The sequence below is a fragment of the Actinomadura sp. 1N219 genome (assembly GCF_044326405.1).
Lineage (GTDB): Bacteria > Actinomycetota > Actinomycetes > Streptosporangiales > Streptosporangiaceae > Spirillospora.
The window spans coordinates 55,701-112,378 of record NZ_JBIRAY010000004.1 but is presented as its reverse complement, the minus strand read 5'-3'; the positions used below and the strand labels follow the sequence as shown (position 1 = coordinate 112,378).

Here is a 56,678-nt window from a genome sequence, read left to right as displayed (position 1 = left end):
CCGCCGGATGATGCGCCACCAGCGAACGCGCCTGCTCCCGCCGGACCCGCTGCTCGATCAGCGGGACGGCCGAGGCCGTGGTCACGCGCTCGCCGTCCGGTCCGGATGACCACGGCTCCGCCGTGAGGACGGCCAGGTGGACGGCGCCGCCGAACGCCGTGGCGATCAGCGAGATCATCATCGGGACGTCCCACCAGGACGTCCGGTCGACGTCGGTGGCCGTGGCGGTCGCGATGAAGACGATCGTCAGCACCAGATGGCCGGACGCGATCAGCGCGAGCCGCGGGCTCCTGCGCCGGGCCGCGAAGTAGGCGAGCAGCGCCCACGACGCCGCCCCGAAGCTGAGCAGCGGAACCAACACCAGTGCGGCCCGTACCGCCCACGGAAGCCGCCGCTCAGCAGGCGCTGCCCATTGGCCCCACGCCACGAGCGCCGCGGAGTATCCCGCCGGATCGTTGTATGCGGGCCAGGCGGCGGAGGCCGGAGCCGCGGGTGCCGCCGGTGCCGGCGGGTACGCGAGGACCACCCCTCCCGGCGCGTCGGCCGTGGATTGTCCGTCCGACGGCTCCTCGGGCGCGGGACGTTTCGCTTCGCTCAGATCGGGCGCCGCCAGCGACGGATCGGAGCGGAGGATGCCCACGTGCAGGCCCTGGAGCCGTTCGCCCGGCTCGAAGCCGAACTCCTCCGCGAAGAAGGCACGCGCTTCGCGGTAGGCGGCCAGGGCCTCCGCCTGCCGCCCGCTCCGGTAGAGCGCGAGCATCAGCAGGTAGCGGAAACCCTCCCGGAGCGGGTATTCGGCCACCAGCCGGATCAGCTCGGGCACCAGCCGCGCGTGCTCCCCCAGGTCCAGCCCGATCTCGGCGGACGCCTCCAGCGCGGCGGCCCGCTCCTCCTCCAGACGGTCCCGCGCCGCGGAGAAGAAGCCGCCGTTCAGACCGGCGAGCGCAGGGCCGCGCCACATGTCCAGCGCGTCCCGCAGCAGGGTCGCGGCCCGCGCGGCGTCGCCCGTGGCGCGCACGGCGAGGGCCTCCTTCACGCGGTCCTGGAAGACGTCGGCGTCGAGCCCACCACGCGGAACATGCAATGCGTATCCCGCACCGGACAACGTCAGCAGCCGCCCTGGGGAACGCGGCGAGCGGCCGGGCTCCAGCACGCGGCGCAATCCGGCCACGTACTTCTGGACGACGTTCGCGCCATTGTCGGGAGGCTCGTCGCCCCACACCGCGTCCACGATCGCGGTCGTCGGCACCGGCCGGTTCGGGGTCAGGAGGAGGACCGCGAGCACGGCCTGCTGCTTGCCGGGGCCCAGGTCGAGCGGCTGTCCGTCCCGCCACGCGGCCGGACGGCCCAGGATCTCGAAGCGCGGTGACGCGTCCTCGCCCGGCAGCGTGATCACCCCCAGCCGCTCCCCGTCCAGCGCCTCCGCCGTCATTCCGCAGCCGGGGCGCAGTGACCGCAGCATAGCGACAGTCATTCCGCACCGGTATCCACCAGCCTTTTAACAGACATCGGGTGATGCCACCGATAAAGAAGTGAAAGGGGACTCGGGTGCTTCAACACCAACGGCGCGGAACCGCGCCGGCGGCGGGGGCCGGGCTCGTACTCGTGCTCGCGTTCACCACGGCGTGTGGACCGGCCGCCGACGACGAGACCGGTGCGGCGCAGGCGAAGGCGTCCTCCTCCGCACCCGCGAAGCCCTCCGCGACCGCCGCACCGAACGGGGTCGAGAAACTGAAGACCGCCGAGATCCTCGCCCGCGCCCGCGAGGCGACGGGCTCGGCGCGCTCCCTCCGGATGCGCGCGGAGATCGACGACGGCGGCCAGAAGTTCAAGCTCGACTTCCGCTACGCGGGGAAGACGAAGGCGACCGGATGGTTCGCGCAGGGCGCCCAGCGCGTCGAGATAACCAGAATCGGGAAGACCGTCTACCTCGCTGGAAATGACGCCTTCTGGACGTCGGCCGGTGGCAAGGGCGCGGCGCAGATGTTCTCCGGCAAGCACGTCAAGTCGACCCTCAAGAACCCCGACTTCAAGGAATTGGCGGCCTTCGCCGATCGGTCGAGCCTGCTCACCGAGGCGGTGAAGTCCCTCGGCGGATGGAAGAAAGGGCAGGCGAGCAGGGTCGGCGCCGTCCCCACGACGGTGCTGACCGCCGCGACCGGGGACAAGCTGCACGTGGCGACGCAGGGCCGGCCGTATGTGCTGCTCCTGGAGGGCGGGCCGGGGAACCGCCTCGAATACCTCGGATACGAGCAGCCGGTGAGCGTCCAGCCGCCGCCCGCCGGAAGCGTGGTGGACGCCGACCTGCTGAATTGATCCGCGGCCGTCCCGGGCGCCGGCCCGGGCGCCGTCCCGGGCCGGGACGGGGGTTGCGGTGAGGGCGGGCCTGGTAAGACCCAGGAATGGCCGTGCTCGTGTCGCTCCTCGCGTTCCTGATGACGCTCGCCGGGGGAATCGCGGCGATGCGGGTGCGCGACCACCGGCATCTCGTCCTCGGGCTCGCGGGCGGGCTGATGCTCGGCGTCGTCGCCTTCGATCTCGTCCCCGAGTCGCTGGAGATGGCGCGGCACAGCCCGCTCGGCGTCCCCACGCCCATGATCGGGTTCGCGGTCGGGTTCCTGCTGCTGCACGTCGTGGAGCAGGCGGTGGCGATCCACCGGGCGCACGAGGAGGAGTACGCACCTCACGTCCACGCCCACGCCCATGCCCACGCGCACGCGCACGCCGGGAAGGCCGGCTCCGGAGGGTCGGCGGGGCTGCTCGCCGCGTCCGCGCTGGTCGGGCACAGCCTGGTGGACGGCCTCAGCATCGGCCTCGGCTTCCAGTCCGGGACGGACGTGGGGATCTTCGTCGCGCTGGCCGTGATCACGCACGACTTCGCGGACGGGTTCAACACCTTCACCGCCGCGTCGCTGAACCGCGGCGACCGCCGTCCCGCCCTCGCGCTGCTGCTGGCCGACGCGGTCGCGCCGATCGTTGGGGCCGCCGTGGGGACGCTCGTGTCCCTGCCGGACGCCGTCCTCGCCCCGTACCTGGGGTTCTTCGCCGGTGTCCTGCTCTACCTGTCCGCCGCCGAGATCCTGCCGGAGGCGCACAGCGTCCACCCGCGCGTGCTGACGCTGTGCGCCACCGGGCTCGGACTGGCGGCCGTCCTCTTCACCGTCGGCCTCGCCCACTGACCCGCGCCGGCGCTCCTGCAAAGGCAGAGGGCCGACCGGGAATCCGGACGGCCCTCTGCCTGAACGGCATTCGTCAGCCCGTCATGGACTTCGCGAACGCGGGGTTGCTCTGCAGCCACTCGTTCACGGCCTCGTCGGGCTTGCCCTTGTACTTGTTCTCCATCAGGTCTTCGAGGGAGCCGAGCTGCTTGTCGTCCATCCGGAACTTCTTCAGCCAGGAGGTGACGTCGGGCTGGTCCTTGCTGAAGTCCTTGCGGGCGACCGTGTAGATCCCGTCCGGCTTGCCCATGGCGCCCTTCGGGTCCTTCAGGTCGCGGATGGGGAACTTCGTGTACGCCCAGTGCGGCCGCCACAGCGTGACGACGATGTCCTTCTTCGCGTCGATGGCCTTCTTCAGCTCGGTGAGCATGGCCGCCGTCGAGGACGTCGTGACCTTGTACTCGTCCTTCAGCCCGTACGCGGGGAGCATCTCCTCCTGCGACACCCGGTACAGGCCGGAGCTCTTCTCGATGCCGACGATCTTGCCGCCGTACTGGCCGCCCTTGCCCTTGAGGTCGTCCAGCGTCTGCAGCGGCGAGTAGTTCGGCACCGCGATCGTCAGCGGCGCCGAGTCGTACCAGGCGCTGATCTTCTCCAGCTTGTCGCCGTACTGCTTCCAGTAGTCCTCGTGTGTGCCGGGCAGCCAGCTGTCGACGAACAGGTCGACGTCCCCCTTGGACATGCCCGCGTAGAGCGGCCCCGTGTCGAGGTTCTTGACCTCGACGGTGTAGCCCTTGTCGGTCAGGAGCTTCTTCCAGAGCGCGGTGGCCGCCTCGCCTTCGGCCCAGCCGGAGACCATGCCGATGGTGATGTTCTTGTCCTTCTCGCCGCCGGAGCCGGAGCCGGAGTCGTCGCCGCACGCGGCGGCGCTCAACCCCAGCGTCAGCGTCATCGCCGCGACCGTCAGGCCCTTGAGTTTGAAGCGCATTCCCGTCCTTTCGTTGCTTGCCGAGTGGGAGGTCAGGGGGAGCGGGCTCCTCGGCCGGCCGTTCCCGCGCCGTCCTGCACCGTCCTGCCGGACGGACGCCGCCCGCGTCAGGAGGCGCGCGGCCGGGGAGCGGAGGCCGCAAGGGAGCTAAGAATTGGCTGAGGAACCGGCCGAGGAATCGGCCGCCGATCCCGCCGTGTCGATCTGACCGGCGGTTCCGGCCATCACCGGCGCGCCCCGTCCTGCGGCGCCGCGGCCGGTGGCGGCCCTGCCGCGGGCGAACAGCGCCCGCAGCACGCTCGGGCCCTCGCTCAAGGCGCCGGTGAGACGGTCCAGGTAGATGGCCAGCACGACCACCGCGATACCGCCCTCGAAGCCCTTCGCGACGTCCACCCGGTTGATGCCCTCCAGCACCTCGCCGCCGAGCCCGCCCGCGCCGACCATGCCCGCGATGACGACCATCGACAGCGACAGCATGATCAGCTGGTTGATCCCGGCCATGATGGACGGCATCGCCAGCGGGATCTGAATCCGGGTCAGGATCCGGTTCGGCGGCGTGCCGAACGCCTCGCCCGCCTCGACCATCTCCGGGTCGACGCCGCGGATGCCGAGCTCCGTCAGCCGCACCCCCGGCGGCATCGCGAAGATCACCGTGGCGACCACGCCGGGCACCGCGCCGATGCTGAAGAAGAAGATCGCCGGGATCAGGTAGACGAACGCCGGCATCGTCTGCATGAAGTCCAGGACCGGCCGGACGATCCGGCTCACCACGTCGCTGCGCGCCGCCGCGATCCCGATCGGAACCGACAGCACCGTCGACACCACCGCCGACACGATCACCAGGGCCAGCGAGTCCATCGCCGGCTCCCACAGCTCCATGCTGTCGATCAGCAGGAAGCCCAGGATCGTGAACACGCCGAGCTTCCAGCCGCTGATCGCCAGCGCCAGCAGGGCCAGGACCAGCGTCAGCCCCAGCGGCGGCAGCACGTTCAGCACGTCCGTCAGCCCGTCGACGGACGCCTCGATCGCCGACCCGATCCCGTCGAACAGCCACGAGAGGTTGTCGGTGCACCAGGTCACCAGGCTGTCGAACCATTCGCCGACCGGCACCCGGGGCAGCTTCACCGCGTTACTCACCGTCAACGCCACTGCCCTCCTTCGTCAGCGCCAGTTGCGGCTCCTCGTCGACCACCGTCGAGTTGATCGCGCCGAGCGCCGCCAGCAGCGTCACCCGCGGGATGACCCCCAGCAGCCTCCCTTCCTCGTCCGCGACGGGCACCGGCAGGTCGCTCTCGGCGCACCGGACGAACAGGTCGGCGACCGACGTGTCCGGCGCGACGGGCGCCGGGTCCTCCGGGTCGATCAGACCGTCCAGGCTCTGCACGTTGTCCTGGACCGCGTCCGCGATCACCGTGGCGCGCACCCGCCCGACCAGCTTCCGGTCGCGCCCGATCACGAACGCCGCCGACGTCTGGTGCTCGCGCATCGTCCGCAGCGCCGTCCGCGGCCCCGTCGTCGCCAGCACCGTGACCAGCGGCTTCTCCATCACCGAGGCCGCCGTCAGCACTCTGGTACGGTCCACGTCCGCGACGAACTGCGCGACGTAGTCGTTGGCCGGATCGGTCAGGATCTCCTCCGCCGTCCCGATCTGGACGATCCGGCCCTCCCGCATCACCGCGATGCGGTCGCCGATGCGCATGGCCTCGTTCAGATCATGGGTGATGAAGACGATCGTCTTACCGAAGCGCCCCTGCAGATCCAGCAGCAGATCCTGGACTTCCCGCCGGATCAGCGGATCCAGGGCGCTGAACGCCTCGTCCATCAAAATGATGTCGGTGCCGCTCGCGAGCGCTCTCGCGAGCCCGACCCGCTGCTTCATACCGCCCGACAACTGGCCGGGAAGCATGTTCTCCCAGCCTTCCAGGCCGACCAGTCCGAGGAACTCGCGCGCCGTCTTCTCCCGCATTTCCTTCGGGACACCGCGCACCTCGAGCCCGTACGCCGCGTTCGCGAGAACCGTCCGATGCGGGAACAGCGCGAAGTGCTGGAAGACCATGCTGACCTTGTTCTGCCGAAGCGCCCGCAGCGCCTTCGGCGACAGCTTCGCGATGTCCTCACCGTCGATCTCGACGCTTCCGGACGTGACTGCCAGCAGCCCGTTCAACGTCCGGATCAGGGTCGACTTCCCGGACCCCGACAGGCCCATGACCACGAAGATCTCGCCCTGCCGGACCTCGAACGTGGCGTCCACCACCGCCGGTGTGACCCCGAGCTCCCGGACCGCCCCCAGATCGGCGCCCGCCTTGAGTTTCCGCTGTGCCTCGGCCGCCTTACGGCCGAAGAGCTTGGTGACGCTTTCCGCGCGGAGTACAGACACGATCTCCTTCCGGGTTCCCACGTCGCTGCGCGGAAACGGCTCGCCTCGTCCGGACGCCGACCGGCCTCACGCAATGAGGCCGCCAATGCCATGCGTCGCCCGAAACTACCCGTTCAGAGAACATGTTTCATCTTTTGGTGCTTTCAGTCACGTTCAGGTCACGATCGAACTACACCTTCGTCCGATGGAAGTTCAGATACGACCGCGACGGCGTCGGCCCCCGCTGATCCTGGTACCGCGACCCATACCGCGCCGACCCGTACGGGTACTCCGCCGGCGAACTCGTCCTGAACAGGCACATCTGCCCGATCTTCATCCCCGGCCACAGCATGATCGGCAGCGTCGCCACGTTCGACAGCTCCAGCGTCACATGCCCCGAGAACCCCGGATCGATCCACCCCGCCGTCGAGTGCGTCAGCAGCCCCAGCCTGCCCAGACTCGACTTCCCCTCCAGCCTCGCGGCGAGATCGTCCGGCAGCCCGAACACCTCGTACGTCGAGGCCAGCACGAACTCCCCGGGATGCAGCACGAACGCCTCGTCGGCGTCCACCACCACCAGCCGCGTCAGATCCGGCTGCTCGGTGGCCGGATCGATGTGCGGATACTTGTGGTTCTCGAACACCCGGAAGTACCGATCCAACCTGACGTCCACACTGGACGGCTGAACCATCCCCGGCTCATACGGGTCGATCTTCACCCGCCCGGACTCGAGCTCGGCCCTGATGTCACGATCGCTGAGCAGCACCCCGAAACGCTATCCCAAGACCACGCCCCACCCGACTTCCGGTACAGTATCCACAGCATGGCGCCCACCAGCGCCGCTCACGCGGGTGTAGTTCAATGGTAGAACTTCAGCTTCCCAAGCTGACAGCGCGGGTTCGATTCCCGTCACCCGCTCCCACGCCAAAGGCCCAGGTCAGGGATGTTGATCCCGACCCGGGCCTTGATCTTGTTAGCGACTCCCACGGACCACCGTGCCATTAGGCCACGGGCGCCCGCGTCCCTGCCGCGCCGCCGTCCTCGTCATCATCCTCACCGCGTTCCGCCTGAACGAGGGCATCAAGGGGCGGCGGCGCTTGGGCCGCTGGCGCGGCCCCGCGGCTGGCCGCCCGGAGCGTGCGGCGTGGGCGCCGGTCCCCGGACGGCTGCGCCGGGCCACGCATCGCGAGTGCTCCGACCTCCCGCCAGCCGCCGGTGGTCACGGGGTCGCGCCGCGGCCCTACCAGTCCACTGAGCGTCCAGCACGATGACGGCTCCTGACGAAACGCACTACGTCACTCACGGCTCCCACCAGAATTCCCGCGACAGCGCCCATGAGACCGGTGCCGATCGCGCTGTCACCAGGTTCGTAGCTGTTGCCCACCCATCCCCACGTCGCACCCAGGCCTACGCCTAGGAGCAACCCGACCAGCCATCCGAACCCCACTCGCATAGAGCACTCCCCACCTGACGACAACTCCCGTAAGCCTTCAGAAGAACGCACCACGTTGTCGAGCCCAAGCCGCCACGGCACGCGTCCCAAACCGGCCGTGGCTCAGGGAACTTGCAAGCGGGCCTGGAAAGGTGCGGGGCTCCCTCTGACCTGATGTGTTGAGGATGGCGGCGGACGGAACCCGTCCGCCGCTAAGTACAGGGTGGAAATGTCGATGAGATTCAGCACCACTTCGGGCCGGGCGAAGCACGGGCCGAAGACCGCGTGTGGTGGGGGTTAGTTCGTGTTCTGTTCCGGTGTCGGGGAGCATTGGAAGAGTGGTTGGCTTTGAGCATTGACCGACGTCATGGATGCCGTTGACGGCGGGTGTTCCCGCCGGCTACCGGTGCTTGTCCGGTTCGGCGTCGGTGAAGGCGCGGTATCCGCCGAGGGCTCGGGCTGGGCTAGGGCGTCGCCGCGGTGTACGACTCGGAGCGGACCCGGGGCCATCATTGGATGCTGATCCGGGGGCGTTGCGAGGTCGTGGCGGACATTCAGCAAGACCGCCGTCGTCGTCACCGCCGGGCGCGAGGTCTTCGGCCTCGCCGCGGCAGGCGTCGGTCTCGTTTGACCTCTTGCGCGTCAGTTCGGTAGCCAGTGCAGCTCGTGCGCCAGGGTTTTGGCGACGGCGCGGATGCGGCGGTGTAGTGGCGACTGCTCGCGTGGGAGGACCAGGTGGATCGTCAGGCTGGGCGCGCCCCGCAGCGGTCGCCAGGTGAGACCGGCCGGTTGTGCCGTGGCCGCGGCTTCTCCGGCCGGGGCGAGGGTGACGCCGTCGTGCAGGTCGCGCTGGGACATGTCGTATGAGACTGCGGGCGTGTGGAATCGGGGGTGTGGTCGGGTGTCTTGGAACAGTGCGGACAGCTGATCGTGGATCACGGGGTTGGCCGCACGGTCGGGGAGTCGCAGCGGAAACGCGGCCGCGTCGGCGATCTCGATCTCCGGGTGTTCGGCCAGCGGATGGTGCTGCGCCAGTTGGACCCCGGCGCGTTCACGCCGCAGCAGGGACCGGCGCACGCCACGGCCCGGCTGTTCACCGCGGGTGATCCCGGCATCGATGCGGCCGTCGGCGACCGCGGGGGAGATCTCCGGTGTCGCCATCGGGACCGCGCTGACCTGGAGTCCGCTGTTGCCGCGAATCAGCCTGTCCACCAGGGTCGGTGCCGTCTCGGCCCCGGTGCTGAGGCTGTATCCGATGCGCAGCGTGCCCAGTTCACCGGCCGCCGCGCTCCGGGCGGTGTCCCATGCCCGGTCCAGCGCCGCCAGCGCGGGTGGCGCGGACTCCGCCAATGCCGCACCGGCTGTGGTCAATTCGACGCTACGCGTGTTGCGGACCAGCAGGGCCGTACCGAGTTCCGCCTCCAATCGGCGCATCCGGGCGCTGAGTGCGGGCTGGGCGATACCGATCCGTGCGGCCGCGCGGGTGAAGTTCAACTCCTGCGCCAGCACCAGGAAGTACCGCAGGCTCACCGTATCCGGCGCCACGTGCCCTCCCTGCCGATTGATAACGATCCGTTCTGAGTCTATCCCGTATTGGTCTTTCCCTCGACCGCATATCAAGCTCTAACCTGCGCATATGACGATTCAACCGGCTGCAGTACCGGTCGCCGGGATCGATCGATGGGAGTGTCAATTCGAAGTCGGACGTGTCCGGCCGAACACAGGAGGTTTCCATGGCTAAGGGCTACTGGGTCAGTGTCTACCCCGCCATTTCCGACCCGGAGGGGCTGACTGCCTACGACAAGCTGGCCGGTCCGGCTGTCCAGGCTGGGGGCGGGCGCGTCCTGTCCCGGATCCCGTCCCGTGGCGGTCGAGTCGTCGCCCACGAGGCCGGAATCACGCAACGCGTCGTTCTGATCGAGTTCGACAGCTTTGAACAGGCCGTCGCGGCATACGAGAGCGAGGCATACCAGAAGGCGCTGGTGGCCATCCCCGACGGCTTCGAGCGCGACTTCCGCATCATCGAAGGCATCGACTGACCCGCGGGCCCAGCCATCGCTGAGCACCACTTGGGGCTCCGGCGAAGCCCGGGTCGAAGATCGCGTGTGATGCGCGGCTCTGGGCGAGGCGGTAGGAGTCGGTGCCGGTTTCGATGATGGTGCCGATGTAGGTGAGGCGGTCGACGATGGCGGAGCAGAGGCGGGGGTCGGCGAAGGTCTTGGCCCAGCCACCGAAGCTCCATGTGTTGGGTCGGGGACGGGGCGCCGTGCAGCCTTTCAACTGCCGGTCTCCCCGTCCCGCCCGACGAACCGGACGTGCACGTTGGCCGCGCATTCGGCTCCGGCGGCGTGGCCATCAAGACCGCCCTAAGGCTGGACTACCGGCTCTCCCACCGTGGGCGGTTGGCTGCGGAAATGGGGGCAAACTTGTGTGGGTGCGTCCGGTCTGAAGGGGCGCATGTGGAGGAGGATCGGGGGATGAACCAGAACCCCGACGTCGATCGGCTCATGCGGACGCTCGAACACCCGCAGAAGGAAGCGATCGAGTACCTGCGGACGGCGATCCTGAACGTGGATCCGCAGATCACCGAGCAGGTGAAGTGGAACGCGCCGAGCTTCTGTTACGGCGGTGTCGACCGCGTGACCTTCCAGTTGAAATCCAAGGACGTCCAGCTCATCTTCCACCGCGGCGCCAAGGTGAAAGACGACGAGACGCCATTCGCCTTCAACGACGACAGCGGCCTCATGGAATGGCGGACCAACGATCGCGCGATGGTCACCTTCAAGGACGTCGCCGACGTCACGGCGCACGAAGAGGCCTTCGGTTCTCTCGTCAGTCGCTGGATGAAGACCTGACGCCAAATGACTGCGCTGAGCCTTGCGCAAAGGGAGATGGAGGAGCGGGTTCGCTTCTCCATCTCCCTTTGTGTGGTGCTCGTTAGAAGAAGTAGACGATCCGGTTGTCCTTGGTGCTGCAGAGCGGTCCCCAAGCGGCTTCGTACTTGCACGCTTTGACGACGACCTTGATCTCCTTCGTGGAGGTGCTGGCCTTGTAGGAGTAGGTGGCGGTGTCGCCCTTGCCGTCCCAGGTGCCCCAGGAGTGGCTGTAGCCGATGGTGACCACGGCGTTGCGGCCGTCCGCCTTGTTGTCGTAGATCGTTCCCTTGACGTAGTGGCCGGTGCTGCAGTCCTTGGCGTAGATGTTGGCGGCGGCGCCCGTGCCTGCGCCAATGGTCTTCACGTACTTCCACTCGCAGGTGTAGGCCTGGGCGGCAGTGGCGGGAACGGCCACCGCGGCGCCGGCGAGCGCGCTGACGACAAGTGATGCCCGAACCAGGTTCTTGATGCGCATGGTGCCCCCTCTTTGATGTTTCCGGTCGATGATCACCAGAGTTGCCGATGGTGGTTGGAACAAGGTTGTGCGGTGGTTGGGGTGCTGGTTCGCCGCCCGTTGGAGGTGCGGGGGCTATGGGCGGCCGACCGCGTATGGCGAAGAGAGGGCGGTGGTGTCGTGGGTGAGGACGGCGTGTTCCAGGGAGCGGAGGGCGGGGCTGGGGTCCAGGCCCAGTTCGTCGGCGAGGGCGCGCTGGCCCGTCCGGCAGACGTTGAGGGCCTCGGCTGTGCGGCCCAGCGCGTAGAGCGCCCGCATGAGCTGGATCAGGGGACGTTCGTGAAACGGGTGGTCGGCGACGATTCCGTAAAGCTCGCCGACGACCTCCTCGGGGCGGCCGAGGTCGAGTTCGGCGTCGGCCCAGTCCCCGGCGGCGGCGAGCCTGAGCTCGGTGAGCCGGAACGCCTCCACCTGCGTCGCGGCCAGGTGGTGCTGTCCCTCGAACGGGGTCCCGCGCCACAGGGCGAGCGCGTCCTTGATCGCCACCGCTCCCTGCTCGACCATGCCGGCGGCGACGGCCGTGCGTCCCGCCCTGGCATGGACGGTGAACGCGTCGGCGTCGAGCTCTCCGGATCGCAGGACGACGGCGTATCCAGGACGGCGCGACTCAAGCCTGCCGGGGCCGAGGACGCGGCGCAGGTGGTGGACGTAGCCGTGCAGCGTCTTGGTCGCCGTGCGGGGTGCGGTGCAGGGCCACAGCGCGTCGATCAGGTAGTCGGTCGGGACGGCCCTGTTGGGGTGGCACAGCAGGACCGCGAGCAGGTCTCGCCACTTCGGCCGCAATGAGACCGTCCCGTTCTCCGTGTGGATTTCCGTCGGACCCAGTACGTGAAACTTCATGCTGCAGTTCTAGGACGCCCGGATGTTGTCCGAAATGAGTCCGCCGAGCTTCCGGACGACGCCGTACCAGGTCCGGACAAGCAGGTCAGGGCCCTGCGCAACCTTGCTCCAACCGCGCTCCCGGATCCTTTGGTGTCGATGGGCACCAGAAGGAGGAAGCGACAGCTGGAGATGAAGGCTCGACGTCGATCCAGGCGATCCAGGCGATCCGGTCGGCCGCCGGGCCGGGCTGGTCGTCCGGAACGCCATAGCGCGCGTCGAACGGGGGCACGCGCGATTCCTGTCGGAGTTGTACGTCGAGGACGTCGTCACCCGCTGATCTGGTGTGACATGAGGCGAGGAACCGCCCGGAATGTATGCGTCCGGGCGGTTCTCGTGTTGTGTCGGAGATCTTCGGCTGTCTAGGGTCAGCGGCGGACGATCTGGAAGACGACGGGAGCGGGCGTTGGGGCGACCTGAGCAACCGGTGGACCCGATGGCCGGCCCCGTCGAGCGCCTCGCCTGGGAACTGCGCCGCCTCCGTGACCGGGCCGGGCGGCCCAGCTACCGCGTACTGGCCGAGCGCGCGCATTTCTCGCGCAGCACTCTCGCCGAGGCGGCGACCGGCATGCGCCTGCCGACGCTGGAGGCGACCCTCGCGTACGCCGTCGCGTGCGGCGGCGACCGCGCCGAGTGGGAGCGCCGGTGGCATCTGGCGGCGGACGAGGTCGAGCGGACGCTGCGCCGCAGCCCGTACCCGGGACTGGTCCCGCTCGGCGCCGGCGACGCGGATCTGTTCTTCGGCCGCGACCAGCTGCTGGAAGACCTGCTGAAGGCCGTGCAGCGGGCGCCGCTCACGGTGGTGGCCGGGGCGTCCGGCAGCGGCAAGTCGTCGTTGCTCGGGGCCGGGCTGCTGGCGAGGCTGACCGCCGACGGCACCTCCGCCAGCCGGGTCACGCCGGGCGCGCACCCCGCCTACGAGGAGAGCGACGACGCCGTCCTGATCATCGACCAGTTCGAGGAGGTCTTCACGCTGGTCGCCGACGAGCGGGAGCGGGACGCCTACCTCGACCGGCTGAGCGCCGTGGCCGCCGCCGGAGACGGTCCGGCGCTGGTGATCGGCGTCCGGGCCGACTTCTACGAACGCTGCGTGCGGCACGCCGGGCTGGTCACGGCCTTCCGCGACAGCGCGCACGTGCCGGTCGGTCCCATGGACGAGCGGGAACTGCGCGCCGTCGTCGTCGAACCCGCGGCCCGGGTCGGACTTCAGGTGGAACCGGACCTGGTGGCCGCCGTGCTGACGGAGGCCGCCGGGCAGGCGGGGCCGCTCCCGATGGTCGCCCACGCGCTGCGGGAGACGTGGAGCCGTCAGCGGGGCAACGTCCTGCGGCTCGCCGACTACCGGGCCGCGGGCGGCGTCGGCGGCGCCATCGCCCAGACGGCCGAGCGGCTCTGGGCCGACCTGGAAGAAGCCCAGCACGACCTGCTCCGCGCCGTACTGCTTCGCCTCACCTCACCGGGCGAGGGCACCGCCGACACTCGCCGCAGGATCGGCCGGGACGAGCTGACCGGCATCGGGCCCGCGGGCGAACTGGACACCGTGCTCGACCGGCTGGCCACCGCGCGGCTCATCGTCCTGGACCACGACGACACGATCGAGATCGCGCATGAGGCGCTCGTCCACGGCTGGCCCAGGCTGCGGGGATGGCTCGACGACGACCGTGACGCCCTGCTGCGCCACCAGCGGCTCACCGGCGACGCGGCTCACTGGGAACGCGAACACCGCGGCGAGGACTACCTGTACCGGGGCGACCGGCTCGCCGCCTGGGACACCGAGGGACGCACGCCGCTGAACGAGCTGGAACGCTCCTTCCTCGCGGCTTCCCGAGTCCAGGCCGCCGCGGCCCGCCGCCTGAGGCGCCGCACTGTCGGCGGGCTCTCGTTCGCGGCGGCGGCGACGGGCATCCTGCTCGTCCTGGCCCTGGTCCAGACGGGCAGCGCCGGCGACGCCCGTGACCGCGCCACGTCCGTGCGCCTCGCGGGCGAGGCCCGCCGCCAGCTCCCGCAGGACCCGGAACTGGCGCTGCTGCTGGCGATCGAGGCGTACGAGGCAGGCCCCACACCGGAGGCCGACATCGTCCTCCGCCAGGCCACCGCGGACGCGCGCCTGCGCGGTTCGCAGGCCGCCGGGCTGCGCCAGGTGAAGGGGGCGGCGGCCACGCCGGACGGGCGGAAGATGGCGATCTGGGGTTCCGGCCCGGCGCCCGCGGGCCTGGAGATCTGGGATCTCACCGGCTCCGCCCCTCGTCGCGACGAACTCCGCCTCCCGCCGGGCGACACGCAGAACGTCCAGAGCGCCGCCTTCAGCCCGGACGGTCGCCGCCTGGCCACGGGCAGCGCCACCGGAAGGGTCGCCGTCTGGGACCTGACCGCCACGACCCCACCGACGATCTTGGGCACCGCTCCCCGGGGAGTCCTGGGCATCAGCGTCAGCCGGACCGGCCAGGTGGCGAGCGCGCATTCCGACGGCGTCCGCCTCTGGGGGCCGGCCGGCCGCGCCCCGGCCGAACTTCCCGGACGGAGCGTGGCCTTCAGTCCCAGCGGCCGACGTCTGGCCACCGGGGGAGGCGGTTCACCCCTCCGCATCTGGTCCCTGACCAAAGGCCGCCCCCAGCCGGAACGCACAGCCGCCCGCGGCGAACCGGAACAGGTGGCGTTCAGCCCGCGCGGCCCCTGGGCCGCCACCGTCGAGGGCGACACGCCACAGGTCTGGGACGTCCTCAGCCCTCCAGGCGGCGAGTGGAAACCACAGGTCGAACTGCCCCGCCACGCCCCGAAACTGAACGGCCTGGCCTTCAGCCGCGACGGGCAACGCATGGCCACCTACGGAGCCGACGGCCTCATCCGCATCTGGACGACAGGCGCCGACGCCGACCCCCTGACCCTGCGTCCCCCCGGAGACCCGCGCGGAGTGGCGTTCACCGACAAGTCCCTGGTCAGCGTCGAAGCCGACGGCACACTGCGCCAATGGGACATCGCGACCGGCACCCCAACGCCCGCCCAGGGCAGGCCCTTGGCCCTCAGCGCCGACACCGAAACCCTGGCGACATCAGCCGCCCCCATGTCCCTGACCACTCCCCAGGACGTCCGCATCCGCATATGGCGAGGCTCCGGCACCACCGAGATCAAAGGCCCGAGGGACTCCGGCTACAAGGTCGCCCTCAGCCCGGACGGCCGCCTCATGGCCGGCCTGGGCCGAGCCGGCACACTGACCCTCTGGGATCTCGCGACCGGCACCTCGACCACCGCCCCGGCCGACCTGCGCGGTCTCCCCTCGACACTGACGTTCAGCCCGGACGGCGAACGCCTGGCCGCAGGCGCCGCCAACACCGACCCAATGGTCTGGCAGGTCTCCCCGGCCCTGAAACGCGTCACCGGCTGGGAGACGCAACCCACGGCCAAGGCCGAGGGCGCCATCGCGTTCGGCCCGGACGGCACCCTCCTGGCCGATGCCCGCGACGACGGCACCGTCCTCATCTGGGACCTGAGGGGAGCGCACGAACCCAAGATCATGCGTGGCCACCAGGACGACCTCACCGGCCTGACCCTCAGCGGGCGCCACCTGGCCGCCGCCGCGGCCGACGGCGCGATCCGCGTCTGGAACATCGAAGGCAAGGCCGACCCGACCCTTCTGCGGGGCCCCGCCAACCCCGTCCGCAAGGTCGGCTTCAGCCCCGACGGATCCTGGCTCCTCACCAATGAACCCACCGGCCACCTGCGCCTTTGGCGTCCCAACGGCGGAGAACCGGTGGACCTCACCGGCTGGGGAGCGACCGGCGGCCTCGCCGCGTTCACCCCGGACGGCGAGCGGATCGTCCGCGGCCTCAGCCCCCAACTGGTCGGACCCACCGGCCTGGGCCAAGCCCTAACCCGTACACGCCCATGCGAGGTCTGCGCTCCCGCCGCCCAGGTCCTCGACCTGGCCAAGTCCCGCCGAACCCGCCACCTAACCCCAGAAGAACGCCGCACCCACCAACTCCCCTGATGCACTCCCGCTGGAGGAGATCCGCCACGCCGCCCCCATAAGAAGCCGGGAACAGGGAGTCCGCTGAGACGGCCGCAGCCAGGATCATCGCCACCCAGACTCGGCTCCGCCGCACCCACCGCCAATGCCGAGCCCGGCACGGCGCACTACAAAACCGGGGCATCCCGCCGCAACCAACCCGGAAGCGACTCCCGCATCCCGGGCGCCGCCGCACCTCACCCTCGGCCACGCCGCAAGTGTGAGCGGCCCAGCTACCCCTTCTCACACCCCCACAGGCGCAAAATCCGTTCCCGTGCGGGCGGAGCGGTGGTGGATGACCGAGGCGGCCCCCAGGTGTAGGCGCGGCTACTCGCAGCCGGCGTAGCCGCGGACGCGTTCGGGGTACTCGTCGAGGTTCGCCCGGTTGCAGGTGAAGCTGACCTCCTCGTTGCTGATGATCCGCACCGGTCCCTGGACTTCGCCGCTGGTGGGAGCGCCGTGGGACGCGGCGCAATTGCGGCCGACGACAAACGGCAGGGGAAAGGCGCGCGGGACGGCCAGGCTCTCGCACGTATAGGTGGGCGGGGCCGCGGCGTCGACGGCCGCGGCGGTCGCCGGGATGGCGACGACCAGGCCGGCCGCGGCAGCGGCGGCGAGCGACAGAGACGGGACCAGCGTGGCCGATGGCCAACGCATACCAAACCTCCCAAAATCGATTACGCTAAGCATTTGGGTCGATACCCATAGTGACTGCGGGTAAGCACGTCCGCCTGAGCACCGAGACCGATGACGATCTTCAGGGATTTGGGAACGGGCACTTGGGGATCGCGCGGGTAGGGAACGCGCGGCCGATGAGTTTGTGGCTCCCGGCCGGTCAACCTCGTGACACCCTAGGAAAGGAGACCGCCATGTCGGAGCTTCTCGTCGACTTCATCACCTCCCTCGACGGCTACGCATCGGGAGAGGGATGGCCCGGGTTCTGGGGCCTGGAGGGCCCGGAGTACCTCGCGTGGCTCGGTGAGCAGCCCGAGGCCACCTACCTGATGGGAGCGAACACCTACCGCCTGATGTCGGGCTTCGCCGCCGGCGACGTCCCGGATGGCCAGGACGAGTTCAGGCCGGAAGAAGAGGCGTCGGTCGACGAGCTCACGCGAGCGTCCAAGGTCGTGTTCTCCTCCACACTTCAGGAGCCGCTGACGTGGGCCAACTCCACGCTCGTCCGCGACGACGCCGTCGAGGCGGTCCGCGCCATGAAGGCGAGTGGCTCGGGACTCCTCAGCACCATCGGCAGTCTCAGCCTGTGCCGGTCCCTGCTGCGTGCCGGACTCGTCGACCGCTTCCGGGTCGTGATGTTCCCGGTGATCACTGGGGCCACGGGCGCGGAACGCATCTACGACGGCTACCCGGACGTCGCCCTGGAGATGATCGAGCACCGCACCTTCGACGGCCGCATCCAGCTGGTCGAGTACAAGCCTCGCGTGCTCAAGCACCCGCCGCTCGGCGCCCCCGCGTGACCTCGCCCCGTCCGCCGGTCTGGACCGCCGCCAGCCCGGCGGACGCGGAGCAATCCCCACATCCCCGACCGGACGTTGTTCGACGAACTCGTCTTGTTCGGCGACCACCAGCTGATTCCGTCCCTCATCGGTCTTAGTGGTGGAGGGCGAGCGGCATCCTTGCGCGTCTGGGCGAGGGCTCGTCCCCGGTACGATCAGCCGATCATGACGATGATGAACCTCGGCGCTGCGGCTCGCACCTGATGTGGAGGGACCAGTTTCCTCCCGCCGACGGGTTCGTCTCGAACCTGCTCGGGGTCGTCAACGACTATCCGACCTGCGATCCGGTGGACCTGCTGGGGACGGTCGCCGAGCTCAGCGTGGAGCACCCCGATCCCCGGGTGCGGGCGGGGCAGCTCCTCGCTCTCTACTCGACCTGTTTCTGGGCTGCTCATCTGCTCCGCGACCAGCCGGTCTACGACAAGATGATCGCCGCGGCGGCGCTGGCCGACGAAACACTGGACGCCTGTGACGAAGACCATCCGGGCCGCGCCGAGCTCGACAACCTCGAGCGCATCGTGCGGTGGATCCCGGCGATCGAGGACCCCGAGGTGGCCACCGCCGCGGGGCTCGCGGACCGCGACGAGCTCGCACTGTTCTCCTGCCCGGCCTGGCTCCGGACGATGGCCTGCGAGGCCGTGGAGGTGCTGCTGGCACAGCGCCCAGCCGAGTTCGGGATGCCGGATTTCAGCCTGCTGACGCCCGCGTACGTGGTCGAAGGCGCCTTGGACGTCATCGCGCTCACCGTCAGCGTCCGCTTTGACCCTGAGGACGCGTCGTCGCAGGTCACGAGCCTCTGGGCAGCCCAGAGGCTCCTCGGCGACGTGCCGCGGAGCGAGCTGCTGCCGTTGACGGCGGCGGTCTGCTTCTCCCTGGCCCGACAGGACGCGACCGCTCCGCCGACCGTCCCGACCTACCTGAGCGACGTCCTCAACCGGGTCGCGGCGGACTCGGCGTGCCCGCACGGCGAACGCCACGACACCGACCCCGACGCATGGCTTCCGGCCGTCGAGTACCTCTACAAGCCGACGCGCTTCGACGATGACGAGCCCGTGGACGAAGCCCTGTGGCACTGCCCCGGCCAGCGCGCCGCGATGATACGCACGGCGCTGCGCCTAAACACACCGCTTGAACAGTGAGCCGATTCCATCCCACCGGTCTTACTGGTGAAGGGTGAGGATGGCCTGCACGATGGTGGAAAGGCGGCGGGGTGAGAACTCGGCGAGTAGCTACCTCGTTAAGGGGCACGCAAGGGGGGTGTCAGCGGCGCGGCAGCCGGTGTGATCAGGCTGAACTGAGGTCTAGCGGAAGTCCTCGGCGCGGTCTTGTGCCCATTGGGCGAACGTCCGTGGCGAACTGCCCGTTACGGGCTGTGCGGTGGGCAGCGGGCCCAGGGTGCTCGGGTCGAAGTCCTCGATTTCGGCCGGATCGGCTGGGTTGCCGTTGTAGTCGGTGAATCCCAACAGGAAGTCGGCGGCCTCGGCGGCGAATCCGCCGATCTTCAGGTAGATTTCGCGCGCCTGGGCAGGAGTGACCTCCTCGAACCCGACCTCTTCGCCGAGTGCGTCGGCGATGGCTTTGACCTGGTCGCGCAGGCTGATCAACTCCGGGCCGTTGAGGTCGTACGCCTTGCCGTGGTGCCCGTCCTCCAACAGGGCTTTGAGCGCCACATCGGCGACGTCCCGCTCGTGGACGGGGAACCAGGCCGAGTCCGGATTCGCGTCCCGCACCATTCGCTCGGCCCGGATGGACGGTCCCCACAGCGAAACCTTGTTGGCCGCGAATTCGCCTGGCCGGAGGTGTGTCCATTCCAGGCCGGACTCCTCGACGGCCTGTTCGACCGGCGGATGGAATGTCGTGTCGAAACCGCCGGTCACGGCGCCCGATGAGAGCACAACGATCCGCTGGACGCCCGCTTGCTTGGCACGATCGACGATCTCCTTGGCCGTGGACGGCTCTGGGAAGAGGAACATTCGGTCCACGCCGTCGAACGGCACGGTCTCCGGCCTGGTGAGGTCTCCTTGGACGACCTCGGCGCCGGGCAGGTCGGCGCGTCCCGGGTGCCTGGTCAGCGCCCGCACTTGAACGCCTGCCTTGACCAGGCCTGCTGTCACCTGCCGTCCCACGTTCCCGGTCGCCCCGGTCACCAGCACTCGCATGTGAGCCCTCCTTTTCCGTATGCCCTACGGATAAACAATACCGTATGCTCTACGGAAATGGGGAGGCGCAGTGGAACGCAGCGGCGGTGGAGATCCTCGGGAGACCCTGCGTCTGCTCTGGCGCTCCCCGCAGGCTCGATCGGGTCGCGGCCGGCCGCCCAAGGTCTCCCTGGACAAGATCGTCGCCGCGGCCATGACGCTGGCGGACCGGGACGGGCTCGACGCCATGACCATGGACCGGCTCGCCGCGTCCCTCGGCGTCGGCACGATGACGCTCTATACCCACGTGCCCGGCAAGGCCGAACTGGTCGACCTGATGGTGGATTCCGCCTGGCAGGAACTCGACCTGACCCCATCGGGCTCGTGGCGTGACCAGATCGAGCACTATGCGAGCCAGAACGTCGCCCTGCACGAACGCCACCCATGGCTGCGCATCGTGTCGACCGTGCGGCCACCCCTCGGCCCCGGTTTGCTCGCCAGGGACAACTTCCTGCTGGGCGCGTTGTCCATGACCGGGCTGTCCGCCGCCGAAAGGTCCGCGGCGAGCGGCTCCATCGTCACCTTCGTCGACGGCACGGCCGCCGCCCTTGCCGAGCACACATATGCCGAGCGGATCAGCGGCCAGTCCGACGAAGACTGGTGGGCCGCCCGCCAAATGTTCTGGGAGACCATCTTCGACCCGGCGCGATACCCGGCGATCGAACAGACCTGGCACAGCGGCGGCTTCAACCGCAACGCCGCCGAGGCGGCCGCGAACGCCTTCGACCTCGGCCTGCGCGCCCTGCTCGACGGAATCGCCGCAATGGCCCAGCGGGACCGGTGATCGCCCGCATGATCGCCTGACATGGCTCGACGACTTCGTGGGGGTTGATCGTCCTCGACGGCCTGCTCCAGCGCGGCATCGTCCTCGGGTGCGGTATAAGGGCCAAGCGCTGAGGGGCGTCGGCCTTGTCTTCGTTGGTTAGGCTGTGCGGCGATGACTACCGGGACGGCATTGCGCCACACACGGATTGGCGACCCGGTGCTTTTCTGAGCGCCGAGCGGGCTCCGCCTCCGTCGTGTTGATCACAGTTCGGCACATCAACCACGACAGGAGAACGTCATGCCCACCAAGACTCTGCAGATTCCCACCCCGGACGGCCAAGCCGACGCTTTCGTGGCCGTCCCCGACCATGGCGAGCGGCACCCAGGGGTGCTGATGTACGCGGACGCCTTCGGCATCCGGCCCGTGCTGCGGGAGATGGCCCTTGAACTGGCCGGGCACGGGTATTACGTGCTCGTCCCCAACGTCTTCTACCGGCACGGCCCGGCGCCGCTGATCGACCTTCCCGAGTACATCGGAGCAGAGACCCGGCCCGCGGTCTTCGCCCAGGTGATGCCCCTGATCGAGGCGCACAAGACCGAACGGATCCTGCGCGACGCCGACGCCTACCTCGGGTTCCTCACCGCGCAGCCCGAGGTCAGCGCCGGACCGGTCGCGGTGACCGGCTACTGCATAGGCGGCCTTCTGGCGATGCGCACCGCCATGGCCCACCCCGGCCAGGTGGCCGCCGTCGCCGGATTCCACGGCCCCGTCGTCACCGACGGGCCCCACGGTCTCTCCGACCTCCGCGCTCAGGTCTACCTCGGCCACGCCGAGACCGACATGACGCCTGAGGCCCTCGACGAGCTCAACCAGGCCTTGGAGGCCGCGGGCGTCGACTACACGTCCGAGATCTACCCGGGCACCGTCCACGGCTTCACCATGTCCGACACCGACGCCTTCAGCTCCTCCGCACTGCAGCGCCACTGGGATCGCCTGCTTCCGCTCCTCAAACGCACCTTGACCGACAGGTGAGCCTCCGGCCTGGAACCCAAATCGTCCTCGTCTTGGAGGACAAGTGCCACCAGGTTGTGGGCGTTCGGTTTCGGGTCGTGGCGGGTCTCTAATGGGCGGCGACGCGGTATCGGGAAACGATTGCGCCGCCGTTGAACACCTTGGCATCGGTCAGTTCAAGGGCCAGGTCGATCGTCAGGCCGTCGAATATCCGGGGTCCGGCGCTGAGGACGGCGGGGCTCACGGCGAGCAGGTATTCATCGATCACACCGGGCGCGGAGGCGATCGGCGCGAGGGTCTTGGGGCCGCAGGACAGCAGGATGTCGTTGCCGTCCTGCCGCTTCAACGCGGCGAGTTCGTTGACCAGGTCGCCTCCGATGACCAGGCGATCGGTCGTGGACGGCAGGGTCCTGGAGAAAACGACCTTGGTCATGTTCCGTTGCACCTTGGCGAACCTGCGGTCCGCGGCGGTGATGGCGGGTGCGTCGTCGGGAGTCTCGCCGCGGGCGGCCTTGTCCCACCAGGGCACGATCGTCTCGTAGGTCGCCCTGCTCATTGCCCAGGTGTCCGCCTGGGAGAACTGCTCGGCGATATAGGCCGTTTCCTCCTCTCCCCACGGGAACGGCTCCCAGAACGCCCCCGCGGCGTTGGCGATGCGGTTGTTCACGGTGGTCTGCATGTGGAACACGATCTTTCGCATCTGGACGGCCTCCGTTGTTGTGATCAACCGCAGGAGAGACCATCTCCGTCGCGAAAATTCATCGGTGTCCAGGCGACCGTTCGCAGGCTGGCCGGGCCTCGTTGTCCGATCAGACGTGCAGGGTGGGCTTGTAGATGAGTTCTTGGATGTGGCCGTCGAGCGTCCGGCTCTCGATCAGTTCGAGGTCGAAGTCGGCCGCGTCCTCGAAGACCGGGTTCAGCCCGTTCTGACCGGTGATCACGGGGAAGAGCGTCACCTGGACGCGGTCGACCAGCCCGGCGGCCATCAGCGCCCGGTTCATCGCCAGGCTGCCGTGCGAGCGCAACGGCACCGCGGACTCCTCCTTGAGCCGGGCGACGACGTCGACGGCATCGCCCCTCGCGAGGGTCGCGTCCGGCCAGTCGGCGGTCCCGTCCAGGGTGCTCGACACCACCGTCGCCGGAAGGTTGACCATCCGCGTCACCCACGGGTCACGCACCTCGGACCCGTCCGTGCTGGTGGCCAGCATCTGCGCGAACGCCCGGTAGGTGTTGGCTCCGAAGACCATCCGCTGCTCCTCGCTGTACACCGCGAGGCGGTGGTTGAGGAGTTCGGGGCCTTGCTTGCCCCAGTACCCGGTCCAGTTGCCGCCCGCGGCGCCGAAGCCGTCGAGGCTGGAAAAGACGTCGAAGGTGTAGGTGGCGGTCATGGCGCTCTCCTCGGGTGCGGTGTGGTGCGGCTGATCGTGCGTTAGGGATACAGACTGGCAGCCGCGGCGAGATTCATCGCGTGCGCCAAGCTGGAGTCACCTTTTTCGAGGGAACGTCGTAGCGCGACCGCCGTGTTCGTGGTGGTGTCGAGGGTTATGGCCGCTTGAGGAGGCTCGGCTCGTAGCCGGCTAGGCACCGTTTCCCGGCGTGCCTGGCGGGTCCTGCCATTATGTTTCCATGGCCGATGAAGTGCCGTCGAGACGGATGCTTGCTGCGCTTGGACGCTACGCCGCAGTCAAGCGCCAGGTCTTTGACGGGCAAGATCTGAACTCGCTTACCTTGCTGAACCTATGGTTCAGTCGGTGCTCCTTTGTCGGCGTTGACCTGCGCCATGCCACGCTGGACGGTTGCTTCTTCAAACTCTGCGATCTGCGCGGTGCCGACCTGCGGAGCGCGTCGCTGCGGGGAGTGAGAATGGCCGGATGCGATCTGCGTGGCGCTGATCTGCGCGACACTGACCTGAGCGCGGCGAAGTTCGGAGTGGTCAATACCGGGGTGCCGCCGCATGGCCTGACCGACGTCAGTGATGCCAAGTTCGACAACGCCATTATCCGTGGTCTTCAGGTTGAGCAGGTCATTGGCTGGGCTCAGGCCGAATGAGATTGTCCTTGTTGAGGTGGGTGGTTAGGGGCGGGTTATGGTGGGGGCGAATAGGGTGCGGAGGCGGTCTACCTCTTCGGTGGGGGCGCGGTCGGTCAGGTAGCCGGGGGTGTCGCGGCTCCAGACGCCTGCGGTCAGCAGGTCCGCCTGTAGGTTCGCGGTGGCCAGTGCCAGGCCGTTGGAGTCGATCACCGGGAGGCCGGCGATTCTGCGGATACCGGCGCGCCAGAGGAGTTCGCAGGGGATGCCCTCGCCTGAGACGATCGCCTGTGCGCCCGCTTCGCGCAGTTCTTCGGCGGCTTTTGTGATCTTTTTGAGGAGGGCCGGAAGTGTGTCGTCCGGGAGGCCCTTTTCGATGAGTGTGCGGCCCTCGGGGAGGTAGCGGAAGCCTGCGCATAGGTCGGCGCAGCCGTATTGGGCCTGGTTGTGGCGTAGGGCTTCCTCTAGGGCCGGGACGAAACCGATGATGCCGAATCGGAGGCCCTGGGTGCGTAGGAAGTCGAAGGTAGCCTGTCCGTATCCGACCACCGGGATCGAGACCAGTGAGCGGGCGGCGGCGAGGCCCGGGTCCTGGCTGGTGCCGATGATGTAGGCCGAATAGCCCTGGCGTTCGGCCTCGACCGCGCGCTCGGCGAAGTACCAGGAGAAGAAGACTTCCAGCTGGCCGTATTTCACGTGGTCGGCCGGCATTTTCGTGTCGTAGACCTCGGGTGGCAGGGCGTGGAATTCCACGTCCGCGCGGTCGCCGAGGATGTCGCGGGCGTGTTGTTCGTAGCCATCGTCCAGCCAGGGGTTGCGGCCGACGACCGTGTGTTTCTGGAACCAGATCCGGCTCACTGCGCCACCTTTCCCTGGGCGAGGGTACGGCGGGCGCGGCGGATCACGGCCTCGTCGACCATGCGGCCCGACTCGTCGACGACGACGCCTGACCCTGCGGCCTCGAAACGCGCCACCAGTGCGCGGGCCTGGGCGAGTTCGTCGGGCGATGGGGTGAAAACTTCGTTGACGACCGGGAGCTGCGCCGGGTGGATGCAGGCCCGGCCCTGGAAGCCGAGGCGGCGGAGCGCGCGGGTCGATTCGGCCAGGCGGTCCAGGTCGCGGAAGTCGGTGCTCACCGGGCCCAATGGCGGGTCGATTCCGGCGGCGGCCGAGGCCAGGACGATCTGCGACCTGGGCCAGAGCAGTTCGCGCTCGTCGGCGCCGGGGTCGACGCCGATGTCCGCGCATAGGTCGGCCTCGCCCAGCTGTAGCCGGACGACTCGGGCGGCCTGGGCGATCTCCGGTGCGCCCAGCACTGCGGTCGCGCTCTCCAGTACCGGGCAGAGCGCGATCTGCGGGGGCAGGAGGTCGTCGATGGCGGCCAGGTCGTCCGGCGTCTCCGTTTTCGCGACGCATATTCCGGTGACGGCGTGGAGTCCGGGTTCTAGGGCGTGCAGGTCCTCGTGTCCGGCCTTTCCCGGGTTGATTCTGATCCAGATCTCTGGGGCGTCCTGGGGGAGGGTGGCCAGCCAGGCCGTCATTGTTCGGCGGGCGGTGGGCTTGGCCTCGGGGGCTACCGCGTCCTCCAGGTCGGCGATCAGGGCGTCGGCGCCGCGGGTCAGCGACCCGGCGAGCTTCTCCGGGCGGTCTCCGGGGACGTAGAGGGCCGATCTCATCGGGCCGGTCGGTGGACGTACCGCCCGGCGGGCGTGCCGATGATCTTTCCCGCGTCGAGAACCTGGTGTCCGCGCACGAAGGTGTCGGTTACCTGGGCCGTCAGCTCGAAACCCTCGAACGGGGTGTACTCCTGCGCGGACTCGGAGTCCGCGGCCCGGACGGTCCAGGTCTTGTCCGGGTCGACGAGGCAGAAGTCGGCGTCCAGGCCCTCCTTGATCGCGCCCTTGGTGCGCAGGCCGTACCGCTGGGCGGGGTTCCAGGAGGTGAGCGCGGCGATCCGGCCGAGCGGGAGGTGCCGCTTGCGGCCCTCGGTGAGCATCCCGGCGAGCAGGTACTCGGCGCCGCCGAAGCCCGACTTGGCGAGGAAGACGTCGTCGCGGGGCTCGCCGAACTTGATCTCGTCGCGGCAGCAGGCGTGGTCGCTGACGACCCAGTCGACGGTGCCTTCGGCGACGTGCTGCCAGAGCGCCTCGACGTCGTCGCGCGGGCGCAGGGGCGGGTTGACCTTGCCGCCGATGCCGTGTGCCGTGTCGATGTCGGCGAGCAAGTGGCCGATCGTGACCTCGCGGCGGAAGTTGACGTGCGGGAACGCCCCGGCCATGCGGACGGCCGCGTCCATCGCCTTGGCCGACGACAGGTGCAGCAGGTTGATGTTGGGCAGGCCCGTCTCGTGCGCCAGGTAGGACGCGATGGAGATGGCGAGGCCCTCGGAGTGTGGTGGACGGGACGCGTGGTAGGCGGCCAGGCCGGTCAGGTCGCCCGCTTCCTCGACCATCTTGGTGTAGGCGGTCATGATCTCCGCGGTCTCGCAGTGCAGGGAGAGGGAGATCTCCTCGGCGAGTTCGGGGAACTGCTCCCGCGCCGCCTGGATGCCGCGCATCACGAACTCGAAGTGCGCGTAGTCGTACCGCTCGCCGGGCGGCGTCATCAGGAACGAGCTCTGGTCGGACGACCGGCCGTGCAGCCCGTGCCCGCCGTAGAACATGAAGATCTTGAAGGACGAGACGCCGAAACGCTCGATCAGCTCCGGGATCTCCGCGATGTGGCCGGACGACATCGGCGCCAGGTGGAAGGCGTAGTCGATGTGCGAGCGTCCGGCGGCCGCGTCCAGGACCTCGGGGAAGAAGTCGGCGTAGGGGCCGCCCTTGTTCAGGTAGTACTGCCCGGTCCGCATATAGGTCAGCGCGGTGGTGACGCCGCCCTGCGCGGACGCGCGGCTCTCGGTGACGGTGTCGTCGGCGAGCGGGCTGTAGATGCCCCAGTGCTGGTGCGCGTCGACCACGCCGGGGAAGGCCGGACGGCCCCGCCCGTCGACGACCTGGGCGGCGTCCGCCGCGTCGAGGCCGGGGGCGACGCGGGCGATCTGCCCGTCGCGCACGGCGATGTCCGCCTCGAACGGCTCGTCCCGCTCGTGCGTGACGACCTTGACGTCCTTGACCAGCAGATCGTATTCAGCCATGAGTCTCTTCCTTCGTGTCCCGGTCCTGGAGTCGGTCCTCGGAACGGTCCTGGAAATCGGCGAGCGGGCGGAGCAGGTCGCCGACGTCCGCCAGGTCGGCGAGCCCGCGTACGTGGCGGGCGGTCTCGGCGGCGGCGTCCTCGGACAGCCGGCCTTGGGTGTTGTCGCGGAACTTCAGCTCCAGCTCCGCGTCGCTGACGGGACGGCCGGGGCCGCCCCGGTTGACGGGCACCTCGTGGCGCCATTCGCGTCCGTCCACGTCGCGGGCGGTGAGGACGGCGGGGAACTGCATGGGGAAGATCTCCGTCGCCCAGGCGTCGGCGACCACGTCCACCTTGGCCATCAGCTCGCGCCGGTACGGGTCGCGGGCCAGCTCGTCGGTGTAGTCGCCGAGCCCGACGCCGAGCCCGCCGCCGCCGAGCAGCCCGGCGACGACCGCGTACGGGCCGGAGAACTGCGCCTGGTAGCCGGTGTCGGGGGCGCGCTTCAGCTCGATCGGCTGGCCGATCGTGCGGATCACGGGCGCGGGGACGCCGAGCGTCAGCGACACGACGCGGTCGGCGGCGAGGCCCTGCTCGCGGAGCGCGATTGCGGCGTCGACGGCGGCGTGGGTGAAATGGTTCGCGGGGTAGGGCTTGAAGAAGATGCCCGGGACGGCCCAGTCGGAGCCGAGGCCGTTGGTTATTTCCTTGGGCTCGTACTCGCCGCGCAAGAAAGCCTGGAAGAAACCGAAGCGTCCCTCTAGGACGGTTGGAGGCCCGGTGAATCCGCGGCTGACCAGTTCGGCCGCGGTTACCGCTGAATGCGCTGCCCATCCGCAGTGCAGGCGCTTCACGGTGCCGCCGGTCCGGTTGGCCTCGATGAGCCCGGACGCCATCGATGCGGAGACGCCGAGGGCGTCCAGCAGGCCGTCGCCGTCCAGGCCGAGCTGGAGGCCCGCGGCGACCGCGCCGCCGAGCGCGCCGCAGATGGACGTGGCGTGCTGGCCGTGCTCGAAGAACGTCGAGTTGCCCGCCCGCGCGTCGTACCCGGCCATGCCCAGCCGGACGCAGACCTCCAGCCCGACCGCGATCGCGCGGATCGTGTCCGGGCCGGACGCGCCCGCGCGCTCGCCCGCGGCCAGCGCGGCGGGCACCACCGAGGCGCTCGGGTGGAGCACGGACGGCAGGTGCGTGTCGTCGTAGTCGAGGGAGTGCGCCAGGACGCCGTTGGCCAGCGCCGCCAGGGGCGCGGGCAGGGCTGCGCCGCCGCCGATCGCGTGGGCCTGCGGACGTCCGCCCTGATCTTGGACGTACTCCAGGACGGCCGCGCTCGTCGGCAGCCGGTGCGCCGCGACGCACAGCCCGATCACGTCGAGGACGCGCTTGCGCACGCTGTCGACGACGTCGTCCGGCAGCGTCTCGAACGACGTCGCGGCGGCGAAATCCGCCAACTGGCGCGCCAGTTCCGGCTCGGTCGTCGGTTCCTGGTCAGCCATCGGAACGCTCCAAAGAGCGCAGCGCGAGCGGGCGGGCCGGGGATCCGGTCGCGCCTACCAGCGGCAGCGGCGCCAGGACGAAGGTGAACTCGTGGACGCCTGCGCGCGCGATCTCTTCGAGGTCGAGTGTCTCGATGATGTAGATCCCGGCCTCGACCAGCAGGACGCGGTGCGCGGGCAGCACGCTGTGGCCCTGGCCCGGTGGCAGGCACTCGAAGGCGATGGTGTCCGCGCCCGCCGCGTGCACGGCTCGGTCGGCCAGCCAGCGGGCGCCCGCCTCGCCCACGCCCGGCACGCCGGACGCCGCGCCGATGTAGGCGTTCCGGTCGGGGTCGGTGAAGAGCCGTCCCCAGCCGCTGCGGACGAGCGCGACGTCGCCGGCGCCGACGTCCGTGCCCTGGTGCCGGACGGTGCGGTCCAGGTCGTCGGGCGTGATCTCGTAGCCGGGCGCGCAGTGCTCCTCGCCCAGCGCGCGCGGGACGTCCAGCAGCACTCCCCGGCGCACGATCGGCGCGATGGTGTGCACGCCGTGGTCGGGGTAGCCGCCGCCCTGGCAGGCTTCGACGGCGTCCGCGCCGCCGTGCAGCCGGCCGTCCTGGGACACGTGGGCCAGCGCGTCGATGTGCGTCCCGACGTGGGTGCCGGTGACGATCATGTCGTTGGCGGCCGAGCCGCCGTCGGGGCGCGTCCGGTCGCCGTGCCGCCGCGGCAGCGTGTGCCAGTAGGCGGGATGGTTCGGCGACTGCGGCATCCCGATCGACATCGGGCGGGCTAGGTCGTAGACGGTCACCCCGGCGAGCACGGCCGCCAGGAGGGGGTCGGGGTGTCCGGTCGCTGGTTGAGTGGTCACTGGGTGCCTTGTCTCCGGATTCCTTCGGTAGGGCCTTCGGTGGGGCCTTCGGTAGGGGTTGCGGGCATCAGGTCACGATGCGGCGTTCGCGCAGGCTCGCGACCTCCGCCGGGTCGAGGCCGAGCTCGTCGACGAGCAGCGAGTCGGTGTCGGCGCCGAGCGCGCGTCCGGTGAAGCGGATCCGGCCCGGCGTGCGCGACATCCGCCACATCACGTTGTGCATGAGCATCGGCCCGAAGTCCGGGTCGGGGACGCTGGTCAGCATCTCCGTCTCCCGGATGTGCGGGTCGTCGACGATGTCCGCCGCGCTGTAGACGGGGGCGATCGCGGCCCCGGCGTCGGTGAACTCCGCGACGACGTCCGCGCGGGTGCGTTCGGCGATCCAGCCGCCGACGAGCTTGTCGAGCAGGTCCGCGTGCGCCGCGCGGCCGTGGCCCGTCGCGAACCACGGCTCCTCGACGACCTCGGGGTGGCCGACGAGGCGCAGCACCCGCTCGGCGATCCGCTGCGCGCTGGTCGACACCGCGAGCCAATGCCCGTCCGCCGTCCTGTAGGTGTTGCGCGGCGCGTTGTTGGTGGACCGGTTGCCGTGCCGTTCCTCGACCACGCCGAGCTGGTCGTACACGGTCGGCGCCGGGCCGACGGCCGTCATCAGCGGCTCCAGCAGGCTCAGGTCGATGACCTGGCCGCGCCGCTCCGGGTCGCGGTCGCGGTGCCACAGCGCCATCGCCGTCGCGGACGAGGCCGCGATCCCGCAGAGGCTGTCGGCGAGCCCGAACGCGGGCAGCGTCGGCGGCCCGTCCGCCTCGCCGGTCATGTACGCGAAGCCGCTCATCGACTCGGCGAGGGTGCCGAAACCGGCCCGTCCCGCGTACGGGCCGCGCTGCCCGAACCCGGTGACCCGGACGATGATCAGGCTCGGGTTCGCCTCGTGCAGCCGGTCCGGGCCGATGCCCCAGCGCTCCAGCGTCCCCGGACGGAAGTTCTCGATCAGGACGTCCGACCGCGCGGCCAGCCTGAGCAGGATCTCGGCGCCTTCGGGGGCGGAGAGGTTCAGCGCGAGCGCCCGCTTGTTGCGCGAGATCTCCTTCCACCAGATCGGTTTCCCGTCCTTGGACTTGCCGTGCCCGCGCATCCCGTCGCCGGCGACCGGATGCTCGATCTTCACGACGTCCGCGCCGAAGTCGCCGAGGATCTGCGCGCACAGCGGCCCGGCGAGGATCGTCGAGGCGTCGATGACCCGCAGGCCCTGCAGTGGACCGTCCTGCATTCATTCCCCCAAGTGAAATCTGGACACGATCAGTGCCGCCGCGGCGGTGTGGCGGCGGGCGTCATGCGACGTCCCCTGGGTCGCGCTCGGACCTGGACGGGCGGCGGCCGAGATCGGCGGAGACCGCGGCGGCCGCCGCGATGACCTGGTCGCCGAGGGACCTGTTGCGGCTGCGGGTGAACATGTCCTGCAGCCCGCACACCGAGATCGACCCGATCGGCTGCCCGGCCGCGCCGTAGATCGGCGCCGCGACGCTCGCCGCGCCCGACTGCCGCTCCCCGGAGCTGACCGCGTAGCCGAGCGCCCGGATCCGCTCGATCTCCTCGCGCAGCGCGCCCGCGGACGTGATGGTGGCGTCGGTGACGCTGTCGAGCTTGTGGTGCGCGACGTAGTCGTCGACCTCGCCGTCCGCCAGCGCCGCAAGGATCGCCTTGGACGACGACCCCGCGTGCAGCGGATGGCTGGAGCCGAGCGCGACCGACATGCGGATCTCGTGCGACGACAGCACCTGGTCGACGTACACCCGCGACCAGCCCTGGCGCAGCGAGAGCGTCGTCGTCTCCCCGGTGCGCTCCGACAGCCCGACGAGGTGGCGGTGCGCGATGGCCGGGACGTCCAGCTCGCGCATCGCGGCCAGCCCGATGCCGAGCGCGCCGGGCCCGAGCCGGTAGACCTTCGTCGTCTCGTCGAAGCGCAGGAACCGGCCGTTGACCAGTTCCCGCAGGATCCGGTGCGCGACCGCCTTGGACAGGCCGGTCTCCCGGGCGATCACCGAGACGCCCTGGGCCTGCGGCGACCGGGCGATGGCGTCGATCACGGCGAGGGCGCGGGCGATGCCCGAGCGCGTCGGCTCCTTGGCCTCCGCGTGTTCCTTGGTTTCCGCCTGTTCCTTGGTCTTCGCTTGCGTCACGCCCCGATCACCCTGTTCTCTTCCGCCCAGAACGCGATGCGCCTCTGGGCGAGCCGGATGAGGAAGTGCGCGATGAGCCCGAGCACGGAGAGCACCACCAGGACGGCGAACATGCCGGCGATGTCGAAGTTGAAGTTGCTCTGCAGGAGAAGGTAGCCGAGCCCCTCCTTGGCGCCGATGAACTCGCCGACGACCGCGCCGAGGATCGCGAACACGATCCCGATGTCGAGCCCGGCGAAGATGAACGGCACCGCGGTGGGCAGCCGCACCATGCGGAAGATCTGGAACCGTCCGGCGCCGAACACCGTGAGCATCTGGATCCGGTCGGCGTCCGCCGAGCGCAGCCCCTCGATGACGTTGACCAGCATCGGGAAGAACGAGATGACCGCGGCCATCACGATCTTGCTGCTGATGCCGAAGCCGAACCAGACGACGAACAGCGGCGCCAGCGCCACCTTCGGGACGGTCTGGAACGCCACGACGTACGGCATGAGGGTCCGCTCGACCAGCCGGATCTGCGAGATCAGCGTGCCCAGCAGCATCGCCACGCAGACGCCGATCGCGTATCCGAACAGCGCCTCCTGGAGGGTCACCCACAGGTGCCCCCAGAACTGGCCGTCGGTGAGCTGGCCTTCGAGCGACTCGTAGATCTGCGACGGCCGCGGCAGGGTGTACTCGTCGATCCCGAGCGGCGTGGCCAGGAACTCCCAGCCGAGCATCACGATCGCGAAGACCGCCGGGACCAGCACGATCTCCGGCCGCTCCCGCGGGTCGAGCACCTGGCGCAACTTCGCCCGCGCGGGCGGGTCGGCGGCGGCGGCCGTGCTCTTGGACGTGTTCGTGGACGTGTTCTGCGTCGATGTCATGGGGACCTCGTCAATCGATGACGCCGGCGGCGCTGAAGTGCTCGCGGATCCGCTTCACGTAGACGCCCGCCGCGTCCGAGGACACGATCCCGAGGTCGCGCGGACGGCCCAGGTCGATGTCGACGATCTCGGCGATGCGGCCGGGCCGGGGGCTGAGCACGACGACCCGGTCGGACAGGAAGACCGCCTCGGAGATCGAGTGCGTGACGAACACGATGGTCTGCCCGCTCTCCCGCCAGATCCGCAGCAGCTCGACGTTCATGTATTCGCGGGTCATCGCGTCCAGGGCGCCGAACGGCTCGTCCATCAGGAGGACCGCCGGGTTGTGCACCAGCGCCCGGCAGATGCCGGCCCGCTGCTGCATGCCGCCGCTCAGCTCGTGCGGGTACTTGCCCGCGAAGTCCTCCAGGCCGACCATCTTCAGCAGGTCCTCGGCGCGCTCCCGGTACTCGCGGACGTTCAGCCGCTGCACCTGGACCGGGACCATGACGTTCTGCAGGATCGTCCGCCACGGCAGCAGGGTCGCCGCCTGGAAGACCATCCCGACCTCGGGCAGCGGGCCGCTGACGTCGCGTCCCGCGACCCGGACCGTCCCGTCCGTCTTCGGGATCAGCCCGGCCAGGATCTTCAGCAGCGTCGTCTTCCCGCAGCCCGAGGGGCCCACGACCGAGACGAACTCGCCGCGCTTGATCGTGAAGTCGATGTCGGACAGCGCGTGCGTCGGCTCCGACCTGCGCGGCCGGTACACCTTCTCCAGCCCGGCCACCTCGATCCAGGAGCCCTCGTCGGCCGGGGCCTTGGCCTCCGGCCGGGCCCCGGCTCGGGCGGCGGCCTGGCGCCGGCCGAGGGTTCTGCTGGCCATGAACTCTCCTTCGGACGATCTTCCGGATCCGCTACTTCGGGCCGTACGCCTTCGCCTTGGAGATCACCTGCGCCCCGTCGAACTGGTTGGCGGCCGCGAGCAGGCTGGGATCCCAGGCGTCGGAGATCTGGATGTTCTCGGTGATCTGGCCGGCGGACCTGGTGTAGGCCATGGTCTTGTTCCACTCGGCGTCGCTGATCGCGCCCCAGTTGGTGAACGTCTCCGGCTCGCCCTGCGCCGGGGTCGCGCTGTCGAGGAAGCTCTGCAGCACCTTCGTGTCGCCGTCCAGCCGCTGCTCGGCCGACTGGCCGGACAGCATCGCCGGGAACGTCTTGAACCCGATCTGCATCGCGCCCTTCGGCTGGACGGACGAGAAGAGGATCCCCTGGTAGGCGCTCCGCAGGTAGCGGGTCAGCGCGTCCTTCTTCTTCTTGATCGTGTCCTCGCGCGCCGCGAAGGTGAGCGAGCGGATGCCCTGGAAGGCGGCCGAGTTCGGCAGGTACCGGAGCTTGGTGCCGGAGTTCTCGATCGCCGCGTACGGGGCGGTGTAGAGGGCCAGCGCGTCCACCTTGCCGGTGTTGAGCGCGGACGCGGCCGGGGTGCCGATGCCGACCGGCAGCAGGTCGACGTCCTTCTGCCCGTCCAGGCCCGCGTCCTTGGCGAACGCCCGCGCGTAGGGGGCCGAGCCGGACGCGAGGCTGATCACGCCGATCTTCTTGCCTTTGAGGTCCGTCCCGGACTTGATCGGGCTGTCCGGCTTCACCGCGATCCGCCACGGCCAGTTCTGCACGAGCCCGCCGATCGCCTTGATCGGCACGCCCTTCTCCTTGGCGGCCAGGATGGAGCCCACGTCGGCCGCGGTGATGTCCGCGCTGCGCGAGGTCACCGCCTGGATCGCGGCGGACGACCCGTCCGCGTTGATGGTCTTGACCTTCAGCTTCTCCTTGTCGAGGAAGCCCTGGTCCTTGGCCACCGCGTAGGTGGCGACGTCCTCCTTGGGGGCGTTGACGGCCCCGGCGAAGGCGACGGTGATCTCGTTGCCGGAGTCGCCGCCGGAGTCGCCGCCGCAGGCGGTCAGCGCGAGCGCGGCGGCGGTCGACACGGCGAGCGCGGCGGCGGTCGTTCGGGAGGCGGTCGTTCGGGAGGCGCTCGTGCGGGGGGTGCTCGTGCGGGGGGTGCTCTTCATGGTCGGGACCTCGATGGGGCGAGTTGACAAGGGTCTCTGCCGAGGCGCGCCCGTCAGGCGGGCGTCCCGGGTTCCTCCGCCGCCGGCGCTGCTCCGATGCCGGCGACCGCGAGGTCGTTGTACACGTGCTGCTCGGCGATCAGCCCGTCACGCAGGACGAACACGTCCACGTACCGCACGCCCGAGAAGGGCCGTCCGGCCGGGTCTTCGCCGTAGAGGGTGCCGAGCGAGGTGACGGTCAGCGCGCCGCCCCCGTCCGCGCTGCCGTCTCCGTCTCCGGCTCCGTTCGCGCCGCTGTTCGCGCCGCCGTTCGTGGTGCCCTCGAAGTAGCGCTCCCGCTCCTTCCGGACCCAGCGGTACCGGCCGGCGGACGCGGCGACCATTTCCGGGAGCGTGGCGTAGACCCGCTTTCCGGGGAACACGAGCCGCGCGCCCGGGGCGAGGAGCGCGCCCGCCTCGTCCAGCCGCCGGTCCTCGCAAAGCTGCAGGTACCTGTCGACGAGGGCGCTCGCCGCCCCGAGGCTCCTGCTGCCCACTGATCGCACTCCTTCGTTCTGCTGAGCGATACGTCGTTCCTGTTGCCGGAACGATAAGGACACATTCAGCAGGGAGTCAATAGGGCAAAACGCAAAATCCGGACCGTTCCACCCACGCGGGGGGCGGGAGCGGGACGGCCGTCCTCGGCTAGCAGGCGTCCCCCGGCGCCGGATATCGCTAGGGGGCGGCCAGCCGCACCGTGTCGAGGATCTGGTCGGTGACGTCCTGCGCGTCCTCGGCCTGCTTGATCCGGATCCAGGCGCCGAAGGGCTTCGAGGCGTCGACCGCCCGGACCTCGTCGATCACCGGCACGCCGACCCGGCAGCCCTTCCACCGGGTGATCGTGAAGGTGAGGGAGCCGACGGTCTTCGTCCGGGGCTTGACCGCGGTGCAGCCGCCGTTGTCCGCGCGCTCATGATCCGCCGGTGCGGCCGGGACCGGATTCTTCGCGGTGGTGAGCCCGATGAAGATCCCGCTGTTGCCATGGCCCGGGTCGCGGAACCTGGTCGGGTCGGTGGACGCGCGCAGCACCGGACGTTTCTCGCGGTCGGCGACCCGGGAGGCCGCGGGCGACCAGGTCTGTTCGCCGGCGTCCTGCTTCCAGGTGCCCGGCACCGAGACGGAGATCTCGCCACTCTCGTCGTGAAGCACAACGGTGCCTGGACGGGAGGCCGGGGGTGGTTCCGGGTCCCCTCCCATGTACACCATTGCCGCCGTGACCAACGCGGCCGTTCCTGCCACGAAAGCGGCCGGGACGAGGGCCCGCTGCCAGCGCAAGCCGTGTTGAAGTCGAGTCGGCTCTGGAGTCTTTTCGGCCGCGCCGACGGCGACGGGGGCCACGGTTTCGATGGTGGAGCTTGTCGGGAATGGCTGGGGCACGGCGAGGCTGTAATGCTCCTCGTCGTCCAAGAACCGGCGGTATGCGGTGAGCGCGGTCTGGAGGGCGAAGTCGACGTCCGCGGTGCTGAGTTCACGCACGAGCGCCGCCCGCTCCCACAGGATTCCGAAGATGAGGAGCAGCGGCCTTCCGTGAACATCGCGTGCCTCGGCGTCCCCGAGATCCTCGGTGGACGCGACGTGGCTGAGGTGCACCGCCGTGAAAGTGCGGCCGTCTTTCGTGCGCAGTTCCAAGGTCGCGTGCGCGTCGCGGTCGGGATTGGGTTCGATTTCTCGTTCCAGGATCCCGTACGCGCCATCGGCGGCCAGAGGCTCCGGGCAGACCAGCGTCTGATAACCCGAGTGCCGGCCGCGAGCTATCAGAAACGGCCAGGCAAGTCGCCCGTTCCCGCCCGCCATCAGCCGGGGTGGGGCGTCAGCAGGCTGGCCGGCAGACGGGTCTCGATCTCGTCCACCCTGTCCTGCATGTCCTTAATCACCCTCGTGCGCGCTTCGGCGAACGCCGCCTCGCGGCGCTCTGCATCGCTCAGTTCCCGTTGCACCTCCGCCTGCCATGCCTGGAACGGCTCCGCGCGCCGGCTGAGCAGCAGTTCGACGGTGGTGCCGCCGACCGCCGCGCCGATGTTCCCGCCGAACGCCTGGAGGACCGCTCCGGTGGCGGGACGGCTGGCCAAGTCGAGCACCGTGTAGAGACGCTGCCACGGGGGGATGCGCAGGTGCGCCGCGTATTCGGCGGCGAGCTGGGCCCGCAGTTCGGCGCGGAGCGTCGCCTCTGCTTGCGCGAAGACGTCCGGCACAACCGCCGACAGCGGGACGTCGACGTTCGTCGGCTGCGCCGGCCGGTTCGCGATCTTCACGACCCGGCCGGACGCGTCGAGCCGCGCGAATCCCGTGCCCACGGCGCTGGCCGGGATCAGCCGAACGATACGCCGTCCTCCCTTGAGGATCAGCAGTTGCCTGAACTGGTCGTTCGACATCAGCAGATCGCTGACCTCCTGCAGCTTCGTCTGGTCATCGTCGACGTCGCCGCCGAACAGATCCCACTTGGTGATCACGAACGTGATCGGGCCGCGGGACGCTCTCAGGTTCTCCACCAGAACGCTCAGCGCGTTGTCCAGGCCGGACCAGCGGCCCGAGGTTTCGCGCCGCTGTTCCAGGATGACCTGGCCGTCCAGGATGCAGATGAGCGCGTCCGCTGCCTTGACGTCCTGGTGAAACCGTTGCTGCGCCTCGGCGGACGCAGGCCGGGTATCCGTGAGGAGTTCCCCCGGATATTCGAGGTAGTCGAGCCGCAGGACCTCGAGCGGATCACCCGCCGTCTGCGTCTGCACCGAGAACTTGTAATGGCGTGTCTGGCTCTGAGTCGTCCCCTCAGGCCAGCCGTCCGGCCGTGAGGAATCGGCCATGATGCAGAACTGCTCGCGCAGCCTGGCGGAGTCCTCGTGCGAGGTCACCAGGTAATAGCTCCGCGACGGAGTCGGCATCAGCAACTGCTGGTACATGCTCGACAAGAGCAGCGTCTTGCCGGAACCCTGAAGGCCGAGCGCCACGATCTTGAACGTCGGCACGTTCGCGGCGAGGGCGTCCATGCCGAGCCGGGGATTCGGACGGCGACTGGGCTGAAACCGGCGCACGGCGAACCCGATGAACAGCAAGACGAGCGGAACGAACAGAACGACCAGAATACCCGCGACCATGTACCTGTCCCTGAACTCGGTGAACTCCTGAAACGATCATCGGCGCGCCGAACGCGACCATTCACATCCGACGCCCCGATCCGGGTCGTCATCGTGACGATAAGGCCGCACTCGCGGCACCGCGATCCCCTTTACGCGGCGGCTGGCCGGTTCGCGCAGGCGATCATTTGGCCGATCGCAGAGTTTCGGAAGGGTGGGCTCCGTACTTCCGGCCGTAGGCGGCGGCAAATCGTCCCAAATGATTAAATCCCCATCGGTGTGCCACCTCGGTGACACTCGTATAGGACGGCTCAGAAGTCACAAGTTCCGCGTGCACCCGCTCTAGCCGCACGTTGCGCAGGTAGGCCATCGGCGACATGTTCAGGTGGGTCTGGAATGCCGTTTGGAGCGTCCGGATGCTGACGCCCGCGATTTCGGCGAGCTCGGCCGCGCTGAAAGGAGCCTCCGGCGAATCCCGCATCGCGTCGATGGCTCGCTTGACCGCCGGAGGCCGGCACGGCGTCCCGGGGCTGAGCAGTTCCTCCCGGTAGCGGTGGTCCGCCGCCGCCAGCAGGTGGGAGAGCATGCTGTGCCAGAGCGGCGCACCGATGATCTCCTGCCGCGCCAGGGGCTCCTCATGCCCGATCTGCCCGGCGAGCATGCATGCCAGATCGCGCAGAATCCGCCCGTAGCCCCGGGTCAGGTCCATTGAAGGGGCGAGCCCGATCGGTGACCGAATGGGCCGTTGCAGGAGGCGCTCCAGTTCCGACTCCAGCGCCTCGCGCCTGATCTTGACGCACAGGATGCGGCTGCCGGCGCTCCACCGGCTCAGCTGAATGTTCCCGGCCGGTCCGTACACCACGGCCCGCTGCGGGGTCGACGTGATCTCATTCCCCAGGTTCTTGGAGTCCAGGTGGCCCGACAACGGAATGTTGAAGTGGTAGAACCGGTGAAGTTCGGCGAAGTCCATCCTGATGTCGGCGTCGAACCGGCAGTCTCCCACCAGGATCGGCCCGAGCTGCATGGCGTCGATCGACATCCGGAATCGTTCGGACCTGCTGAGAACGTCCATCCGCAGCGGATAGTACGTTCGGCCGCCCTGCTCGCTGGCCTCGTCAAGATCAAGTGTGCGGGTGCTGAATCTCCAGGGCAGCGAGGGAACTGCCGGGAGGACTGAATCAGCCATGCTGCCGCCATGACACTAGGCCCGATATTCAGCGAAAAATTCTACCAGACGCACGCCGATCACCGGCAAGACTCCACGACGCATTCACCACGAGCAGGCGAGCGGGTCCCTAGGGGGTTTCGGTCGTGGCCTGGGCCAGGAGGCCGTCGACCAGGATGTGGAGGACCTGGGGGTAGAGGTCGAGGGAGGCGCGTGCGGGCCATTGGTCGCCAATGGCGGTCAGATGCGGATAGTGGGACGGGTCCAATGCGCGGAGACTGAATTCACGGTCCGCGTCGCCGATCTCGTCCCTCCGCCGGACGGTGTGCGCGCGGACGAGTATTTCCCCCACGGTGTAGTACCAGATGCTCCGGAAAAGGTCGACGGCCTGGAGGCGCGTGCATCCGTAATCGACCGCGCCACCCACGATGGTCTCCACGAACCACAGCGCGGAATCGCCGAGGCGCGCGAGGAAACCGTCGGACGTGAGGACCTCCGCGCCCCACGGCCAGCCCGCGAGCGCGTCGTGGATCGTCGTCCAGGCGACGATGATCCGGTCTCGCGGGTCGCCGGGCAGCTCGGGGCGCGCGACCTGGTCGACGTGCTCGTTGACGAGCTGGACGATCAGGTCGTCCTTGTCCCGGACGTGGTGGTACAGGGTCGTCGCCCCGACGCCGGTCTCGGCCGCCAGGCGGCGGATGGTCAGCGCCTCCCAGCCGTCGCGGTCGATGAGCCGGCGGGCGGCCGCCAGGATCTGGGCCCGCGAGGTCGCCGGCGGCCGACCGGTCCGCCCGGACGACGCCGCGCGCCCGGATGACGCCGTGCCGCCCGACGATGCGGTGGGCGGCCGTTCTCGTTGTGCTGGCACCGTCCCATCATGCTGCCCGCGGCGCGCTTCGGTGACATCGGCGTGCGTGCGGGCATTCGACGTCCGCCCTGCGTGATGTACTTTAGGAACATGTTCCGAAAGTCGAGCACGGCCGGGCTGCTGCGCCCCCACGCGTGGAGTTTCGCGGCCGTCGTGATCCTTCAGGTCATCGGGGCCGTCGCGGGCCTGGCGCCGCTGCTGGCGGTCGTCGAACTGGGCCGCACGCTGCTGGAACCCGGCCCGATCGAGGACGGCCATGTCTGGACAGCCGTGATCGCGGGCGCGGCCGGGCTGTTCGTCCGGCTGCTGTGCACGGCCGCGTCGTCCGGCATCGGGCACATGCTGGACGGCCAAGTCCAACTCTCGTTCCGCCGCCAACTGGCCATGAGCTTGGGACGCGTCCCGATCGGCTGGTTCTCCCGGCGCCGGACCGGCGAGCTGGCGAAGGTCGTCGGGGAGGACGTGGCCGCCGTGCACCCGTTCATCGCCCACGCCCCCGGCGAGCTGGTCGCCGCGTTCGTGGTGCCGCTCGTGTCGCTGGTCTACCTGTTCACCGTCGACTGGCGGCTCACCCTCATCACGCTGATACCGGTGGTGCTTGCGGTGGCGCTCGTCCCGCTGATGATGACCTCGGCCCGGCTGCGCGAGCAGAAGGAGTTCGACGAGGCCATGGGACGGATTTCGAGTTCGGCGGTCGAGTTCGTCCAGGGCATCGCGGTGGTCAAGGCGTTCGGCGGGTCCGGCCGCGCGCACCGCCGCTTCCTCACCGCCGTGGACGACTTCGTCGCGACCTTCTACCGCTGGGTGCGCGGCCTGTCCCCGATCGCCGCGGGGATGCAGCTGGCAGTGTCGCCGCCGTTCGTCCTGCTGGTCGTGCTGATCGGCGGCGCGGCCCTGATCACGGGCGGCGGCCTGGCTCCGGCGGACCTGCTGCCGTTCCTGCTGCTCGGCCTGGGCCTGACCGCTCCGGTGGCGGCCCTCGGCCACGGCTTCGACGACATGCAGGCCGCCCGGCGCGCGGTGGGCCGGATCCGGGACGTCCTCTCAGTGGAGTCGCTGCCGGAGCCCGCGAATGCAGCCACACCCCAAGGGCACAGGGTGGAACTGCGCGACGTCCGATTCGGCTACGAGGCCGGTCAGGAGGTGCTGCGCGGGATCGACCTCGTCCTCGAACCCGGGACGGTGACGGCGATCGTCGGCCCGTCGGGCAGCGGGAAATCCACGCTCGTCCAGCTCCTGCCGCGGTTCTTCGACCCGACCCACGGCTCGGTCGTCCTGGGCGGCGCCGACCTCCGCGAGATCGCCGCCCGCGACCTCTACCGGACGGTCTCGTTCGTCTTCCAGGACGTCCGCCTCCTGCGCGCATCGGTCGCGGAGAACATCGCGCTGGCCGTCCCGCACGCCGACATCGACGACGTGGTCCGCGCAGCCCGGCTGGCGAACGTCCACGACCGGATCCTGGAGCTGCCGCGCGGCTACGACACGGTGCTCGGCGACGAGGCCGGGCTGTCAGGCGGCGAGGCGCAGCGGATCTCGATCGCCCGCGCGCTGCTCGCCGACGCGCCCGTCCTGGTCCTCGACGAGGCGACCGCGTTCGCCGACCCGCACACCGAGCAGGCGGTGCGCCGGGCCCTGGCGACGCTGGACGGCGACAAGACCGTCCTGGTCATCGCCCACCGCCTGGAGACGATCGCCGACGCCGACACCGTCGTGATGCTCCAGGACGGCGCGATCGTCGAGCGCGGCACACCGTCCGAACTCCTGGCCCAGGACGGCGATTTCGCCGCGTTCTGGCGAACGCACCAACCAGACGAGGCCGAGGTACTGCAAGGAGACAAATCCCGATGATCCCAACGTTGCTACGCGTCCTCGGAACCGAATACGCCCGCCCAGTACGCCGCACCGTGGCCCTGATGACGACAACCGCCGTTGTCGAAGGATTGTCGTACGCGCTGCTGGTCCCGGTACTCCGGGCCCTGTTCGGGAGCACGCCCGAGGACGCCTGGCCGTGGCTGATCGCTTTCGGGACGGCCGTCGCGCTCTACGCGGTGCTGCGCTACGCCAGCGACCTGTCCGGTTTCCGCGTCGGGACGACGCTGCTGCGCGGCATGTACCACCGCCTCGGCGACCATCTGGCGCGGCTGCCGATCGGCTGGTACGGCGCGGGCCGCGTCGGGCAGGTGTCCGTCCTGGCCAGCCGCGGCGTACTGGACGCGATGGCCGTGATCGCGCATCTCCTCGCGCCGTACATCTCCGCCTGCGTGACCCCCCTGACGATCGTCCTCGTGATGCTGGCGTTCAACTGGCAGCTCGGCCTGGCCGCGCTGGTCGCCGTCCCGGTCGTCGCGGCCATCCAGCTCTGGACGGGACGCTCCATGACCGCCGCCGACGCCGACCGCGCCGAACGCGACCACGAGGCCACCGGACGCGTCATCGAATACCTCCAGGCCCAGCCGGTCCTGCGCGCCGGAGGCCGCACCACCGAACGCTTCCGCCTGCTCGACGACTCGCTGCGCGAACTGCAACGCGCGTCCCGCCGCACCGTCCTGTCAGCGCTGCCAGGCGTGGTGGGCCTGACGGTCACCGTGCAGGCGATGTTCACCGTCCTCCTGACCTTGGGCGCCTACCTAGCGCTGGGCGGCAATATCGGCGCGGCGGAGGTCCTGACGATCCTGGTCCTTGCCGCCCGCTGCGCCGACCCGCTGCTGTCGCTGTCGGACATCGGCGGCAAACTCCGCGGCGCACGCTCCGAACTCGCCAGGCTGGACGCTGTCCTGAGCACGGAACCGCTCCCCGAACCCCGCGAACCGATCCGTCCGGAACGCCACGACCTGGAATTCGACTCCGTGACCTTCGACCACGGCGACCGCACCGTCCTGAACGACGTATCCCTTTCAGTACCGCAGGGCACGCGGCTCGCCGTCGTCGGCCCGTCCGGCGCAGGCAAAAGCACATTGCTGCAACTGCTGGCCCGCTTCTACGACGTCGACGCAGGCGCGGTACGCATAGGAGGCGTGGACGTACGCGCCATCAAAACCGAGGAATTGATGGCCCAAATAGCCATCGTCTTCCAGGACGTCTACCTCTTCGACGGCACCATCGAGGAGAACGTGCGCCTGGGCCGTCCCGACGCCGCCGACGCCGAGGTCCGCGCGGCGGTGACCGCGGCCCGGCTGGACGAGGTCATCGAGCGTCTGCCCGGCGGATGGGCGGCGAACGTCGGTGAGGGCGGCGCGCTGCTGTCGGGCGGCGAACGCCAGCGCGTCTCGATCGCGCGGGCGCTGCTGAAGAACGCGCCCATCGTCCTCCTGGACGAGGTCACCTCGGCGCTCGACCCGGTGAACGAGGCGACCGTCCACGAAGGCATCGAACGCCTGATGGCAGGCCGAACAGTAGTAATAGTCGCTCACCGAATGCGCACCATCCAACGAGCCGACCAAATAATCTTCCTGGACGCCGGCCGAATCATCGAAAAGGGCGACCACGACGAACTCCTGCACCGCAGCGGCCGCTACGCCGACTTCTGGAACATCTCCCTGACCACCTGATCAGAAAAAGGGCGGCCCGAGGTCCCACACCCGTACCGTCCTGTCCCGCCCGCCGGAAACGGCGATCGGCCGGCCGTTCAGCTTCACCCAGCGCCACCGAGGAGAACGAGTTGTCAGGCCCGGTGAACGGCCGGCCGATCTGCTTCCCCGCGGCCAGATCCCACATCCTCACCGTCTCGTCGTCGCCGGCCGAAACGGCGACCGTCCGTCCGTCCACCACACCGACGGCGACCGCCGCGACCCCCTCGCTGTGCCCGGTGAGCGCGGGACCGATCTGCGAGCCAAAACCGACCGCGACCCTATTCGCGACATCCCTCGGCCTTTTAGCCTGAACGATCAAGCCCACGACCCCAGAGAGCACGACAAACCCGACGACCACCGCCAACACGTCGACCCTCTTCATCAGCAATCATGATCGCACCAATCTCTCCACCGAACCCGAGTCGTGAGGAGATCACCGATGAGCCGTCCCCATCCCCAGATCGACTTCGACCCTTTCGGCGGGCCGCGTCCGGCGGGCACCACCCATTCACTGCTGGACGAGTTCCGCGAGCGCCACCCGGCTTTCCGCAGCGATGCCGGACGCGGTTTCTGGGTGCTGACCCGGTACGACGACATCGTCGCCGCCTACCAGGACGCCGCGTCCCATTCCAGCCGAGCGATCTCCGTCATCGACCCCGATCCCGCCTATCAATGGATCCCGATCATGCTGGATCCGCCGGTGCACACCACCTGGCGAAGGCTCCTGCGCCCGCTGTTCACACCCGCCCGCGCCGCCGCGATGCAGGATGCCATTCGCCGCCGGTGCACGGACCTGATCGACGGCCTGGCCGACAAGGGATCCTGTGACTTCGTCGCCGATTTCGCCCGCCGCTTCCCGACCACGGTTTTCCTGGAATTCATGGGTCTGCCGGTCGACAGGCTCGGAGAGTTCCTGGATTGGGAGCACGCGATCCTGCATCCGCCGCCGTCCGGCGAGGGACGGGCCGAGGCCATGGCGGAGGTCACCGCCTGCTTTCAGCACCTGATCGCCGAACGCCGGGCCGATACGCGCGCCGAGCGTCGTGACGACGTGGTCAGCGTCGCGACCACGTTCGAGGTCGACGGCAGGCCGGTCACCGATGGCGAGCTACTGCAGCTTTGCGTCCTGCTGTTCCTGGCCGGAATGGACACCGTCACCGCGCAGCTGTCGTACTCGTTCTGGCATCTGGCCGGGCATGACGCCGACCGCGCCCGCATCGTCGCCGAACCCGGCATCATCCCGGACGCCGTCGAGGAACTTCTCCGCGCCTATTCGCTGGCCCTTCCCGCCCGCAAACTCACCGCCGACGTCGACGTCCACGGTTGCCCCATGCGCGCCGGCGAAATGGTGATGCTGCCGCTCACCATGGCCAACCGCGACCCCCGCGTGTTCCCCGACCCGCAGACCGTCGACTTCGGCCGGACGCCCAACCGGCACGTCGCGTTCGGCGCGGGCCCGCATCGCTGCCTCGGCGCCCACCTGGCGCGGCTGGAGTTGCGCATCGCGTTGGAGGAATGGCATCGCCGTATTCCCGAGTACCGAGTCTCGGACGAAGCCTGGCCCGTGGAACACGCCAGCCTCGTCCTGGGGCTGGACACCCTGCCGTTGACCTGGCCTGCCTCCTGAGCTGCTCAGGTGCGTCCGGCGCGCGCACGCTGGGCGAGGTCGGTGGCGGCTTTCGGCCATTGCGTGTGGGCGAACGAGAAGCCGGCGTCCAGCAGGCGGCCGGGGACGACGCGGCGGCTCTTCAGTAGGAGTTCGGTGTCGGAGCGGATCACGAGGGCGCCGATCTCCGCCATCCATTTCGTCGCGGGCAGGCCCACAGGAACGCCCCACGCGCCGCGCAGCGCGCGCATGAACGCACGTTGCGGCAGAGGGCCGGGAGCGGCGAGGTTCACCGGGCCGGAGAGGTCGTCCCGCTCCGCCAGGAACTCGACCGCGCGGACGAAGTCGCGGTCGTGGATCCACGACACGTACTGCGCGCCGCCCCCGACCGGCCCGCCGAGCCCGAGCCGCGCCATCCACAGCAGGTAGTCGAAGACGCCGCCGCGGTCGGGGCTCATCACCATCGCGGTGCGCAGGGCGACCTTGCGCGTGGCGGGAGTCTCAGCCTGCTCCTGGGCGCGTTCCCAGGCTTTGGCGATCTCGACGCTGTAGGCCCAGTAGCGCGGGACGCCGGGTTCGGCGCCGCCGATCACGCCGGTCGCCTCGTCGTTGGGGGCGTCGAAGCGGTGCGCGTAGATGGTGGCGGTGCTCATCTGCAGCCACACCCGCGGCGGACGTGCGGCCGCCGCGATCGCCTCGCCCACGACCCGGGCGGAGTGGACGCGCGAATCCATCATGGCCCGCAGGTTCGCCGGGGTGTAGCGGCAGCTGACGCTGCGTCCGGCCAGGTTGATCACCAGGTCGCTGCCGTCGATCGCGGCCGCCCAGGGCCCGAGCGTCTCGCCGTCCCAGCGGATCTCGCGGTCGCGCTGCGGGCTCCTGGTCAGGACGACGACGTCATGGCCCGCGGCGGTGAGGGCGCGGTCGAGGATCGCGCCCACCTGCCCGGTTCCACCGGGAATCACGATCTTCATCGGCTGCCCCCTGGGGACCAGCCTAGCCTGAGGTGTTGAACGCGTTCAAAGAGGGCGCTCCCGGGGGCGCGGCTTTGCGCGGACGTGCATGCGTTCCCCCTGGCGGCCGAACAGGTTGAGCACCTCCACGGGGCCGTCGCCGGTGGAGCCGAACCAGTGCGGCAGGCGCGTGTCGAATTCGGCGGCCTCGCCCGGGCCCATGACCAGGTCCCGTCCGGCCACGACGAGCCGCAGCCGCCCGGACAGGACGTACAGCCATTCGTAGCCCTCGTGCGTGACCGGCTCGGGACGGCTGTGCTCCGCCGGGATGATCGACTTCCACGCCTGCAGCGGCCCCGGCTGGACGGTCAGCGGGACGACAGTCCGGCCGTTGCGGACGCGGGGTTTGATCCGGACGCGCGGGTCGCCGACCTCCGGCGCGCCGACCAGCTCGTCCAGCGGCACCTTGTGGGCCTGCGAGATGGGCAGCAGGAGCTCCAGGCTGGGGCGGCGCTGGCCCGTCTCCAGCCTCGACAGGGTGCTCTTCGAGATGCCGGTGGCCTCGGACAACGCGGCCAGGCTCACGCCCCGCTGGGTCCGGATGCGCTTGAGGCGGGCGCCGACCTGGGCCAGCGCGGCGGTGATCGGGGAGTCTTCGTCCATGCCGCACATTCCACCTCTGTGTCCCGGAAATGGCAACGAAAGTTGCCGTTCTGGGGAGGCAGCGCGCACTCTCGGACGTGGAGGTGATCCTCATGAACGAGGTCTATGACGTGGTGGTGATCGGCGCGGGGGCGGCCGGGCTGAACGCCGCCCTCTTCCTCGGACGCGCCCGCCGCAGGGTCGCGGTGATCGACGCCGACGAGCCGCGCAACGCGCCCGCCGCGCACATGCACGGCTTCCTGTCCCGCGACGGCCTGTCCCCCGCGACGCTGCTCGAACTCGGCCGCGCCGAGATCGCGCGGTACGGCGTCCGGCTCATCCGGGACCGGGTGGAGCGGATCGAGCACGGCTTCGCCGTCCGCCTGGCGGGCGGGCCGGTGATCGAGGCGCGGCGGATCCTCGTGGCGACCGGGCTGCGCGACGAACTGCCCGACATCCCGGGCGTGCGCGAACGGTGGGGGAGGGATGTGCTGCACTGCCCCTACTGCCACGGCTACGAAGTCCGCGACCAGCCGCTCGCCGTCCTCGGCACCCAGCCGGCGTCCGTGCATCAGGCCCTGCTCCTGCGCGACTGGAGCGACGACGTCGTCTTCTTCCCGCACACCCTTGAGCTCACGGCGCAGGACCGGGAGCGGCTGGACGCCCGCGGGATCCGCATCATCGAAGGCGAGGTCAAGCAACTCGCCATCGCCGGCGATCGGCTGCGGGGCGTCGAGCTAGCCGACGGCCGCGCCGTCCCGCGCGCCGCCGTCTTCCTCTTCCCCCGCATGGTCCCGCAGGACGAATTCCTGACCCAACTGGGCTGCGCCAAGGACGACGACGGCTGGGTCGTCACCGACCGCACCGGCCGGACCAGCGTCGACGGCGTCTGGGCCGCGGGCAACGTCATCGACTCCCGGGCGCAGGTCATCGCCGCCGCCGGCATGGGCTCCGCCGCCGCCTTCGCCCTCAACACCGACCTCCTGGACGAAGACGTCGCCCAAGCCGTCGACCGACACCGCGCCCAGGCCGCGATGAATCTTGCCGGATGAGGTTGGACACTGGAGGGAAGCCCGCCGAAGGGCGGCGTCCGATGGGGAAGGACGGAATCGCGGACGGCAGCGTCACGCTGGCGATCCGCCGCTGGAAACGTCCGGCCGTCCGTCCGGAACCCGGCTGCGCACGGCCATCGGGGAAGTCGAGATCGACGCGGTCGAGCAGATCTCCCGGGACGACCTGACCTCGGAAGATCTGCGCCGCGCCGGTTACTCGTCACCAGCCGAATTGGAAAAGGAACTGGCACTCAAGGAACTGGGCCTTACCGAGAGCCTGGAGACCGGCTATCGCCTGTCGCCGCGGGGCGAGACCGTCCTCCGGTCCTGGACGGCGGAGTGACGCCCGCGTCATGCCCGGCGGTCACCATATGAAATTTGCCGAAGGAAGTATGGCCTGGCCATCTGGTCAGAACGCCCTGAGAGGCGGATGATGAGAAGCATTAGGCCGGGCCGTGGCCCCCGTGCGGCCCGGCCACCTCTTTGCCCGAACTCCGACTCCCGGACGACTCCCCGAGCTTCGGCGCATTCATCGAAGGCGAAGACACTTATCGGACGGCTCATGAGTACTACTGTCGGCATCACGGTGTGCAATCGAGACGTGCCGTTGAGTGGCGGGCGGGAGTGGAAGTGAAAGCACTTCAACCGGACGGCAGCCCGGAGACGAGCGGCCAGCACGGTCAGAGCGGCCAGAACGGCGAGAGCGGCCCCACGGTGCTGCGCATACTGCTCGGCGGGCAGCTCCGGCGGCTGCGCGAGAGCCGGGGCATCGCGCCCAAGGACGCCGGCGAGGCCATCCGCGCGTCCGCGTCCAAGATCAGCAGGCTGGAGCTCGGCCGCGTCGGGTTCAAGAAGCGCGACGTCGCCGACCTGCTCACCCTGTACGGCGTGATCGCGGCGGAGGAGCGCGAGCCCCTGCTCGAACTGGCCGAGCGCGCCAACCGGCCGGGCTGGTGGCAGAGCTACAGCGACATCCTGCCGCCCTGGTTCGAGGTCTACATCGGGCTGGAGGAGGCGGCGTCCGCGCTGCGCGTCCACGAGACGCGGTTCGTCCCGGAGCTGCTGCAGACGGAGGAGTACGCCCGCGCCGCGCTCGGGCTCGGCCACCCGATGGCGTCCGCGACCGAGATCGAACGCAGGGTCAACGTGCTGATGCGGCGCCAGCGGATCCTGCGCCGCGACGCCCCGCCGCTGCTGTGGGCGCTGGTGGACGAGGCCGCGCTGCGCCGTCCCATCGCCGACCGGGAGGTCATGCGCGCCCAGCTCGCCGCGCTGCTCGACGCGGTCGGCACGCAGGACGTCACCCTCCAGATCGTGCCGGCGGCGCGTAGCGCGATGGCGGCGATGGCCGGGCCGTTCTCGCTGCTGCGGTTCGCCGAGCCGAGCCTGCCGGACGTCGTGTACATGGAGCAGCTGACCAGCGCGCTCTACCTCGACAAGGCCGCCGACCTGTCGGTCTACAAACGCCACCTGGACCGGCTGTCGGTCAACGCGTCCCCGCCCGCCGCCACCGGCGACCTCCTGACGGCGCTCCTCGACGGATTGCGCTGAACGCCCCGCCGTCGCCATTTTTCGCCACAGATGATCTGATTGCAGATTTTCAACAAGGCGGCCAGAATGAACGGGCCCGCACCGCGCGGACCCCGAACCGCCGAAACCCCTCTGGGAGGCGAAGTCGTGACCGGTGATGCGTACGCCCCGGGCCAGGAGCCGGAAATCCAGATCGACACGAGCGTGGCGCACCCGGCACGGGTGTGGGACTACTGGCTCGGCGGAAAGGACCATTACCCCGCCGACGTCGAAGTGGGCGACCAATTGGAAGAGACGATCCCCGAGGTCGTCCTGTGGGCGCGCGCCGACCGCGAGTTCCTCGGACGCGTCGTCCGGCATGTGATCGGCGAGGGCGTGCGGCAGTTCCTCGACATCGGCACCGGCATCCCCACAAGGGACAACACCCACCAGGTCGCGCAGCGCCTCGCTCCCGAGAGCCGCGTCGTCTACGTCGACAACGACCCCGTCGTGCTGGCGCACGCGCGGGCGCTGCTCAACAGCTCGTCCGAGGGCGCCACCGATTTCATCGACGCGAACCTCCACGATCCCGACGCGATCCTGGCCGAGGCCGGCCGCACGCTGGACTTCACAAAGCCGGTTCTGGTCACGCTGCTCGGCATTCTGGAATTCAGCGTCACCGACGAGGCGTACACGATCGTGAACCGGGTGCTGGAGCCGTTCCCGTCCGGCTCGCACCTGGCGATCGCCTGCCCCAGCAACCACACCAACACCGAGGCGATGGACGAGGTCGCCCGGAAATGGAACGACAGCGGCGCCACCCCGATCATCATGCGCAGCGCCGAGGGCCTCAAGCGCTTCTTCGAGCACCTGGACCTGCTGGAGCCGGGCCTGGTGCCGCTGCCCCAATGGCGTCCGGACACCGGCACCCTCTACGCCGACCGGGGCATGGACTTCTACTGCGCCGTAGGCCGCAAACCCTGACCCGTCGCCAGCACCGTTCAGGACGCGGTGGTCTTTCCCAGGACCTCGGCCGGTTTACCGGCGTCGGCTCGGCAGGCGCCGCTGGATCGTCTGCTTGGCTTCGGTCAGGGGGTCGAGCAGGAAGCGGTCGTGGTCCGGGGAGCCGTGGCGGTGGTCGACCCGGCCGGGCCAGGCGGTTCTGGCGCGGGCGCGGACGTGCTCCTCGACACCGTCGATGAGCTGCAGCATCTCGGCGAGGACGGTCTCGTCCGTCCGCTCGTAGGCGTCGCCGGACGCGACGTACACCGGCGACGTGTGCGCCATGATCGGACGTTCCCAGACGTCCTTATGCCGGGCGACGCCCTCCCCGGGGCCGTAGCAGCGGGCGGCGATCCAGGACGGCTCGTCCACAGGGAAGTCGAATTCGAGGGAACCGGTCTGCGTCGCCGAATCCCAGTGCCGTGACTCGGCCACGGAGCCGTTGACGACGATCTCCAGCCGGTCGACGGGGAAGATCGAGTGGAATTCCGCCACCCCGCGAACAGCACCGGTACCGGTGAGCACGGCACCGGGCGCGGCCCCGTTGACCGACAGGCGCAGGTGCGGGCCGCTCGTGACGACCGTGTCGCCGGACCGGACGGCGGTGCACCAGTCCCAGTAGTCCATGGTCAGCGGGTCGGGCACGCGGGCGTAGGTGCGGACGAGTCCGATCGGCACCTCGCTGCTCATCTTGTCCGTGCCGCCGACCAGCGTCAGGCGGTATCCGGCGTTGAGATACCGGTAGTACTGCCCGATGTTGTAGTCGTCGTAGGCGATCATCTCGACGCCGTCCAGCCGGCCGGTGGCGATCAGCGCGGCGGCCTCGCCGTTCGGGACGGGGAAGTGCGCGAGGACGACCGTCCCGCCCTGGGCGTGGCACTCGTCGGCCCAGTGGGCGAGGGTCGTCTCCAGGCCGCCGCCGAGATCGGACTCCTCCGCGCCGCCCGTGCACCAGGGACGGACGGGCGTCCGCAGGCCGAGCAGGTTGATGTGCCCGAGCATCGCGGTCCGGTTCTCCTGACCGGCGAAGACGTGGGTCGTCCCGTCCGCGGAGGTGTGCGGGTGGCCGGTGAAGTCCTCGGTGTTGGTGTAGAGGTGGCCCCACTGGCTCATCAGCAGGTTCGTCACCCGCACGCCCTCGCCGCGCGCCTCCAGTTCGGCGCCGTGCGTGGAGACGAAATGGACGTGGGTGTCGCCCGCGACGTAGCCGTCCGCCTCCGGGTCGTGGAACCGCTTGAGCCGCAGTTCGAGCGTCCGCTGCCCGGGATGGATCGTCAGCTCCTCGCGCAACGGCACGTAGTCGAATCCCCGCGCGGCCTCCACGACGACCCGTCCGTGGGGGAGCCAGCCCTCGAACTCGCCGTCGACGTAGGCGTAGGTGCGCTGGCCGAGGCGGACGTCGCCGCCGATGTCCAGGTTCCAGGTGTTGCCGTCGGAGTTGATGTGCGCGTGGTGCCCGTAGGGGGCGAGCGGGACGCCGTCGGGGGTGTGGAAATGCAGGCGGCAGGTGAGGGGCTCGCCGGTGGCGTCGTCCACGACGGTGCCTTTGATCCAGGCTCGTCCGGCGTCGGGGAGATGCCATTCGGTGCCGTCCGCGGTGACGATCCGGCCCTTGTCGAGGATGTCGCCCCAGGTGAACTCGGCCGTCCCGCCGGTGCCGCCGACGTCGAGGGACACGGTCGCGGACGGCGTCGCGGCGACCTTGACGTAACCGGTGCGCGGGTTGGTCGCGCCGCCCCAGCCGGGCGGGCTGGACAGGCTGCCGTCGTCGACCGTCCGGTAGGCGTAGGTGGCGGTTCCTCGGTCGACGGTCACCGCGACGTCCTCGTCCACCGAGCCGTGGCCGTCGGCCAGCGTGAAGATCAGGTCGCGGGAGACCGTCCGGCCGAACGGGTCCTCCGCCAGCCGGCTCAGCGTGACGGCGCCGATCAGCACCGCCGGTCCGGCGGAGGCGATCTCGACCGCGGCGACCCGGCGCCCGGGGTGCGGGTTGCGCCACGGCCACAGGTAGAACCGGTGCGGCAGGACGTAGGGGGAGCGGGCCTGCGGGTCATCGATGTCCACGAACCGCGCGCCCGCCGCGTCGAACCGTCCGCAGGTGCGGTGCATCAGCCGGTGCTGCGCGTCCGGCAGCGCGAGGAACGGGGTCTGGCCCCAGTCGAGCGGGATCGGACGGTCCCGCCACAGCCGCGGCGTGGGCCCGATCTCGAACCTCCGCCGGATCGGGACCGTCTCCGCGCCGCCGTCCGCGTACCGGAGCGTGTACCGGGCGGCCTCCGAACCGACCGGCGCGCCCTCGAAGACGTCCGGTTCTTCGAGGGCGTGGGCGAACAGGATCCAGTGACAGTCGTCGTCCACCGGGATCTCGGCCTCGCCGGTCACGCGCAGGAGGGACGGGCCGTCGAGGTCGTCGCCGAAGCGGAACGGCAGGCCGTAGAGCCGCCGCTCGCCGGTGAAGGACGCGTCCATGTCGTCCAGCAGGGTCAGCGGAGCGTTCCACGACGCCGTCAGGTCCAGCGCCCGGTAGCCGCGCTCCCAGGTCATGGGTGGGCGGCCGGGACGGCGCCGTCCGTCCCGTTGAAGGTCTTCTCCGCGAGCACCGCGTACTGGCCGGGCGCGCGCGAACGCAGCGACATGGCCGAGGCGATACCCGCGGCGAAGGCGATCACGCACGACCCCAGCAGGATCGCGTTGGTCACGGTGCCCGCGCCGGTCAGCAGCGAGATGTTGGAGACGACGAGGGCGATGACCACGCAGAGCAGGACGAGGCTCAGGCCGGGGGCGATGAGAGTCCGCCACAGCCCGTCCTCGACGGCGTTCCGGCGCAGGTAGACGATCACGGCGAGGCAGCACAGCGCCCACAGCGCGATGATCCCGAGGAAGCCGATCGTGCTGCCCCACAGCAGCAGCCCGAGGTAGGGGTCGAGGTCGAACACGGCCCAGGCGGCGACGACGACCGTCGCCAGCACGGTCTGCGCGGCCCCCGCCAGGTACGGGGAGCGGGTGCGCGGGTGGGTGCGACCGAAGAGGGCGGGCATCAACCGCTCTCGCCCGAGCGCGAACAGGTACCGGTTCGCCGCGTTGTGCAGCGCGAGCAGCGCCGCGAACGCGCTGGTCAGCAGCAGGATCTCCATGACGGCGGTGACGGAGCCCGGCGTGTACTGGTCGAACACGCCGGTGACCAGCCCGGCGGTGTCCTGCCCGGCCGCCGCGGCGATGCCGTCCGCGCCGATCGCCTGGACGATCGTCCACGTGATGAACGCGTAGAAGATCGCGATGAACGCCACCGCGATGTAGGTCGCGCGCCGCACCGTCCGGACGCCGCCGCGCGCCTCCTCGCTGAAGATCGCGGTGGACTCGAACCCCATGAACGCGCCGAACACCAGCCCGAACATCGCCGCGTTGGACGTGGTGAACACCGTCCCGGGGGAGAAGGACGTGAACGTCGTCTCGCCGGAGCCGCCCTTCCCGAGGACGAACAGCGCCATCACCGCGAGCACCGCCACCTCAAGGATCAGCAGGGTGCCGAGGACCTTCGCGCTGGTCTGGATCCCGAGGAACCCGAGCCACGCCACCAGCACGATCCCCACCAGCGCGAACACCCACCACGGCACGGACATGTCGGTGTACTTCTCGAACGTCCCGGCGGCGTAGAGGCCGAGTGCCCCGTAGGTGCTGATCTGCAGCGCGTTGTACGCGAGCAGCGCCAGCGTCGCCGCGCCCGAGCCGAGCGGGCGGCCGAGTCCGCGGGCGATCGTCGCGTAGAACGCCCCCGCGTTGCGGACGTACTTGCTCATCGTCATGAACCCGGACGCGAACAGCGCCATCACGACGCCCGCCACGAGGTAGCCGCCCGGGACGGCCGCGCCGCCCTTCAGGAAGTGCAGCGGCGCCACGGCCACGATGAGGGTCAGGGGCGCCAGCGCGGCGAGGACCGTGAAGACGAGGTCCTTCGTCCCCATCGCGTTCGCCGCCAGGCGGCCGGGGCCCGCGGTCGCCGCCGGGCGGTCGCCGCCTGATGAGGTTGTCGACATGGTCATCCGCCTCCGGAGATAACGGGAGCTCAGTGAGCCCGCTCCGGCCAAGCTATGCATCCGTTACAGGCGTCTGAAGTGGACATTCAGCCCCACCCGAGCGCCCCCGTTGTACGCATCGGCCAGTTGCGGGCGATGTCCCGGCCAGGTCAGCGGGCCTGGGTCAGCGGGCCCGGGTCAGCGGGTCCGGATCAACGGGCCCGGGTTCGCCAGCGGAGCGCGAACCACAGCTCCATGCGCACGTCCGGGTCGTTCAGGTCCTGGCCGAGCAGCCGGGTGATCTGGCCCAGCCGGTGCCGGACGGTGTTGCGGTGCACGCCGAGGTCGGCGGCCGTCCGGTCCCAGTTGCCGTGGTGCGCCAGCCAGCTCCGCAGCGTGCCGAGCAGCTCGCCGGCCGCACCGGCGCCGTCCAGCGGTTCGAGGAGCCGGTCCGCGTGCCGGGCCGCCTGCGCCGAGTCGAGGAGCGCCATCACGCCGTGCGGGTCGGCCCCGGCGACCACGCTCGCGCCGCCGATGCGCGCCCCGTCGAGCGCGGAACCCGCCTCGCCCCACGCGGGATCGAGATCATCGGCGGGGTGCGGACGGCTGATCCCGGCGAGATGACCGGCCTCGTCCAGGAGCCGGCACAGCTCGTCGACCGGATCGCCGCCGGGGACGATCGCGACGAAGGAGTCGCCGTCCTGCTCCACGAACGGCGTGCCGAGCAGCCAGCGGCCGACAGCCGCTGGATGATCGTCTCGCGGGAGCCGGGCGGCTCGGTGAGCAGGCCCCGGACGACGCGCCACGACGCGTCCCCGCCGAGGTCCAGCGGCCCGGCGAGGGCGCGGGCGAGCGTCGGCAGCCGCAGCAGCCCGGCCACCGCGGCGGCGCCGAGCGCCTCCGGCGAGCCGGCCGCCGACGGCGCCGTGAACAGCAGCGACAGGGCCGACGCCGCGACGCCGACCACGCCCCGGTCGGCGACGCTGAACGGGCCGCGCCGCGCGACGGCCATCGCGTAACCGGTCGGCGCGGGGCCGAGGAGCCGCTGGATCTCGACGTGCTCGTCGGCGGTGGCGAGCGCCGCGCTCATCGGCGAGGGGCTCGCGCAGGCACGTTCCAACGCGGCGGTCACTTCCGCGTCCCTCCTGACCGGCCCGGCGGACCACGTCCGGTCGCGGTTGCGGTCCACGACGAGGACCCAGCCGCCGAGGAGTTCGGCCAGCCGCTCCACGACGGCGCGCAGCGGGCCGGGCCCGGCGGCCGCCTTGATCAGCACGGCCTGGCCGTCCGACAGGTGCTTCAGATCGCGGGTCTCGGCGCGGACCAGCTCGGCGTGGAGGAGTTCGACGATCGACGCGAACGGCACATGCGGCGGCACCTCCAGCAGCGCCATGCCGTGCTCGTCGCAGGCGGCGACGAGTTCCGGCGGGACGGCGTCGAACACCGGTGTCACCCCGAACCCGATCGCCTCGACTCCCGCGTCCGCCAGCCGCCGCACGTACTCGCCGCTCTCGCCGGGACGGAACCCGGTCCCGGCGAGCAGGAGCAGCTCCCCGCCGCGCAGGAACGGCGACGGGTCGGCGAGTTCGCTGACGTGCACCCAGCGCACCCACCGGCCGGACGGATCGGTGGCGCCCAGCGGCCGCAGCGACAGCCGGTTCACGAAAAGCCGAAGGGGAACCACGGGGCAACCGTAATGGCGGGACGGTTATGGCCGAGTAACAGGGCGTCCAAGCGCGTTCAGCGGGCGGTGCGCGTTCAGCGAGTAAACGGCGAGTTCAGCGGGTGACGGCGACGAAAATCTTGCTCGTGGGTTCGACGGTCACCCAGTCGCCCGCGAATCCCTGCGGAATGAAGAAGGCGTCGCCCGCGCCGAATTCCGCCCGGCCGCCGTCGAGGTCGACGACGGCGACCCGGCCGCTCAGAATCACGCAGATCTCGTCATACGGCCACGGGTCGATACGAACCGCGCCCGGCTCCCCGGTCCAATACCCGCCCGAATACTCCCTGGCAGGGCCGCCGTACGCGAGATATTCGGTCTCCGTCCACTCGCTGGAGAGGACTTCGTACGCCTCGATGGGCGGCACCGTGGCGACCCCGGTCTCCGGCGACAGCCGGACGATATCGCTGATTCTCACGGCTCGTCCGTAATGGTGTCCGCGAGGAACCGGTCGAGGACGTTGCGGACGATCCGGTCGACGAACGGATCCCCCGCATGGAGCGCGTACGGCCATTCCGTCGACCCGCCGTTGAAGACCTCTCCACTCCCGCGCGTGAACGCCGCGATCATCCCGGCGCCGCGCATCCCGCCCTCGTGGACGTAGTCGGGCAGGTCGTCGCCCAGCTCCCGGTTGTAGGCGTACACCTCCTCCTCGGGCCCGCCCATCGGCAGCCGTCCGCCGAACCGGTCCTCCTCGCCGCGCACCGCCGGGGTCATCGCGAGGATCTCCAGGGTCTCGGGCGCGCCGTCCTCGAACGTCGGGTACGGCAGCCCCCTGCGGAACGTGTACTCGACCGAGTCGACCTCGAACGCGGCCAGGAAGGACGGGGCCGCACCGAGCTGATCGCCGTAGTAGAGATCGGTCCCCTCGAACGCCCAGTGGTGCTGACGGTAAACCGTGAACCCGCCCGACGACCGTGGCGTGGCGACCCCGTACCGCGTGTAGACGCCGCCGAGCCCGTTCAGCCCCACCGTGGCGGCTCCCGGCCGTCCCACTGACTTGGCTTCCCACATGGTCGTGGCGGTTCGCGGCGACCGGGCGGTGTCGGGGTCGAGGGACGGCAGCCGGTAGCAGAACTGCGTCGACAGGTCGTCGCTCAGCCGAACCTGCCACTGGTAGTTCCCGCCGAACCGGGCGAGGCCCCCGCCGCCGTCCACGAAGCGGTCGACGGCGTCGCGCATCTCCCAG

General features: G+C 69.9%; 53 protein-coding genes and 1 tRNA gene (2 of these 54 cut by a window edge). 18 read left to right on the top strand and 36 right to left on the bottom strand.

All coding sequences use genetic code 11. The features are described from left to right. Positions 1-1,462: the 5' portion of a BTAD domain-containing putative transcriptional regulator gene (locus ACH35V_RS15330; protein ID WP_395972882.1), read on the bottom strand. Its footprint begins 335 nt before the window's first position; only the first 1,462 of its 1,797 coding nucleotides appear in the window; the start codon lies at positions 1,460-1,462; its stop codon lies beyond the left edge, outside the window. Between the two features lie 86 nt (positions 1,463-1,548). Here ACH35V_RS15330 and ACH35V_RS15325 point away from each other — a divergent pair, with 86 nt between their 5' ends. Together ACH35V_RS15325 and ACH35V_RS15320 are read left to right on the top strand one after the other, a co-directional pair. Further along, the gene (locus ACH35V_RS15325) at positions 1,549-2,316 is read left to right on the top strand and encodes a hypothetical protein (protein WP_395972880.1); all 768 of its coding nucleotides are present in this window, start codon (positions 1,549-1,551) and stop codon (positions 2,314-2,316) included. A gap of 86 nt (positions 2,317-2,402) precedes the next feature. Further along, on the top strand, positions 2,403-3,179 hold the full coding sequence (locus ACH35V_RS15320) for a ZIP family metal transporter (protein WP_395972878.1): 777 nt from the start codon (positions 2,403-2,405) through the stop codon (positions 3,177-3,179). 73 nt (positions 3,180-3,252) lie between these two features. Here the strand turns inward: ACH35V_RS15320 and ACH35V_RS15315 are convergent, their stop codons facing one another. The 4 genes from ACH35V_RS15315 to dcd form a co-directional block, all read right to left on the bottom strand. Continuing rightward, positions 3,253-4,146, bottom strand: a complete 894-nt coding sequence (locus ACH35V_RS15315) for a glycine betaine ABC transporter substrate-binding protein (RefSeq protein ID WP_395972876.1) — start codon at positions 4,144-4,146, stop codon at positions 3,253-3,255. A 147-nt stretch (positions 4,147-4,293) separates the two neighbouring features. Next, complete coding sequence (locus tag ACH35V_RS15310; protein ID WP_395973418.1) at positions 4,294-5,283, bottom strand: ABC transporter permease; 990 nt, start codon at positions 5,281-5,283, stop codon at positions 4,294-4,296. Beyond that, positions 5,276-6,523: a glycine betaine/L-proline ABC transporter ATP-binding protein gene (locus tag ACH35V_RS15305; RefSeq protein WP_395972875.1), complete on the bottom strand. Its 1,248-nt coding sequence runs from the start codon at positions 6,521-6,523 to the stop codon at positions 5,276-5,278. The genes ACH35V_RS15310 and ACH35V_RS15305 overlap by 8 nt, the downstream gene beginning before the upstream one ends. Positions 6,524-6,692: 169 nt before the next feature. Continuing rightward, positions 6,693-7,268, bottom strand: coding sequence for a dCTP deaminase (gene dcd / locus ACH35V_RS15300; RefSeq protein WP_395972874.1), 576 nt, complete (start codon positions 7,266-7,268; stop codon positions 6,693-6,695). Positions 7,269-7,349: 81 nt separating this feature from the next. On the opposite strand from dcd, the gene ACH35V_RS15295 reads away from it, so the two are divergent. Then, a tRNA-Gly gene (locus tag ACH35V_RS15295) sits at positions 7,350-7,420 on the top strand. 1,156 nt (positions 7,421-8,576) lie between these two features. Here ACH35V_RS15295 and ACH35V_RS15290 read toward each other — a convergent pair. Further along, positions 8,577-9,479, bottom strand: coding sequence for a LysR family transcriptional regulator (locus ACH35V_RS15290; protein ID WP_395972872.1), 903 nt, complete (start codon positions 9,477-9,479; stop codon positions 8,577-8,579). A 188-nt stretch (positions 9,480-9,667) separates the two neighbouring features. On the opposite strand from ACH35V_RS15290, the gene ACH35V_RS15285 reads away from it, so the two are divergent. Beyond that, on the top strand, positions 9,668-9,973 hold the full coding sequence (locus ACH35V_RS15285) for a DUF1330 domain-containing protein (RefSeq protein WP_395972871.1): 306 nt from the start codon (positions 9,668-9,670) through the stop codon (positions 9,971-9,973). Here ACH35V_RS15285 and ACH35V_RS15280 read toward each other — a convergent pair. After that, positions 9,954-10,268, bottom strand: coding sequence for an ATP-binding protein (locus ACH35V_RS15280; RefSeq protein WP_395972869.1), 315 nt, complete (start codon positions 10,266-10,268; stop codon positions 9,954-9,956). The two genes, ACH35V_RS15285 and ACH35V_RS15280, sit on opposite strands and share 20 nt — an antisense overlap. Before the next feature lie 14 nt (positions 10,269-10,282). Between ACH35V_RS15280 and ACH35V_RS15275 the strand changes: the two genes are divergently transcribed. Then, positions 10,283-10,789 carry a DUF1801 domain-containing protein gene (locus ACH35V_RS15275; RefSeq protein ID WP_395972868.1) on the top strand — a complete coding sequence of 169 codons (507 nt, stop codon included), beginning with the start codon at positions 10,283-10,285 and terminating at the stop codon, positions 10,787-10,789. Between the two features lie 82 nt (positions 10,790-10,871). Here ACH35V_RS15275 and ACH35V_RS15270 read toward each other — a convergent pair whose 3' ends face one another. Then, positions 10,872-11,285: a hypothetical protein gene (locus ACH35V_RS15270; protein ID WP_395972867.1), complete on the bottom strand. Its 414-nt coding sequence runs from the start codon at positions 11,283-11,285 to the stop codon at positions 10,872-10,874. 114 nt (positions 11,286-11,399) lie between these two features. After that, positions 11,400-12,164 carry a BTAD domain-containing putative transcriptional regulator gene (locus ACH35V_RS15265; protein ID WP_395972865.1) on the bottom strand — a complete coding sequence of 255 codons (765 nt, stop codon included), beginning with the start codon at positions 12,162-12,164 and terminating at the stop codon, positions 11,400-11,402. A 475-nt stretch (positions 12,165-12,639) separates the two neighbouring features. Here ACH35V_RS15265 and ACH35V_RS15260 point away from each other — a divergent pair, with 475 nt between their 5' ends. Further along, positions 12,640-16,188, top strand: a complete 3,549-nt coding sequence (locus ACH35V_RS15260) for a hypothetical protein (RefSeq protein WP_395972864.1) — start codon at positions 12,640-12,642, stop codon at positions 16,186-16,188. A 345-nt stretch (positions 16,189-16,533) separates the two neighbouring features. On the opposite strand, the gene ACH35V_RS15255 is transcribed toward ACH35V_RS15260, so the two are convergent. Continuing rightward, positions 16,534-16,863, bottom strand: coding sequence for a hypothetical protein (locus tag ACH35V_RS15255; protein WP_395972862.1), 330 nt, complete (start codon positions 16,861-16,863; stop codon positions 16,534-16,536). A 212-nt stretch (positions 16,864-17,075) separates the two neighbouring features. Here ACH35V_RS15255 and ACH35V_RS15250 point away from each other — a divergent pair, with 212 nt between their 5' ends. Both ACH35V_RS15250 and ACH35V_RS15245 read left to right on the top strand, forming a co-directional pair. After that, entirely contained in the window at positions 17,076-17,681 is a 606-nt protein-coding gene (locus ACH35V_RS15250) for a dihydrofolate reductase family protein (RefSeq protein WP_395972861.1), read from the top strand. A 242-nt stretch (positions 17,682-17,923) separates the two neighbouring features. After that, positions 17,924-18,859 carry a hypothetical protein gene (locus tag ACH35V_RS15245; protein ID WP_395972860.1) on the top strand — a complete coding sequence of 312 codons (936 nt, stop codon included), beginning with the start codon at positions 17,924-17,926 and terminating at the stop codon, positions 18,857-18,859. Positions 18,860-19,021: 162 nt separating this feature from the next. On the opposite strand, the gene ACH35V_RS15240 is transcribed toward ACH35V_RS15245, so the two are convergent. Then, positions 19,022-19,879 carry an SDR family oxidoreductase gene (locus ACH35V_RS15240; RefSeq protein ID WP_395972858.1) on the bottom strand — a complete coding sequence of 286 codons (858 nt, stop codon included), beginning with the start codon at positions 19,877-19,879 and terminating at the stop codon, positions 19,022-19,024. 70 nt (positions 19,880-19,949) lie between these two features. On the opposite strand from ACH35V_RS15240, the gene ACH35V_RS15235 reads away from it, so the two are divergent. Next, complete coding sequence (locus ACH35V_RS15235) at positions 19,950-20,702, top strand: TetR/AcrR family transcriptional regulator (RefSeq protein ID WP_395972857.1); 753 nt, start codon at positions 19,950-19,952, stop codon at positions 20,700-20,702. A gap of 279 nt (positions 20,703-20,981) precedes the next feature. Next, a complete protein-coding gene (locus tag ACH35V_RS15230; protein ID WP_395972855.1) occupies positions 20,982-21,716 on the top strand; it encodes a dienelactone hydrolase family protein in 735 nt (244 codons plus the stop codon). Positions 21,717-21,804: 88 nt separating this feature from the next. On the opposite strand, the gene ACH35V_RS15225 is transcribed toward ACH35V_RS15230, so the two are convergent. Next, positions 21,805-22,395: a dihydrofolate reductase family protein gene (locus ACH35V_RS15225; RefSeq protein WP_395972853.1), complete on the bottom strand. Its 591-nt coding sequence runs from the start codon at positions 22,393-22,395 to the stop codon at positions 21,805-21,807. Positions 22,396-22,504: 109 nt separating this feature from the next. Further along, a complete protein-coding gene (locus ACH35V_RS15220; RefSeq protein WP_395972852.1) occupies positions 22,505-23,083 on the bottom strand; it encodes a dihydrofolate reductase family protein in 579 nt (192 codons plus the stop codon). A gap of 238 nt (positions 23,084-23,321) precedes the next feature. Between ACH35V_RS15220 and ACH35V_RS15215 the strand changes: the two genes are divergently transcribed. Further along, the gene (locus tag ACH35V_RS15215; protein ID WP_395972850.1) at positions 23,322-23,744 is read left to right on the top strand and encodes a pentapeptide repeat-containing protein; all 423 of its coding nucleotides are present in this window, start codon (positions 23,322-23,324) and stop codon (positions 23,742-23,744) included. A gap of 24 nt (positions 23,745-23,768) precedes the next feature. Here ACH35V_RS15215 and ACH35V_RS15210 read toward each other — a convergent pair whose 3' ends face one another. The 15 genes from ACH35V_RS15210 to ACH35V_RS15140 all read right to left on the bottom strand — a co-directional run bounded on the left by ACH35V_RS15210 (position 23,769) and on the right by ACH35V_RS15140 (position 39,423). Then, positions 23,769-24,581: an aspartate/glutamate racemase family protein gene (locus tag ACH35V_RS15210; protein WP_395972848.1), complete on the bottom strand. Its 813-nt coding sequence runs from the start codon at positions 24,579-24,581 to the stop codon at positions 23,769-23,771. After that, on the bottom strand, positions 24,578-25,399 hold the full coding sequence (locus ACH35V_RS15205) for an HpcH/HpaI aldolase/citrate lyase family protein (protein ID WP_395972847.1): 822 nt from the start codon (positions 25,397-25,399) through the stop codon (positions 24,578-24,580). The genes ACH35V_RS15210 and ACH35V_RS15205 overlap by 4 nt, the downstream gene beginning before the upstream one ends. Next, positions 25,396-26,859 carry a dihydroorotase family protein gene (locus ACH35V_RS15200; RefSeq protein WP_395972845.1) on the bottom strand — a complete coding sequence of 488 codons (1,464 nt, stop codon included), beginning with the start codon at positions 26,857-26,859 and terminating at the stop codon, positions 25,396-25,398. The genes ACH35V_RS15205 and ACH35V_RS15200 overlap by 4 nt, the downstream gene beginning before the upstream one ends. Then, complete coding sequence (locus tag ACH35V_RS15195) at positions 26,852-28,336, bottom strand: MmgE/PrpD family protein (RefSeq protein WP_395972844.1); 1,485 nt, start codon at positions 28,334-28,336, stop codon at positions 26,852-26,854. The genes ACH35V_RS15200 and ACH35V_RS15195 overlap by 8 nt, the downstream gene beginning before the upstream one ends. Beyond that, positions 28,329-29,186 (bottom strand): cyclase family protein, encoded by an 858-nt coding sequence (locus ACH35V_RS15190; RefSeq protein WP_395972843.1) that lies wholly within the window; start codon positions 29,184-29,186, stop codon positions 28,329-28,331. Before ACH35V_RS15190 ends, ACH35V_RS15195 begins: the two co-directional genes overlap by 8 nt. Before the next feature lie 67 nt (positions 29,187-29,253). Continuing rightward, entirely contained in the window at positions 29,254-30,456 is a 1,203-nt protein-coding gene (locus ACH35V_RS15185; RefSeq protein ID WP_395972842.1) for a CaiB/BaiF CoA transferase family protein, read from the bottom strand. Between the two features lie 61 nt (positions 30,457-30,517). After that, positions 30,518-31,366, bottom strand: coding sequence for an IclR family transcriptional regulator (locus ACH35V_RS15180; RefSeq protein WP_395972841.1), 849 nt, complete (start codon positions 31,364-31,366; stop codon positions 30,518-30,520). Further along, positions 31,363-32,232 (bottom strand): ABC transporter permease, encoded by an 870-nt coding sequence (locus ACH35V_RS15175; RefSeq protein ID WP_395972839.1) that lies wholly within the window; start codon positions 32,230-32,232, stop codon positions 31,363-31,365. The genes ACH35V_RS15180 and ACH35V_RS15175 overlap by 4 nt, the downstream gene beginning before the upstream one ends. 10 nt (positions 32,233-32,242) lie before the next feature. After that, complete coding sequence (locus tag ACH35V_RS15170; RefSeq protein WP_395972837.1) at positions 32,243-33,094, bottom strand: ABC transporter ATP-binding protein; 852 nt, start codon at positions 33,092-33,094, stop codon at positions 32,243-32,245. A 31-nt stretch (positions 33,095-33,125) separates the two neighbouring features. Then, positions 33,126-34,280 (bottom strand): ABC transporter substrate-binding protein, encoded by a 1,155-nt coding sequence (locus tag ACH35V_RS15165; RefSeq protein ID WP_395972835.1) that lies wholly within the window; start codon positions 34,278-34,280, stop codon positions 33,126-33,128. A 53-nt stretch (positions 34,281-34,333) separates the two neighbouring features. After that, the gene (locus ACH35V_RS15160; RefSeq protein WP_395972834.1) at positions 34,334-34,816 is read right to left on the bottom strand and encodes a hypothetical protein; all 483 of its coding nucleotides are present in this window, start codon (positions 34,814-34,816) and stop codon (positions 34,334-34,336) included. Between the two features lie 178 nt (positions 34,817-34,994). Further along, entirely contained in the window at positions 34,995-35,909 is a 915-nt protein-coding gene (locus ACH35V_RS15155) for a hypothetical protein (RefSeq protein ID WP_395972832.1), read from the bottom strand. A gap of 203 nt (positions 35,910-36,112) precedes the next feature. Continuing rightward, the gene (locus ACH35V_RS15150; protein ID WP_395972830.1) at positions 36,113-37,411 is read right to left on the bottom strand and encodes a hypothetical protein; all 1,299 of its coding nucleotides are present in this window, start codon (positions 37,409-37,411) and stop codon (positions 36,113-36,115) included. 163 nt (positions 37,412-37,574) lie between these two features. Further along, entirely contained in the window at positions 37,575-38,576 is a 1,002-nt protein-coding gene (locus ACH35V_RS15145) for an AraC family transcriptional regulator (protein ID WP_395972828.1), read from the bottom strand. A gap of 109 nt (positions 38,577-38,685) precedes the next feature. Then, on the bottom strand, positions 38,686-39,423 hold the full coding sequence (locus ACH35V_RS15140; RefSeq protein WP_395972827.1) for a TetR/AcrR family transcriptional regulator: 738 nt from the start codon (positions 39,421-39,423) through the stop codon (positions 38,686-38,688). A gap of 90 nt (positions 39,424-39,513) precedes the next feature. Between ACH35V_RS15140 and ACH35V_RS15135 the strand changes: the two genes are divergently transcribed. From ACH35V_RS15135 to ACH35V_RS15125, 3 genes are all read left to right on the top strand, one after another. After that, the gene (locus ACH35V_RS15135) at positions 39,514-41,271 is read left to right on the top strand and encodes an ABC transporter ATP-binding protein (protein ID WP_395972825.1); all 1,758 of its coding nucleotides are present in this window, start codon (positions 39,514-39,516) and stop codon (positions 41,269-41,271) included. Positions 41,272-41,336: 65 nt separating this feature from the next. After that, positions 41,337-42,971, top strand: coding sequence for an ABC transporter ATP-binding protein (locus ACH35V_RS15130; RefSeq protein WP_395972824.1), 1,635 nt, complete (start codon positions 41,337-41,339; stop codon positions 42,969-42,971). 460 nt (positions 42,972-43,431) lie between these two features. Further along, a complete protein-coding gene (locus ACH35V_RS15125; protein WP_395972822.1) occupies positions 43,432-44,619 on the top strand; it encodes a cytochrome P450 in 1,188 nt (395 codons plus the stop codon). Positions 44,620-44,624: 5 nt separating this feature from the next. On the opposite strand, the gene ACH35V_RS15120 is transcribed toward ACH35V_RS15125, so the two are convergent. Both ACH35V_RS15120 and ACH35V_RS15115 read right to left on the bottom strand, forming a co-directional pair. Beyond that, positions 44,625-45,572 carry a TIGR01777 family oxidoreductase gene (locus ACH35V_RS15120; protein WP_395972821.1) on the bottom strand — a complete coding sequence of 316 codons (948 nt, stop codon included), beginning with the start codon at positions 45,570-45,572 and terminating at the stop codon, positions 44,625-44,627. Between the two features lie 45 nt (positions 45,573-45,617). Continuing rightward, positions 45,618-46,214: a helix-turn-helix domain-containing protein gene (locus ACH35V_RS15115; protein ID WP_395972819.1), complete on the bottom strand. Its 597-nt coding sequence runs from the start codon at positions 46,212-46,214 to the stop codon at positions 45,618-45,620. 92 nt (positions 46,215-46,306) lie between these two features. Between ACH35V_RS15115 and ACH35V_RS15110 the strand changes: the two genes are divergently transcribed. The 4 genes from ACH35V_RS15110 to ACH35V_RS15095 all read left to right on the top strand — a co-directional run bounded on the left by ACH35V_RS15110 (position 46,307) and on the right by ACH35V_RS15095 (position 49,738). Then, entirely contained in the window at positions 46,307-47,245 is a 939-nt protein-coding gene (locus tag ACH35V_RS15110; protein WP_395972817.1) for an NAD(P)/FAD-dependent oxidoreductase, read from the top strand. Then, entirely contained in the window at positions 47,235-47,588 is a 354-nt protein-coding gene (locus ACH35V_RS15105) for a hypothetical protein (protein ID WP_395972815.1), read from the top strand. Before ACH35V_RS15110 ends, ACH35V_RS15105 begins: the two co-directional genes overlap by 11 nt. 287 nt (positions 47,589-47,875) lie before the next feature. After that, complete coding sequence (locus tag ACH35V_RS15100) at positions 47,876-48,796, top strand: helix-turn-helix domain-containing protein (RefSeq protein WP_395972814.1); 921 nt, start codon at positions 47,876-47,878, stop codon at positions 48,794-48,796. A gap of 126 nt (positions 48,797-48,922) precedes the next feature. Beyond that, complete coding sequence (locus ACH35V_RS15095) at positions 48,923-49,738, top strand: SAM-dependent methyltransferase (protein WP_395972813.1); 816 nt, start codon at positions 48,923-48,925, stop codon at positions 49,736-49,738. 54 nt (positions 49,739-49,792) lie between these two features. Here ACH35V_RS15095 and ACH35V_RS15090 read toward each other — a convergent pair whose 3' ends face one another. From ACH35V_RS15090 to ACH35V_RS15065, 6 genes are all read right to left on the bottom strand, one after another. Beyond that, on the bottom strand, positions 49,793-52,300 hold the full coding sequence (locus ACH35V_RS15090; protein ID WP_395972812.1) for a CehA/McbA family metallohydrolase: 2,508 nt from the start codon (positions 52,298-52,300) through the stop codon (positions 49,793-49,795). Then, positions 52,297-53,790, bottom strand: a complete 1,494-nt coding sequence (locus ACH35V_RS15085; protein WP_395972811.1) for an APC family permease — start codon at positions 53,788-53,790, stop codon at positions 52,297-52,299. Before ACH35V_RS15085 ends, ACH35V_RS15090 begins: the two co-directional genes overlap by 4 nt. A gap of 191 nt (positions 53,791-53,981) precedes the next feature. Then, positions 53,982-54,290, bottom strand: coding sequence for a PucR family transcriptional regulator (locus ACH35V_RS15080; RefSeq protein WP_395972810.1), 309 nt, complete (start codon positions 54,288-54,290; stop codon positions 53,982-53,984). Continuing rightward, entirely contained in the window at positions 54,260-55,453 is a 1,194-nt protein-coding gene (locus ACH35V_RS15075) for a PucR family transcriptional regulator ligand-binding domain-containing protein (RefSeq protein WP_395972809.1), read from the bottom strand. Before ACH35V_RS15075 ends, ACH35V_RS15080 begins: the two co-directional genes overlap by 31 nt. Positions 55,454-55,547: 94 nt before the next feature. Further along, positions 55,548-55,907 (bottom strand): cupin domain-containing protein, encoded by a 360-nt coding sequence (locus ACH35V_RS15070; protein ID WP_395972807.1) that lies wholly within the window; start codon positions 55,905-55,907, stop codon positions 55,548-55,550. Then, a protein-coding gene (locus ACH35V_RS15065) for a N,N-dimethylformamidase beta subunit family domain-containing protein (protein WP_395972806.1) crosses the window boundary here: on the bottom strand, positions 55,904-56,678 show its 3' portion. Its footprint extends 857 nt past the window's final position; the window shows 775 of its 1,632 coding nt (coding positions 858-1,632); its start codon lies off the right edge, out of view; its stop codon occupies positions 55,904-55,906. Before ACH35V_RS15065 ends, ACH35V_RS15070 begins: the two co-directional genes overlap by 4 nt.

What these genes read in the sequence shown, in the direction of transcription:
- ACH35V_RS15195 (WP_395972844.1), bottom strand. Translation starts at nt 28,336, where the DNA reads ATGGCTGACCAGGAACCGACGACCGAGCCGGAACTGGCGCGCCAGTTG.
- ACH35V_RS15265 (WP_395972865.1), bottom strand. Translation starts at nt 12,164, where the DNA reads ATGAAGTTTCACGTACTGGGTCCGACGGAAATCCACACGGAGAACGGG.
- ACH35V_RS15320 (WP_395972878.1), top strand. Translation starts at nt 2,403, where the DNA reads ATGGCCGTGCTCGTGTCGCTCCTCGCGTTCCTGATGACGCTCGCCGGG.
- ACH35V_RS15145 (WP_395972828.1), bottom strand. Translation starts at nt 38,576, where the DNA reads ATGGCTGATTCAGTCCTCCCGGCAGTTCCCTCGCTGCCCTGGAGATTC.
- ACH35V_RS15135 (WP_395972825.1), top strand. Translation starts at nt 39,514, where the DNA reads ATGTTCCGAAAGTCGAGCACGGCCGGGCTGCTGCGCCCCCACGCGTGG.
- ACH35V_RS15120 (WP_395972821.1), bottom strand. Translation starts at nt 45,572, where the DNA reads ATGAAGATCGTGATTCCCGGTGGAACCGGGCAGGTGGGCGCGATCCTC.
- ACH35V_RS15115 (WP_395972819.1), bottom strand. Translation starts at nt 46,214, where the DNA reads ATGGACGAAGACTCCCCGATCACCGCCGCGCTGGCCCAGGTCGGCGCC.
- ACH35V_RS15110 (WP_395972817.1), top strand. Translation starts at nt 46,307, where the DNA reads ATGAACGAGGTCTATGACGTGGTGGTGATCGGCGCGGGGGCGGCCGGG.
- ACH35V_RS15250 (WP_395972861.1), top strand. Translation starts at nt 17,076, where the DNA reads ATGTCGGAGCTTCTCGTCGACTTCATCACCTCCCTCGACGGCTACGCA.
- ACH35V_RS15315 (WP_395972876.1), bottom strand. Translation starts at nt 4,146, where the DNA reads ATGCGCTTCAAACTCAAGGGCCTGACGGTCGCGGCGATGACGCTGACG.
- ACH35V_RS15185 (WP_395972842.1), bottom strand. Translation starts at nt 30,456, where the DNA reads ATGCAGGACGGTCCACTGCAGGGCCTGCGGGTCATCGACGCCTCGACG.
- ACH35V_RS15270 (WP_395972867.1), bottom strand. Translation starts at nt 11,285, where the DNA reads ATGCGCATCAAGAACCTGGTTCGGGCATCACTTGTCGTCAGCGCGCTC.
- ACH35V_RS15130 (WP_395972824.1), top strand. Translation starts at nt 41,337, where the DNA reads ATGACGACAACCGCCGTTGTCGAAGGATTGTCGTACGCGCTGCTGGTC.
- ACH35V_RS15255 (WP_395972862.1), bottom strand. Translation starts at nt 16,863, where the DNA reads ATGCGTTGGCCATCGGCCACGCTGGTCCCGTCTCTGTCGCTCGCCGCC.
- ACH35V_RS15220 (WP_395972852.1), bottom strand. Translation starts at nt 23,083, where the DNA reads ATGACCGCCACCTACACCTTCGACGTCTTTTCCAGCCTCGACGGCTTC.
- ACH35V_RS15205 (WP_395972847.1), bottom strand. Translation starts at nt 25,399, where the DNA reads ATGAGATCGGCCCTCTACGTCCCCGGAGACCGCCCGGAGAAGCTCGCC.
- ACH35V_RS15165 (WP_395972835.1), bottom strand. Translation starts at nt 34,280, where the DNA reads ATGAAGAGCACCCCCCGCACGAGCACCCCCCGCACGAGCGCCTCCCGA.
- ACH35V_RS15085 (WP_395972811.1), bottom strand. Translation starts at nt 53,790, where the DNA reads ATGTCGACAACCTCATCAGGCGGCGACCGCCCGGCGGCGACCGCGGGC.
- ACH35V_RS15260 (WP_395972864.1), top strand. Translation starts at nt 12,640, where the DNA reads ATGGCCGGCCCCGTCGAGCGCCTCGCCTGGGAACTGCGCCGCCTCCGT.
- ACH35V_RS15170 (WP_395972837.1), bottom strand. Translation starts at nt 33,094, where the DNA reads ATGGCCAGCAGAACCCTCGGCCGGCGCCAGGCCGCCGCCCGAGCCGGG.
- ACH35V_RS15285 (WP_395972871.1), top strand. Translation starts at nt 9,668, where the DNA reads ATGGCTAAGGGCTACTGGGTCAGTGTCTACCCCGCCATTTCCGACCCG.
- ACH35V_RS15245 (WP_395972860.1), top strand. Translation starts at nt 17,924, where the DNA reads ATGTGGAGGGACCAGTTTCCTCCCGCCGACGGGTTCGTCTCGAACCTG.
- ACH35V_RS15125 (WP_395972822.1), top strand. Translation starts at nt 43,432, where the DNA reads ATGAGCCGTCCCCATCCCCAGATCGACTTCGACCCTTTCGGCGGGCCG.
- ACH35V_RS15230 (WP_395972855.1), top strand. Translation starts at nt 20,982, where the DNA reads ATGCCCACCAAGACTCTGCAGATTCCCACCCCGGACGGCCAAGCCGAC.
- ACH35V_RS15175 (WP_395972839.1), bottom strand. Translation starts at nt 32,232, where the DNA reads ATGACATCGACGCAGAACACGTCCACGAACACGTCCAAGAGCACGGCC.
- ACH35V_RS15090 (WP_395972812.1), bottom strand. Translation starts at nt 52,300, where the DNA reads ATGACCTGGGAGCGCGGCTACCGGGCGCTGGACCTGACGGCGTCGTGG.
- ACH35V_RS15200 (WP_395972845.1), bottom strand. Translation starts at nt 26,859, where the DNA reads ATGGCTGAATACGATCTGCTGGTCAAGGACGTCAAGGTCGTCACGCAC.
- ACH35V_RS15240 (WP_395972858.1), bottom strand. Translation starts at nt 19,879, where the DNA reads ATGCGAGTGCTGGTGACCGGGGCGACCGGGAACGTGGGACGGCAGGTG.
- ACH35V_RS15280 (WP_395972869.1), bottom strand. Translation starts at nt 10,268, where the DNA reads ATGCGCGGCCAACGTGCACGTCCGGTTCGTCGGGCGGGACGGGGAGAC.
- ACH35V_RS15225 (WP_395972853.1), bottom strand. Translation starts at nt 22,395, where the DNA reads ATGCGAAAGATCGTGTTCCACATGCAGACCACCGTGAACAACCGCATC.
- ACH35V_RS15215 (WP_395972850.1), top strand. Translation starts at nt 23,322, where the DNA reads ATGGCCGATGAAGTGCCGTCGAGACGGATGCTTGCTGCGCTTGGACGC.
- ACH35V_RS15150 (WP_395972830.1), bottom strand. Translation starts at nt 37,411, where the DNA reads ATGGTCGCGGGTATTCTGGTCGTTCTGTTCGTTCCGCTCGTCTTGCTG.